This is a genomic window from Allobosea sp. GW821-FHT10B12 (assembly GCF_059415545.1).
Map to the genome: position 1 here is coordinate 556,861 of NZ_JBWKNL010000002.1, position 54,191 is coordinate 611,051.

55 protein-coding genes and 1 tRNA gene (2 of these 56 only partly in view) are annotated in these 54,191 nt (G+C 66.3%); 16 read left to right on the forward strand and 40 right to left on the reverse strand.

The features are described from left to right. The 4 genes from AC07O0_RS07940 to dusB all read right to left on the reverse strand — a co-directional run. Positions 1 to 685, reverse strand: the beginning of a protein-coding gene (locus tag AC07O0_RS07940) for a sensor histidine kinase NtrY-like (RefSeq protein WP_494621685.1). 1,565 nt of this gene lie to the left of the window's left edge; 685 of the gene's 2,250 nt are visible here — the first part of the coding sequence; it begins with the start codon at positions 683 to 685; the stop codon falls past the left edge of the window. A 151-nt stretch (positions 686 to 836) separates the two neighbouring features. Further along, the gene (gene ntrC / locus AC07O0_RS07945) at positions 837 to 2,288 is read right to left on the reverse strand and encodes a nitrogen regulation protein NR(I) (protein WP_494621687.1); all 1,452 of its coding nucleotides are present in this window, start codon (positions 2,286 to 2,288) and stop codon (positions 837 to 839) included. A gap of 25 nt (positions 2,289 to 2,313) precedes the next feature. After that, positions 2,314 to 3,366, reverse strand: coding sequence for a two-component system sensor histidine kinase NtrB (locus tag AC07O0_RS07950; RefSeq protein ID WP_494622372.1), 1,053 nt, complete (start codon positions 3,364 to 3,366; stop codon positions 2,314 to 2,316). A 107-nt stretch (positions 3,367 to 3,473) separates the two neighbouring features. Next, a complete protein-coding gene (gene dusB / locus AC07O0_RS07955; protein WP_494621689.1) occupies positions 3,474 to 4,493 on the reverse strand; it encodes a tRNA dihydrouridine synthase DusB in 1,020 nt (339 codons plus the stop codon). A 182-nt stretch (positions 4,494 to 4,675) separates the two neighbouring features. On the opposite strand from dusB, the gene AC07O0_RS07960 reads away from it, so the two are divergent. Both AC07O0_RS07960 and AC07O0_RS07965 read left to right on the forward strand, forming a co-directional pair. Next, a complete protein-coding gene (locus AC07O0_RS07960) occupies positions 4,676 to 5,869 on the forward strand; it encodes a bifunctional 2-C-methyl-D-erythritol 4-phosphate cytidylyltransferase/2-C-methyl-D-erythritol 2,4-cyclodiphosphate synthase (RefSeq protein WP_494621691.1) in 1,194 nt (397 codons plus the stop codon). Between the two features lie 4 nt (positions 5,870 to 5,873). Further along, on the forward strand, positions 5,874 to 6,365 hold the full coding sequence (locus AC07O0_RS07965) for a CinA family protein (RefSeq protein ID WP_494621693.1): 492 nt from the start codon (positions 5,874 to 5,876) through the stop codon (positions 6,363 to 6,365). Between the two features lie 23 nt (positions 6,366 to 6,388). Here the strand turns inward: AC07O0_RS07965 and AC07O0_RS07970 are convergent, their stop codons facing one another. The 15 genes from AC07O0_RS07970 to AC07O0_RS08040 form a co-directional block, all read right to left on the reverse strand. Next, positions 6,389 to 8,500, reverse strand: coding sequence for a fused MFS/spermidine synthase (locus AC07O0_RS07970; RefSeq protein WP_494621695.1), 2,112 nt, complete (start codon positions 8,498 to 8,500; stop codon positions 6,389 to 6,391). Between the two features lie 48 nt (positions 8,501 to 8,548). Next, entirely contained in the window at positions 8,549 to 9,019 is a 471-nt protein-coding gene (locus AC07O0_RS07975; RefSeq protein ID WP_494621697.1) for a type II toxin-antitoxin system RatA family toxin, read from the reverse strand. Positions 9,020 to 9,033: 14 nt separating this feature from the next. After that, positions 9,034 to 10,032 carry a lipoyl synthase gene (gene lipA / locus AC07O0_RS07980; protein ID WP_494621699.1) on the reverse strand — a complete coding sequence of 333 codons (999 nt, stop codon included), beginning with the start codon at positions 10,030 to 10,032 and terminating at the stop codon, positions 9,034 to 9,036. Positions 10,033 to 10,129: 97 nt separating this feature from the next. Further along, positions 10,130 to 10,405 (reverse strand): GlsB/YeaQ/YmgE family stress response membrane protein, encoded by a 276-nt coding sequence (locus AC07O0_RS07985; RefSeq protein WP_494621701.1) that lies wholly within the window; start codon positions 10,403 to 10,405, stop codon positions 10,130 to 10,132. Positions 10,406 to 10,476: 71 nt separating this feature from the next. Then, complete coding sequence (locus AC07O0_RS07990; RefSeq protein ID WP_494621703.1) at positions 10,477 to 10,812, reverse strand: GlsB/YeaQ/YmgE family stress response membrane protein; 336 nt, start codon at positions 10,810 to 10,812, stop codon at positions 10,477 to 10,479. 46 nt (positions 10,813 to 10,858) lie between these two features. Beyond that, a complete protein-coding gene (locus tag AC07O0_RS07995; RefSeq protein WP_454027489.1) occupies positions 10,859 to 11,107 on the reverse strand; it encodes a GlsB/YeaQ/YmgE family stress response membrane protein in 249 nt (82 codons plus the stop codon). 37 nt (positions 11,108 to 11,144) lie between these two features. Then, positions 11,145 to 11,705: an RDD family protein gene (locus AC07O0_RS08000; RefSeq protein ID WP_494621705.1), complete on the reverse strand. Its 561-nt coding sequence runs from the start codon at positions 11,703 to 11,705 to the stop codon at positions 11,145 to 11,147. Continuing rightward, positions 11,702 to 13,141, reverse strand: a complete 1,440-nt coding sequence (gene lpdA, locus AC07O0_RS08005) for a dihydrolipoyl dehydrogenase (RefSeq protein WP_494621707.1) — start codon at positions 13,139 to 13,141, stop codon at positions 11,702 to 11,704. Before lpdA ends, AC07O0_RS08000 begins: the two co-directional genes overlap by 4 nt. A gap of 74 nt (positions 13,142 to 13,215) precedes the next feature. Beyond that, positions 13,216 to 13,908, reverse strand: a complete 693-nt coding sequence (locus AC07O0_RS08010; RefSeq protein ID WP_494621709.1) for an SGNH/GDSL hydrolase family protein — start codon at positions 13,906 to 13,908, stop codon at positions 13,216 to 13,218. Then, positions 13,905 to 14,666, reverse strand: coding sequence for a hypothetical protein (locus tag AC07O0_RS08015; RefSeq protein ID WP_494621711.1), 762 nt, complete (start codon positions 14,664 to 14,666; stop codon positions 13,905 to 13,907). Before AC07O0_RS08015 ends, AC07O0_RS08010 begins: the two co-directional genes overlap by 4 nt. Before the next feature lie 44 nt (positions 14,667 to 14,710). Beyond that, entirely contained in the window at positions 14,711 to 16,063 is a 1,353-nt protein-coding gene (locus AC07O0_RS08020) for a pyruvate dehydrogenase complex dihydrolipoamide acetyltransferase (RefSeq protein WP_494621713.1), read from the reverse strand. A gap of 462 nt (positions 16,064 to 16,525) precedes the next feature. Next, a complete protein-coding gene (locus AC07O0_RS08025; protein ID WP_494621715.1) occupies positions 16,526 to 17,932 on the reverse strand; it encodes a pyruvate dehydrogenase complex E1 component subunit beta in 1,407 nt (468 codons plus the stop codon). 65 nt (positions 17,933 to 17,997) lie between these two features. Then, complete coding sequence (pdhA, locus tag AC07O0_RS08030; RefSeq protein WP_494621717.1) at positions 17,998 to 19,083, reverse strand: pyruvate dehydrogenase (acetyl-transferring) E1 component subunit alpha; 1,086 nt, start codon at positions 19,081 to 19,083, stop codon at positions 17,998 to 18,000. A 288-nt stretch (positions 19,084 to 19,371) separates the two neighbouring features. Then, the gene (locus AC07O0_RS08035; protein WP_494621719.1) at positions 19,372 to 19,683 is read right to left on the reverse strand and encodes an FtsB family cell division protein; all 312 of its coding nucleotides are present in this window, start codon (positions 19,681 to 19,683) and stop codon (positions 19,372 to 19,374) included. A 34-nt stretch (positions 19,684 to 19,717) separates the two neighbouring features. After that, complete coding sequence (locus tag AC07O0_RS08040; RefSeq protein WP_494621721.1) at positions 19,718 to 20,824, reverse strand: hypothetical protein; 1,107 nt, start codon at positions 20,822 to 20,824, stop codon at positions 19,718 to 19,720. A gap of 81 nt (positions 20,825 to 20,905) precedes the next feature. Between AC07O0_RS08040 and AC07O0_RS08045 the strand changes: the two genes are divergently transcribed. Next, positions 20,906 to 20,980, forward strand: a tRNA-Lys gene (locus AC07O0_RS08045). An 85-nt stretch (positions 20,981 to 21,065) separates the two neighbouring features. Here AC07O0_RS08045 and AC07O0_RS08050 read toward each other — a convergent pair. Beyond that, positions 21,066 to 21,617: a hypothetical protein gene (locus AC07O0_RS08050; protein ID WP_494621723.1), complete on the reverse strand. Its 552-nt coding sequence runs from the start codon at positions 21,615 to 21,617 to the stop codon at positions 21,066 to 21,068. 140 nt (positions 21,618 to 21,757) lie between these two features. Next, positions 21,758 to 22,027, reverse strand: coding sequence for a hypothetical protein (locus AC07O0_RS08055; RefSeq protein ID WP_494621725.1), 270 nt, complete (start codon positions 22,025 to 22,027; stop codon positions 21,758 to 21,760). 192 nt (positions 22,028 to 22,219) lie between these two features. On the opposite strand from AC07O0_RS08055, the gene AC07O0_RS08060 reads away from it, so the two are divergent. Next, on the forward strand, positions 22,220 to 22,798 hold the full coding sequence (locus AC07O0_RS08060; protein ID WP_494621727.1) for a PRC-barrel domain-containing protein: 579 nt from the start codon (positions 22,220 to 22,222) through the stop codon (positions 22,796 to 22,798). A 65-nt stretch (positions 22,799 to 22,863) separates the two neighbouring features. Here the strand turns inward: AC07O0_RS08060 and AC07O0_RS08065 are convergent, their stop codons facing one another. Beyond that, on the reverse strand, positions 22,864 to 24,381 hold the full coding sequence (locus AC07O0_RS08065; RefSeq protein WP_494621729.1) for an NAD(P)H-hydrate dehydratase: 1,518 nt from the start codon (positions 24,379 to 24,381) through the stop codon (positions 22,864 to 22,866). A gap of 286 nt (positions 24,382 to 24,667) precedes the next feature. Here AC07O0_RS08065 and AC07O0_RS08070 point away from each other — a divergent pair, with 286 nt between their 5' ends. Further along, the gene (locus tag AC07O0_RS08070; RefSeq protein ID WP_057192756.1) at positions 24,668 to 25,006 is read left to right on the forward strand and encodes a P-II family nitrogen regulator; all 339 of its coding nucleotides are present in this window, start codon (positions 24,668 to 24,670) and stop codon (positions 25,004 to 25,006) included. A 97-nt stretch (positions 25,007 to 25,103) separates the two neighbouring features. Beyond that, positions 25,104 to 26,513, forward strand: a complete 1,410-nt coding sequence (glnA, locus tag AC07O0_RS08075; protein WP_454027469.1) for a type I glutamate--ammonia ligase — start codon at positions 25,104 to 25,106, stop codon at positions 26,511 to 26,513. 125 nt (positions 26,514 to 26,638) lie between these two features. Here the strand turns inward: glnA and AC07O0_RS08080 are convergent, their stop codons facing one another. Further along, positions 26,639 to 27,973: a TIGR03808 family TAT-translocated repetitive protein gene (locus tag AC07O0_RS08080; protein WP_494621732.1), complete on the reverse strand. Its 1,335-nt coding sequence runs from the start codon at positions 27,971 to 27,973 to the stop codon at positions 26,639 to 26,641. Between the two features lie 205 nt (positions 27,974 to 28,178). On the opposite strand from AC07O0_RS08080, the gene AC07O0_RS08085 reads away from it, so the two are divergent. Continuing rightward, positions 28,179 to 29,282: a glycosyltransferase family 4 protein gene (locus tag AC07O0_RS08085; protein WP_494621734.1), complete on the forward strand. Its 1,104-nt coding sequence runs from the start codon at positions 28,179 to 28,181 to the stop codon at positions 29,280 to 29,282. A 4-nt stretch (positions 29,283 to 29,286) separates the two neighbouring features. Here AC07O0_RS08085 and AC07O0_RS08090 read toward each other — a convergent pair whose 3' ends face one another. From AC07O0_RS08090 to AC07O0_RS08100, 3 genes are all read right to left on the reverse strand, one after another. Then, positions 29,287 to 30,192: a glycosyltransferase family 2 protein gene (locus AC07O0_RS08090; RefSeq protein WP_494621736.1), complete on the reverse strand. Its 906-nt coding sequence runs from the start codon at positions 30,190 to 30,192 to the stop codon at positions 29,287 to 29,289. 6 nt (positions 30,193 to 30,198) lie between these two features. After that, positions 30,199 to 31,578, reverse strand: coding sequence for a hypothetical protein (locus tag AC07O0_RS08095; RefSeq protein ID WP_494621738.1), 1,380 nt, complete (start codon positions 31,576 to 31,578; stop codon positions 30,199 to 30,201). 171 nt (positions 31,579 to 31,749) lie between these two features. Then, positions 31,750 to 31,950 (reverse strand): hypothetical protein, encoded by a 201-nt coding sequence (locus tag AC07O0_RS08100; RefSeq protein WP_454027464.1) that lies wholly within the window; start codon positions 31,948 to 31,950, stop codon positions 31,750 to 31,752. Positions 31,951 to 32,252: 302 nt separating this feature from the next. Here AC07O0_RS08100 and parE point away from each other — a divergent pair, with 302 nt between their 5' ends. From parE to AC07O0_RS08115, 3 genes are all read left to right on the forward strand, one after another. Then, positions 32,253 to 34,316, forward strand: a complete 2,064-nt coding sequence (gene parE / locus AC07O0_RS08105) for a DNA topoisomerase IV subunit B (RefSeq protein ID WP_494621740.1) — start codon at positions 32,253 to 32,255, stop codon at positions 34,314 to 34,316. 165 nt (positions 34,317 to 34,481) lie between these two features. Continuing rightward, the gene (locus AC07O0_RS08110) at positions 34,482 to 35,396 is read left to right on the forward strand and encodes a LysR family transcriptional regulator (protein WP_494621742.1); all 915 of its coding nucleotides are present in this window, start codon (positions 34,482 to 34,484) and stop codon (positions 35,394 to 35,396) included. 109 nt (positions 35,397 to 35,505) lie between these two features. Further along, positions 35,506 to 35,766 carry a hypothetical protein gene (locus tag AC07O0_RS08115; RefSeq protein WP_494621744.1) on the forward strand — a complete coding sequence of 87 codons (261 nt, stop codon included), beginning with the start codon at positions 35,506 to 35,508 and terminating at the stop codon, positions 35,764 to 35,766. Positions 35,767 to 35,768: 2 nt separating this feature from the next. On the opposite strand, the gene AC07O0_RS08120 is transcribed toward AC07O0_RS08115, so the two are convergent. Next, entirely contained in the window at positions 35,769 to 36,647 is an 879-nt protein-coding gene (locus AC07O0_RS08120; RefSeq protein WP_494621746.1) for an alpha/beta fold hydrolase, read from the reverse strand. 104 nt (positions 36,648 to 36,751) lie between these two features. On the opposite strand from AC07O0_RS08120, the gene AC07O0_RS08125 reads away from it, so the two are divergent. Further along, the gene (locus tag AC07O0_RS08125; RefSeq protein WP_494621748.1) at positions 36,752 to 38,221 is read left to right on the forward strand and encodes a DEAD/DEAH box helicase; all 1,470 of its coding nucleotides are present in this window, start codon (positions 36,752 to 36,754) and stop codon (positions 38,219 to 38,221) included. 98 nt (positions 38,222 to 38,319) lie between these two features. Then, a complete protein-coding gene (locus tag AC07O0_RS08130) occupies positions 38,320 to 39,378 on the forward strand; it encodes a GGDEF domain-containing protein (protein WP_494621750.1) in 1,059 nt (352 codons plus the stop codon). On the opposite strand, the gene AC07O0_RS08135 is transcribed toward AC07O0_RS08130, so the two are convergent. Together AC07O0_RS08135 and AC07O0_RS08140 are read right to left on the reverse strand one after the other, a co-directional pair. Next, positions 39,338 to 39,706 (reverse strand): TfoX/Sxy family protein, encoded by a 369-nt coding sequence (locus tag AC07O0_RS08135; RefSeq protein ID WP_494621752.1) that lies wholly within the window; start codon positions 39,704 to 39,706, stop codon positions 39,338 to 39,340. The two genes, AC07O0_RS08130 and AC07O0_RS08135, sit on opposite strands and share 41 nt — an antisense overlap. A gap of 5 nt (positions 39,707 to 39,711) precedes the next feature. After that, positions 39,712 to 40,107, reverse strand: a complete 396-nt coding sequence (locus AC07O0_RS08140) for a HesB/IscA family protein (RefSeq protein WP_494621754.1) — start codon at positions 40,105 to 40,107, stop codon at positions 39,712 to 39,714. A gap of 183 nt (positions 40,108 to 40,290) precedes the next feature. Here AC07O0_RS08140 and AC07O0_RS08145 point away from each other — a divergent pair, with 183 nt between their 5' ends. Then, entirely contained in the window at positions 40,291 to 41,361 is a 1,071-nt protein-coding gene (locus AC07O0_RS08145) for a malate/lactate/ureidoglycolate dehydrogenase (RefSeq protein WP_494621756.1), read from the forward strand. Here the strand turns inward: AC07O0_RS08145 and AC07O0_RS08150 are convergent. Beyond that, a complete protein-coding gene (locus AC07O0_RS08150; protein WP_494621758.1) occupies positions 41,358 to 41,768 on the reverse strand; it encodes a GFA family protein in 411 nt (136 codons plus the stop codon). The genes AC07O0_RS08145 and AC07O0_RS08150 overlap by 4 nt on opposite strands. 115 nt (positions 41,769 to 41,883) lie before the next feature. Next, positions 41,884 to 43,392 (reverse strand): winged helix-turn-helix domain-containing tetratricopeptide repeat protein, encoded by a 1,509-nt coding sequence (locus tag AC07O0_RS08155; RefSeq protein WP_494621760.1) that lies wholly within the window; start codon positions 43,390 to 43,392, stop codon positions 41,884 to 41,886. A 135-nt stretch (positions 43,393 to 43,527) separates the two neighbouring features. On the opposite strand from AC07O0_RS08155, the gene AC07O0_RS08160 reads away from it, so the two are divergent. Both AC07O0_RS08160 and AC07O0_RS08165 read left to right on the forward strand, forming a co-directional pair. Beyond that, positions 43,528 to 43,725: a DUF1127 domain-containing protein gene (locus tag AC07O0_RS08160; RefSeq protein ID WP_494621762.1), complete on the forward strand. Its 198-nt coding sequence runs from the start codon at positions 43,528 to 43,530 to the stop codon at positions 43,723 to 43,725. 102 nt (positions 43,726 to 43,827) lie between these two features. Continuing rightward, entirely contained in the window at positions 43,828 to 44,190 is a 363-nt protein-coding gene (locus tag AC07O0_RS08165; RefSeq protein ID WP_494621764.1) for an MmcQ/YjbR family DNA-binding protein, read from the forward strand. An 11-nt stretch (positions 44,191 to 44,201) separates the two neighbouring features. Here the strand turns inward: AC07O0_RS08165 and AC07O0_RS08170 are convergent, their stop codons facing one another. The 4 genes from AC07O0_RS08170 to AC07O0_RS08185 all read right to left on the reverse strand — a co-directional run bounded on the left by AC07O0_RS08170 (position 44,202) and on the right by AC07O0_RS08185 (position 47,881). Next, positions 44,202 to 45,089 (reverse strand): PhzF family phenazine biosynthesis protein, encoded by an 888-nt coding sequence (locus AC07O0_RS08170; protein ID WP_494621766.1) that lies wholly within the window; start codon positions 45,087 to 45,089, stop codon positions 44,202 to 44,204. A gap of 98 nt (positions 45,090 to 45,187) precedes the next feature. Beyond that, on the reverse strand, positions 45,188 to 46,702 hold the full coding sequence (gene gatA, locus AC07O0_RS08175; protein WP_494621768.1) for an Asp-tRNA(Asn)/Glu-tRNA(Gln) amidotransferase subunit GatA: 1,515 nt from the start codon (positions 46,700 to 46,702) through the stop codon (positions 45,188 to 45,190). A 61-nt stretch (positions 46,703 to 46,763) separates the two neighbouring features. Next, a complete protein-coding gene (gene gatC / locus AC07O0_RS08180) occupies positions 46,764 to 47,051 on the reverse strand; it encodes an Asp-tRNA(Asn)/Glu-tRNA(Gln) amidotransferase subunit GatC (RefSeq protein ID WP_454027448.1) in 288 nt (95 codons plus the stop codon). A gap of 131 nt (positions 47,052 to 47,182) precedes the next feature. Further along, positions 47,183 to 47,881, reverse strand: coding sequence for a metal-dependent hydrolase (locus AC07O0_RS08185; protein WP_494621770.1), 699 nt, complete (start codon positions 47,879 to 47,881; stop codon positions 47,183 to 47,185). 89 nt (positions 47,882 to 47,970) lie between these two features. On the opposite strand from AC07O0_RS08185, the gene ade reads away from it, so the two are divergent. Beyond that, positions 47,971 to 49,671: an adenine deaminase gene (ade, locus tag AC07O0_RS08190; protein WP_494621772.1), complete on the forward strand. Its 1,701-nt coding sequence runs from the start codon at positions 47,971 to 47,973 to the stop codon at positions 49,669 to 49,671. A gap of 119 nt (positions 49,672 to 49,790) precedes the next feature. On the opposite strand, the gene AC07O0_RS08195 is transcribed toward ade, so the two are convergent. The 5 genes in view from AC07O0_RS08195 to AC07O0_RS08215 are tightly spaced (at most 35 nt apart) and all read right to left on the reverse strand, a layout consistent with a single transcriptional unit that may run on beyond the window. Then, positions 49,791 to 50,756 carry an Ldh family oxidoreductase gene (locus AC07O0_RS08195; RefSeq protein WP_494621774.1) on the reverse strand — a complete coding sequence of 322 codons (966 nt, stop codon included), beginning with the start codon at positions 50,754 to 50,756 and terminating at the stop codon, positions 49,791 to 49,793. Beyond that, positions 50,753 to 51,685, reverse strand: a complete 933-nt coding sequence (locus tag AC07O0_RS08200) for a hydroxyacid dehydrogenase (protein ID WP_494621776.1) — start codon at positions 51,683 to 51,685, stop codon at positions 50,753 to 50,755. Before AC07O0_RS08200 ends, AC07O0_RS08195 begins: the two co-directional genes overlap by 4 nt. 24 nt (positions 51,686 to 51,709) lie before the next feature. Next, complete coding sequence (locus tag AC07O0_RS08205; protein ID WP_494621778.1) at positions 51,710 to 52,762, reverse strand: YeiH family protein; 1,053 nt, start codon at positions 52,760 to 52,762, stop codon at positions 51,710 to 51,712. Further along, positions 52,759 to 53,358, reverse strand: coding sequence for a GNAT family N-acetyltransferase (locus AC07O0_RS08210; protein WP_494621780.1), 600 nt, complete (start codon positions 53,356 to 53,358; stop codon positions 52,759 to 52,761). Before AC07O0_RS08210 ends, AC07O0_RS08205 begins: the two co-directional genes overlap by 4 nt. A 35-nt stretch (positions 53,359 to 53,393) precedes the next feature. Further along, on the reverse strand, positions 53,394 to 54,191 hold the 3' portion of the coding sequence (locus AC07O0_RS08215; protein WP_494621782.1) for a UxaA family hydrolase. Its footprint extends 486 nt past the window's final position; the window shows 798 of its 1,284 coding nt (coding positions 487-1,284); the start codon falls outside the window, past its right edge — the gene reads right to left on this strand; the stop codon is at positions 53,394 to 53,396.

A 54,191-nucleotide genomic window follows, 5' to 3' on the forward strand; every position in this document is an offset into this window, starting at 1 on the left:
CGCAGATCGGCTCCGGCGAACTCTGCGCATCGTCGAAAGCGTCGGCGTTCGGCTTGCTGGCGTCGCGCAGCACGTCGATATTGGCCCGGACGAGGATGGTGTCCGGCGGCTTCATGATCCAGACCACCGGCAAGCCGAGTGCCGTGGCGCGCGCGGTCAGGAAGCTTTCGAACCAGCGCCGGTCGGCATCGTAGGCTGTCTTCGCCCTGCCGAGATCGTCCGAGAGCAGCCGGATTTCGCGACCGAGCGAGCGGCACTGACCGGTCGTGTAGGCGTCGGCGACCTCGACGGATTTGAAGATCACGTCGCGCATACGATCGGAGAACCAGGGCTCCAGGCCCCGTTCCAAGGTCGCGGTCGCAATGATCGCAACGAGAACGGCCGGCAGAGCCGCGACGATACTGAACAGGCTGACGATCCGCACATGCAGGCCGGCGGCCGCTACGCCCCTGCGTCTGGCGCGGATCAGCACCGCCGCCTCGAAGGCGACGATGATCAGGAGCAGCAGGATCAGCAGGGCATTGATGACGAAGACGCCAACCACGACCTGGTGGACCGGTGCGACCGGAGTCGCTCCCGAGAGCACGAGGAAGGTGGTGAGCGCCGAGACCAGTGCGAAACCGACGACGAGCGCGCCGAGCCAGCCCGAGACCCGGCGTGGTGGGTCGTCGTTCCGGGGCGCCATGCGCATGTCACCGGTCGAGGCCGTCAAGGTGATATCTAAGCTCCGTTGCCCCGGCGCCTTGTCATGGAAGGCGCCACGCGGCGCACTGATGCGCCGCCGCAACGGTGTTGTCAAAATATGACAGATGCAAGGCAGCCACAGTGCCTTGCTGTTAGCGCGGCGAGCGAACCACCTGCATATCGAGTTCGCGGATCTTCTTGCGCAAAGTGTTGCGATTAAGTCCCAGCAGCTCGGCAGCGCGAATTTGGTTGCCGCGCGTCGCCGCCAGGGCTGCGGCGATCAGGGGCGGTTCGACCTCGCGCAGGATGCGGTGATAGAGCCCCGGCGGCGGGATCTGGTCACCGAAACCGCCGAAATACTGGCTGAGATGGCGCTCGACCGAACCCGACAGGGTTTCCGCCCGTTCCGGCGCGCCGCCGGCGGCGGTCTGCATGGGAGCTCCGGTCGCCGGCTGCAGCTCGGCTTCGACAATCGGCGCGGTGATCGTCTCCTGCGGATAGAGCGCGGCCAGTCGCCGCACCAGATTCTCCAGCTCGCGGACGTTGCCGGGCCAGCGATAGCGCCGCAGCACGTCCATCGCCTCCGAATCGATCTGCTTGCGCGGCAGGCCCTCCTTCTCGACCAGCGCGAAGAAATGGCGGACGAGGTCGGGGATGTCCTCGACCCGTTCGCGCAGGGGCGGCAACCGGATCGGCACGACGTTCAGGCGGAAGAACAGGTCCTCGCGGAACAGGCCATGCGCGATCGAGATGCGCAGATCCTTGTTGGTCGCGGCGACGATACGGACATTGGTCTTGATCGGGGTGCGCCCGCCAACCGTGGTGTACTCGCCCTGCTGCAGCACGCGCAGGAGGCGCGTCTGCGCCTCCATCGGCATGTCGCCGATCTCGTCGAGGAAGAGCGTGCCGCCCTCGGCCTGCTCGAAACGGCCGGAGGAGCGGGTCAGCGCCCCGGTGAAGGCGCCCTTCTCGTGCCCGAACAGCTCCGATTCGATCAGGTCCTTCGGGATCGCCGCCATGTTGATCGCGACAAAGGGGCCGTTGCGGCGCTTGCCGTAGTCGTGCAGGGCACGGGCGACCAGCTCCTTGCCTGTACCGGACTCGCCGTTGATCATCACGGTCAGGTCGATCGGCATCAGGCGCGCCAAAGCGCGGTAGACGTCCTGCATCGCCGGCGAGCGTCCGACCAGCGGGATATCCTCGGGCTCGGCGGCATGATTGCGCGGTGCATCGCCGCGGGGCCGCGAGAGCGCCCGCCCGACGATGGCAACGAGCTCCTTCAGGTCGAAGGGCTTGGGCAGGTATTCATAGGCACCGCGCTCGGAGGCCTTGATCGCGGTCATGAAGGTGTTCTGCGCGCTCATCACGATGATCGGCAATTCGGGCCGGACCCGCTTGATGCGTGGCAGCAGATCGAAGGCATTGCCATCGGGCATCACGACGTCGGTGATGATGAGGTCGCCGAGCCCCTGCGCTGCCCAGGTCCAGAGCGTCGCCGCCTGCCCCGTCGTGCGAACCTCGTAGCCAGCGCGGGCGAGTGCCTGGTTGAGGACGGTGCGGATCGCGGCATCGTCGTCGGCGATGAGAATGTTACCGGTCGGCATGCGGTTCCTGTGTCCTGCTCGCCTCTCACCCGGCCAGAGGCGACTTCGCCTCGTGCAGGGGCAATCGAATTCGGAATGTCGTGCGTCGCGGCACGGACTCGCACTCGACGATTCCGCCGTGATCGCCGATCACCTTGGCGACAAGTGCAAGTCCAAGGCCACTTCCCTGCGCCTTGGTGGTGACGAAGGGATCGAACAGGTGCTGGTGCAGGTCGGGCGGCACCCCGGGCCCGTTGTCGCGAATGCCGATCTCCAGTGGCAACGCGAGCCGAGCCCCCGAGCCGGGCGCCTGCATGCGGATGCCGGGGCGATAGGCGGTGGTCAGCGTGATCTCGCCGTCGATGGCGTCGTTGCCGATCGCCTCTGCCGCATTCTTCACCAGATTGAGCAGCACCTGGACGAGCTGGTCGCGATTGCCGGCGACCGGCGGGAGCGAGGGGTCGTAGACCTCGCTGAAACGGATGTGCCGGGCGAAGCCGGACTGGGACAGCCGCTTCACATGGTCGAGCACGTCATGGACGTTGACCGGCCCGCGCTCGGCCGGCCGGTCGTCGCCGAACAGTTCGACGCGCTCGACCAGCTTCACGATCCGGTCGGCCTCGTCGCAGATCAGCTGCGTCAGCAGGCGGTCATCATCCTGGACCGAGGCTTCGAGCAATTGCGCCGCGCCGCGGATGCCGGAGAGCGGGTTCTTGATCTCGTGCGCCAGCATCGCGCCGAGCGCAGTGATTGAGCGGGCTGCCCCTCGATGCGTCAATTGCCTGTCCATTTTTTCGGCAATTGTCCGTTCTTGCAGCAAAAGCACCACTGCATCCGGCTGGCTGGGCAGCAAGGAGGCAAAAACGTCGACCACCCGGTCGAGGCCGAGCCGCGGCGAGGCGAGCTCGAGCCGGTACTCGCTGACACTGGCGCCGCGCCGCTGCACCTCCTCGACCAATCCAAGGACCGGCGAGCCGAAGGCGACGAGATCATCGAGGCGCTGGCGCTTCAGCACGAGCGCGCTGGCCTGGAAAAAATCCTCGGCGGCAGTGTTGGCGTAGAGCACGCCATGCCCCTCGCCGATCACCAGCACGGGCATCGGCAGGACGTTGAGTGCCTGGACTTCAAGAAGGTCGTACAAGGCTTCGTGCTGCCCCTCCGCGCCATCGTTGAACATCGCCATCGTCATAGGCAGGGCTTTCATGGTCAGGCGGCGGCGCCGAGATGATCGGTGGAGAACAACTGTGCGAGCGCCGCGATGGCGCGCGCAGGCTCATTCGTGGTCAGCAACTCGCGGCGCGCGGTTTCGTCCGTCTCGAGTCCGCTGGCGAGCGCTTCGTCGGCATAGGCGGCCAGGTGCTTGCGGGCGTGACGAACGCCCGTCTCGCGCCCCATCAGCGAGAGCAGGCCCTCGTAGTGCTCGCGGGCGATCTCATGTTTGGCGGCCAGCGAAATCTCGACCTGCTTGCGCCCTGCGAGCGCGGCTCCGATCGCGCCGGGCAGCCAGGGCCGGCCGAGCGCGGCGCGCCCGACCATGACGTAGTCCGCCCCCGACTGCTCCAGGCAGCTGCGGGCCTGGGCGAGCGTGCCGACATCGCCATTGGCGACCAGCGGGAACCTGCCCTCGGCTCGAACCGGCTGGATCGCTGTCCAATCGGCCTCGCCCTTGTAGAATTGCTGGCGCGTACGGCCATGGACCGTGATCGCAGCCGCCCCGGCGGTGACAGCCCGGCGCGCCAGCTCCGGAGCGTTGCGGCTGGCGTCGTCCCAGCCGAGCCGCATCTTGACCGTGACCGGCACCTTTACTGCAGCGACCACAGCCTCGACCAGGCCGACCGCATGGTCGAGGTCGCGCATCAGCGCCGAGCCGGCCCAGCCACCGACGACACGCTTCGCCGGACAGCCCATGTTGATGTCGACAATGTCGGCACCCGACGCCTCGGCGACCTGCGCAGCCTCGGCGAGCCAGCGCGCCTCGCAGCCGGCGAGCTGAACGACATGTGGCGTGACGCCGGCCCCCTCGGCTCGCAGCCGTGCCTCCTCGCTACCACGCACGAGTTCGTCGGAGGCAACCATCTCGGAGACAACCAGCCCGGCGCCGAAGCGCGCGGCGATCCGGCGCATCGCGAGGTCCGTCACCCCCGACATAGGTGCGAGAAAGGCACGCGACGCAGGCAGCAATCCGCCGATCGCGACTCCTTCGCCTGAATTTGAGGCAATCTGCATTCTGCTGATTTATTGGACAAATGCTGCGATGCGCAAGGGAATTCCGCGACATATTGCAATGCAATATCGACATGTGTGCTCGGAGATGATCGTCGCAGGGCCGCGATCGCAGCGGTGACGGCTTGGCGACTGAGCCGGGCCGTCCTATCAGCGAGGCCTTGATATTGGAGCCATGAGGATCGATGACGCCGGCTGTCGCAGCCCTGATCGTTGCCGCCGGACGCGGCCTGCGTGCCGGAGCCGAAGCGCCGAAGCAATATCGGCGGCTCGGCGGCGCGCCGGTTTTGTGCCGCACGCTCGCGCCGTTTCTGGTCGAGAGCCGGATTGGGAGCGTGCTGGTCGTGATCGGCCCCGGCGACGCCGCCCGCTACGGCGAGGCGCTCGGCCAGCTTCCAGAGAATCTGCGCGCCCGGCTCGTCACGCCGGTCGAGGGCGGCGAAACCCGCCAGGATTCGGTTCGTGCCGGACTGGAGGCGCTGGCCGCTTCCGGATTCACCGGCAGGGTACTTGTGCATGACGCGGCGCGGCCCTTCGTCTCGCCGACTCTGATCGAACGGGCGCTCGGCGCAGGTGCAGGGCATGCGGCCGCGATCCCTGCGCTCGCCGTCACCGACACCGTCAAGCGAGTCGATTCCTCTGGGCTGATCGACGAGACCCTGCCGCGCGAACAGCTGGTTTCGGTTCAGACGCCGCAGGTCTTCGACTTCGGCGCCCTGCTCGATGCACACCGAAGCGCTCATACAGCCGGAGCCGGCGGCTTCACCGATGATTCCGCCATCATGGAATGGGCCGGCCACCGTGTCGCGACCTTCCCGGGAGATCCGATGAACCTGAAGCTGACCTATCCGGGCGATTTCGAGCTGGCCGAGCAGCGTCTTGCCCGCCCGCTCGTGACGCGTACCGGCACGGGCTACGACGTCCATGCCTTTGCTGAAGGCGACCATGTCTGGCTCGGCGGCATCCGGATCCCGCATGGCCGCGGCGTCGTGGCCCATTCCGACGGCGACGTCGCACTGCACGCGCTGACCGACGCGCTGTTGGGCGCGCTGGCCGATGGCGACATCGGCAGCCATTTCCCGCCGAGCGATCCGCAATGGCGCGGCGCGTCGTCGGATCGTTTCCTCGCCTTTGCGGCCGGCCGCATCCGGCAGCGTGGTGGCCGGATCGACCATCTCGACCTGACCATCGTCTGCGAGGGGCCGAAGGTCGGCCCGCATCGCGATGCGATTCGGGTCCGCATCGCCGAGATTTCCGGCCTGCGCCTCGACCAGGTCGGCGTCAAGGCGACGACCTCGGAACGCCTCGGCTTCACCGGGCGCGGCGAAGGTCTCGCAGCGCTCGCCACCGCCACCATCCGCTTGCCCGAGCCGGAGTAAGGCCATGTTCGATCTCGATATCCGCTCGCTCGCTGTCGAACTTCTGAATATCTCACGCGAGCGCGGCACCACTGTTGCGACGGTCGAATCCTGCACGGGCGGGCTCGTCGCCGGGGCGCTGACCGCGATCTCCGGTTCGTCGAGCATGGTGCTAGGCGGCCTCGTCACCTATTCCAACGAGGCGAAGACGGTGCTGGCCGGCGTTCCGGCCGAGCTGATCGCCAAGCACGGCGCGGTCAGCGAACCGGTCGCGCGCGCCATGGCGGAAGGCGGCCGGGAGCGCCTGTCGTCGCAGCTCGCCGTTTCGATTACCGGCGTCGCCGGTCCGGACGGCGGCAGCGAGGACAAGCCAGTGGGGCTGGTGCATTTCGCCTGCGCCAGCGGCGTGCGGACGCTACATCGCGAAAAGCGCTTCGGTGCCCTGGGACGCGACGAGATCAGGCGCCTCAGCGTGCTCGAGGCGCTCGCTCTCTTGCGAGAGGCGGCGCTGTCGTAAGGCCGCGCACCCTCTGAATCCACTCAGTTGGAAACCAGCCGGCGCCAGATCGCACTGACGATGTCGGCGTAGTCGTCGCTCCACGGCCGGGTCGCCCCGGGCCCGACCTGCTCGCGCCAGCCTTGCTTCACGACCGGGCCGGGGTCGACGCCCGGACGGAGGACCAGAGCAACCTCTGGTGCGGTCTTCATCGCCTGCAGATCCTCGGCTGTGCGGACAGGCGTGTTGAGCCAGGTCACCAGCCCCTGCGCGGCCGCGGTTGCCGTCACGACCGAAGCAAGCTCCATGTTCCGGTTCGAGATGTGCAGGAGCACGCCACCATTCGGCTTGAGCTTGCGCATGTAGAGCGTGAGTGCCTCGCCGGTGAGGAGATGGACCGGGATCGCATCGGAGGAGAAGGCGTCGACGACGATCAGATCGAGCGAACCATCGCGCGCATCGGCAAGCGTCAGCCGTGCATCGCCGATCACGAACGGCGTCGCCGGAGCACAGGAGCTGAAGAAGGCGAAGCGGGCGGGATCGGTCGCAATGCGGATCACGGCCGGGTCGATCTCGTAGAAGCCCCAGGTTTCGCCGGCGCGGCTCTGACAGGCCAGCGAGCCGCTGCCGACGCCGATGACCGCCACTGCCGGCAGAAGACCGCCATGGGCGCTGCGCAGCGAGTCGACACCATCGACGATGCCGCCGCCGCTGTAGAAATAGGTCAAAGGTTCGGGACGGCCCGACACCGGCGTGCCATCGTCATGGCGCAGCCGCTGCGCGCCATGGATCGTGCTGCCATGGCCAAGCAGGCGGAAGCGGCCGTCCTGGGTTTCGATAATGCGATGGATGCCGAAGAACGAGCGTATGGAATCGGTCCGCGACACTTCGCTGAACACGAGGCTGCCAAAGCCGATGATCGCCACCGAGGCGAGCGCAAGCGCCCCGCCACGCGGCAGCCGAACTCCACTGAATCCCGGACGGCAGAGCATACCGGCAACGACCAGCAACGGGTATTCGACAACGGAGTTGAACAGCAGCGGCGCGAGCAGCGCCGAGAACAGGCCGCCGAGCACACCGCCGAGCGACATCCACAGATAGAAGCCCGTCAGGCCCGCTGCCGAAGGCCGCAGTCGCGCAAGCTCACCATGGGCCACCATCGCCGTGACGAACAGGATTGTGAGGTGCAGCAGCAGCTGGAGCCCCCAGCCCATATTGACGGCCAATGCCGTCGTAGCCGTGAACACCAGGACAAGGGGAAGCTGCGCAGCGAGCATCCAACTGTGACGCAGCAGCGGCTTGCGCTGGAAGACGATGACGAAAGTCAGCAGAAACAGCGCCAGCGGCGCGACCCAGAGCAACGGGCTCGCCGCGACATCCGTCGAGATATGGGCGGTGACCGCGACCAGCAGGCTCGACGGCACGAAGGCAAGGAAAAGCCAATGCAGCTTGCGGCTGGCCGAGACCGGCTCGGCCACGAGCGGTGCCATTTCCCGCACACCCGGTGACCGCCCCAGACTCAGGCCGGCGCAGGCAGTGATCCCCGCAAGCAGCAAGCCGAACCCCCATGTCCAGGCCGTGGCCTGCGTCGCCAGTCTCAAGACCGGCTCGACCGCGAAGGGATAGGCGAGCAAGGCGAGAAAGCTGCCGATATTGGAGGCGGCGTAGAGGAAGTATGGATCGCGCGCATGCTCGTGCCCGGTACGTGCGAACCAGGCCTGCAGCAGCGGCCCATTTGCCGAGACCGCGAAGAAGGGCAAGCCGACCGAAGCGGTGAAGAGCAGCAAGAGCCAGGCGAATTCGCCCTGTTGCGGCGGCCGCTCGAAGCCCGCGGCGATGCCGATCGGCAGCGAGGTCGCCAGGACGGCAACCATCACGACGATGTGGATCAGGGCGGCGCGCCGCACGCTGAAGCGGCTCACCAGCCAATGGGCATAGGCATAGCCCGCCAGCAGCATGGCCTGGAAGAAGACCATCGCCGTCGACCAGACGGCCGGCGAGCCGCCAAGCTTCGGCAGGACCATCTTGGCAAACATCGGCTGGATGCCGAAGAGGAGGAAGGCGGAGAGGAAGATCGTGCCGGCGAAGACCGGTAGCGTCACACTCAATCGACGCGCTTCGACACTGGTGCGCGCCGATACCACTGGAGATTCCATGCCGTCCCCCTGCCAGAACAGCGGAACAGTGACACGGACAGCTTAAGACTAGGTGAGTGCGGCCGGGCTGTTTCGCCCGTAGATTGCATCGGCACGTTTCTCGAAGGCTTCGGCGAACTTGTGGAAGGCCTTGTCGAACATCGCGCCCATCAGCAGGCCGAGCATGCGGCTGGCGAATTCATAGGAGATGAAGAAGCCGATTTCACAGCCCTTGTCGTGCAGCTTGAAGCTCCAGCGGTTCTCAAGATAACGGAACGGCCCGTCGACATATTCGACCAGGATCTTCAAATTCGTCGGGTCCAGCGTGACGCGGCTGGTGAAGGTCTCGCGGATCGCCTTGTAGCCGACGGTCATGTCGGCGAGCACCACCTCGCCGCCGCCGTCGCGCGGTGTGCGCCGGCGAACCGTAAGCCCCTCGCAGAGCGGCAGGAACTGCGGGTATTTCTCGACATCTGCCACGAGCGCATACATCTCTGCGGGCGAATGCTTCACCCGGCGGGTGCTGTTGAACATCGGCATGGATGCTGAGCCGATCAGTTACCGAGCTTGGCCGCGCGCGCCGCACGAAGCTTGGCGAAGTCCTCGCCGGCATGGTGGGAGGAGCGCGTCAGCGGGGTCGAGGAGACCATCAGGAAGCCCTTCACATAGGCGATGGTCTCGAAACTCTTGAACTCGTCCGGCGTGACGAAGCGCATCACCGCGTGATGCTTGCGCGAGGGCGCCAGGTACTGGCCGATGGTGATGAAGTCGACTTCGGCCGAGCGCAGATCGTCCATCAATTGCAGGACCTCGTTCCGCTCCTCGCCGAGGCCGACCATGATGCCGGACTTGGTGAAGATGGTCGGGTCGAGCTCCTTCACCTGCTGCAGCAGGCGCAGCGAGTGGAAATAGCGGGCGCCGGGGCGAACCTTCAGGTACTTGCCGGGCACCGTCTCGAGATTGTGGTTGAAGACGTCGGGCTTGGCCGCGACGACGATCTCGAGCGCGCCGGGCTTGCGCAGGAAATCGGGCGTCAGGATCTCGATCGTCGTGCCGGGCGAGGCCTCGCGGATGGCGCGGATGACGCGGGCGAAGTGCTCGGCGCCGCCATCCTTGAGATCGTCGCGGTCAACCGAGGTGATCACGACATGCTCGAGGCCGAGCTTGGCGACGGCGTCGGCGACCTTGCGCGGCTCGTCATGATCGAGCGCCTCGGGCACACCGGTCTTGACGTTGCAGAAGGCACAGGCGCGCGTGCAGGTGTCGCCCATGATCATGAAGGTGGCGTGCTTCTTCTCCCAGCACTCGCCGATATTGGGGCAGCCCGCCTCCTCGCAGACGGTGACCAGCTTCTCGGCCTTCACGATCTTCTGGGTCTCGGCCCATTTCGGCGAGCCCGGCGCCTTGACCCGAATCCAGTCCGGCTTGCGCAGGATCGGGTTCTCCGGCCGCTTCTGCTTCTCCGGATGGCGCAGCTCCGGCTTCACCTCGGATTTCGGGTTGCCGGCATTGGGGCGCGGATCGCGGTTGAGGAGGTCGAGCACGACGGCCATGGACGGGTCCGTTACTGGCACCGCACAGCAAGGCGCGGCCACTCCCGTCTAGCTAATGCCGAAGTGCCTCGCGAGCAACCCGCGCGGCGCGATCGGCTCAGTTGCGCACGGCGCGCCAGACCACGATCAGCAGGCAGGCGCCGGCGATCGCTGCGATCAGGGTCCGCCAGAAGCCGAAGATCGAGATATCCATGAGCTCGGCGATGCGGCTGCCGACGAAGGAGCCGGCGACACCGACGATCATGTTGGTGAAGAGCCCGTGGTCGGACGAAGTGACGCGCTCGGCGATCCAGCCGGCGATCATGCCGATCAGCAGCGTCATGAAGAAGCCGTAGCCCGGCGTGCCGAGCGCGGCATAGATCTGGTCGTTCATGGCAATCCCCCTGCCCTCAAAGACCGGCCGTGCGGCCGCCGACGACAACGCGCGGCGCGTGCCTTGGTTCCTCAGGCGATGAAGCGCGCCAGCAGCACGACCAGGATCGCGCCGATCACTGCCATCGCCATCGAGTCGAGAAAACGATAGCCGGTGCTCGCCCGCCAGCCGGTGATATGGACGATGCCCTGCCCGACCAGCATGCCGAGCAGGCCAACCACGGCATGGCGCAGGAAGCCGCCGCCACCGACGACGAGGCTGGCGATGAAGCCGGCAGCCGTGCCGAAGGCGACCGGCGGCAGCAGCCGGGCCCAATCAAACGTCAGCTTCCGGCCCGGCGGCAGGATCTCGACCCTGTCGTCGGGCACGATCCGATCGGGCTTGGCGGATTTGCGGGCGCGGCTCATCGGGCCGATATGGCCTGCGCCATGCCGGAATTCCAGCGCCGGGAGATCAGGCGATCAGCCGCGCCAGGAAAACCACGACGATCGCGCCGATCGTCGCGGTGACGATCTGCGAGATCAGCGGGTTGCCGATGCCGAGGCTAACACCGAGCGCCTGTAGCAGGAAGCTGCCGACGAAGGCGCCGATCAGGCCGGTGATGATGTAGCGGATCAGCCCGCCGCCACCCATGACGATGCTGGCGAGCCAGCCGGCGACGGCGCCGATGGCGATGGCGACGAGAATTGCACGTAGATCCATGGCGGTTCTCCCAGTAGCCTTCGCGTGACCTGTGCGTCTAACCTAGCCTGGTAACCGTGGGTGTCTCCACCCAAACCGTTTCAATACCCAGCCAACGCTCGATGGCCGGTCTCCGCTCCATGCTATAGCTGCCGCGAGATGGATACAGCACCATGACAACCCATAGCGCCAGCCCAGCAAGAAGCAGCGGTCGAGCCGTCTGCGCAGGATCAAGTCCTAGGACATAGAATGCGAGTGGACCTGGGGCGAGTATCACTATTCCAACGGCGAACATGGACATGCTCCGTGTGATCGTCTGCCACCAGTCGATGCGGCTGCCATCGACACACTGTGTCGTATAGCCAATCGCGAGTTTACCTGGCGACCCACCCAAGAGCCGATGAAAAATTGCGCTACCAACCAAAAGAGCCAACGTCATCCACAGCATCACTTCAAGATAACTGAGGTGGTGTGCCTCAGTGTATGGGCGCTTATGGATACTAAAAGGCGGCTTTACGTTAGCGAAAGCCATCACCACGTTCCAGACAACGAGGAAGAGTAGGCCGTCTATGGTTCCATAGACGGCCCGTTCTCCTGCCGAGGCGTGGTGTTTGATCAAGCGTTCAGCACCTTGCCATAGGCGTCGAGCACGGCCTCCTTCATCGTCTCCGACAGGGTCGGATGCGGGAAGATGGTATGCATCAGCTCTTCTTCGGTGGTCTCGAGATTCATCGCGACCACGAAGCCCTGGATCAGCTCGGTCACCTCGGCGCCGACCATGTGGGCGCCGAGCAGCTTGCCGGTCTTGGCGTCGAAGATCGTCTTGACCATGCCGCTGTCCTCGCCGAGCGCCACCGCCTTGCCGTTGGCGACGAAGTTGAAGCGGCCGACCTTGAGCTGATGACCGGCTTCCTTGGCCTTGGCCTCGGTCAGGCCGACGCTGGCGATCTGCGGGTGGCAATAGGTGCAGCCCGGGATCATGTTCTTGTCCATCGGGTGCGGATGCAGGCCCTTGATCGCTTCGACGCAGATCACCGCCTCATGCTCGGCCTTGTGCGCCAGCATCGGCGGGCCGGCGACGTCGCCGATCGCGTAGATGCCCTTCACATTGGTGCGGCAGAGCCCGTCGATCGCGATCACGCCGCGGTCGAGCTTCACGCCGAGCGCCTCCAGGCCGAGATTCTCGACATTGGCGACGACGCCGACCGCCGAGATCATCCGCTCGGCGGTGATCGTCTGCTTGTTGCCCTTCTCATCCTCGACATGGGCGGTGACGGAATTCGCTCCCTTCTCGACCTTGGTGACCTTGGTCGAGGTCAGGATCTTCATGCCCTGCTTCTCGAAGGCCTTGCGGGCGAAGGCCCCGATCTCGGCATCCTCGACCGGAACCACCTGCGGCATGATCTCGACCACCGTCACCTCGGCCCCTAACGTGCGGTAGAACGAGGCGAACTCGATGCCGATCGCGCCCGAGCCCATCACCACCAGCGATTTCGGCATGGTCGGCGGCACCAGCGCCTCGAAATAGGTCCAGATCAGCTTGCCGTCCGGCTCCAGCCCCGGCAGCGCGCGCGGGCGGGCGCCGGTCGCGACGATGATGTGGTCGGCGGTGTAGGTGCCCTCGCCCTTGGCGCCCTTCGGCACCGGTCCCTGCGGCTGCATGGCCGGCTTCTTGGTCGGGGCGACGACGATGGTGTTGGCCTTGGTGAGCTTGGCCTCGCCCCAGATCACGTCGACCTTGTTCTTCTTCATCAGGAACTGGACGCCGTTGTTCATCCTGACCGCGATGCCGCGCGAGCGCTTCACCACCGCCTCGAGATCGGCCTTGAACGAGCCTTCCAGCGTCAGCCCGTAATCCTTGGCGTGCTGGCCGTAGTGCAGGATCTCGGCCGAGCGCAGCAGCGCCTTGGTCGGGATGCAGCCCCAGTTCGAGCAGATGCCGGCGAGATGCTCGCGCTCGACGATCGCGGTCTTGAAGCCGAGCTGCGCCGCCCGGATCGCCGCGACATAGCCGCCGGGGCCGGAGCCGATGATGATGATGTCGTAGTCAGCCATGGGAAATGCCTCGGCTCGTTCTGCCCACCGCGGGCAGTGTTGCTGTTGCGGGGCAAGCCCCGGTCGAATGTCGTCTACGGGCCCGCGATCCGCAGCGCCGGCCCGCGCGCCGGCAGCGGAAGGCCGAGCAGTCCGTCCACGACCGGCGCAAGCGCCAGGCCGATCGCGCGGGTGTTGTCGGCGTCGAGATGGATGCCGTCCTCGCCGGTCACCGTCGCGACCGCCGCCGCGTCGAAGAAGCTGACCCCGATCTCATCGGCGATGCGGCGATAATAGGTCGCCAGCAGCGCCATCTTCTCGGGCGCGCCTTCCATGAAGAAGTTGGCCTCGTGCTCGGGATCATCAGGCCCGCGCACGACAGGCGGCGCGACGATCAGCACCTCCGGCACAGGCATGCCGGGCTCGACCGGCGGACGCTGCGCCACCTGCGCCAGCATCCGCATCGAGCGCGCGACGTCGTAGGGCGCGAGCGAGTGCTGGCGCTGGCAGTCATTGGTGCCGAGCATCAGGATGACGAGATCGAGCGGCGCATGGCACTCGATGAAGAGCGGCAGCAGCGAGATGCCGGAGCGATAGGGCCGCAAGGGGTCCTCAAGCGCGATCCGCCGCCCGTTGAGCCCTTCCTCAATCACCGTGGCGTAGCCGCCGAGCGCCTTCTCCAGTACGCGCGGCCAGCGCACATCGTCGCCATGTCGCTCCGGCCGGTTGGCGATCCGGCCCCAGGTCAGGGAATCGCCGAAAGCGAGAATGCGGGCCTGGCGGGTCATCGCGATGCTCCCACACGCTTCTGCAGTGCGGCGATCGTCTGTGCCTCGCGCCCGAGCGGGAACGGCGCCGAGGTGCGCGCCGCCAGGCCGAAGACGTCGCCCTTGCGGGTTTCCTTCACGGTCTCGCGCTGGCGCGCATAGGTGCCGCATTCGAAGCCGCCGCCGCGATGGCCCGTGACCGGGTTGTAGGTGTTCGCCCCGTAGCGGAAGCAGACATAGTTGAGCTTGACCTGGCCGCGGTAGCGGCCCTCCTGCGGGTCGTCGATCTCGGCTGAGGCGTTCTCCCAGAGCACGGCGAAGGCGCCGCGCAGGATCGCGTCATTGCCCGGGTACCAGAGGAAGCTGTCGCCGTTTGCGGCGATGTACTCGACCTGGGTGCCGTGCTGGGCGCTGTGAGTCAGGATGGTGCGGTCGCCGAAGAAAGCCGCGACCATCTCCGGATCGGCCGCCGCGCTCGGCAGCGAAGCGCCCCTGGGAGCAGCGTTGCGCGCCGTGTATTCGGCCTGCGTCAGTACCGGCCGCGCTGAAAAGATGTTGCGGGCGCGGCGGAACTGGCTCGAGACGCCCGGACCGAACTCGACCACGGGGGGATGATTGGCTGCCGGGGCGGGCGCGGTCTGCGCCTGTTCCGACGACGAGACGCACCCGGCAAGCCCGAGCACAAGAGCTGCCGCCGTGATGGCACCGGCCCATCGCACCTGCCAGAGCCCGGCAGATTGCTTCCTCGCAGCTTGGGATATCGCCCGTCCCTCACTCATGCGCTCACCGCTCCGCCGCGCCATGTCGGCCCGCCACTGGCGCGCTAGACCAGCATCGCCATCGGCTTCTCGATATAGCCCTTGAAGGCCTGGAGCAGCTCGGCGCCGAGCGCGCCGTCGACGGCGCGGTGGTCGGTCGAGAGCGTCACCGACATCACGGTCGCGACCGCAAGCTGGCCGCCCTTGACCACGGCGCGCTGCTCGCCGGCACCGACCGCCAGGATCGTCGCATGCGGCGGGTTGATCACCGCGGCGAAGTCCTTGACGCCGAACATGCCGAGGTTCGAGACCGCCGAGGTGCCGCCCTGATACTCCTCCGGCTTCAGCTTGCGCGCTTTAGCCCGTGCCGCCATGTCCTTCATCTCGTTGGAGATCTGGCTCAGCGTCTTGTGGCAGGCATCGCGCACGATCGGGGTGATCAGGCCGCCCGGGATCGAGACGGCGACGCCGACATCGGCATGCTTGTGCTTGAGCATGGCGCCATCGGTCCAGGAGACGTTGGCGTCCGGCACGGCCCTGAGCGCCAGCGCGAGCGCCTTGATCACCATGTCGTTGACCGAGAGCTTGTAAGCCGGCTTGCCGTCCTTCTCGGGCGCCGCGGCATTGAGCTCGGCGCGCAGCTTCAAGAGCGCATCGAGCTCGCAATCGAGCGTGACGTAGAAGTGCGGAATCGTCTGCTTGGCTTCGGTCAGGCGGCGCGCGATCGTCTTGCGCATGCCGTCATGCGGGATCTCCTCATAGGAGCCCGGCGCGAACAGCTTCTTGGTCTGCTCGTCCGAGGGGCCGCTCGCGAGCGGCGCGGCGGGCTTCGGCGCAGCGGGTGCGCCAGCCGCGGGAGCTGGCGCAACCTTGGCAGCTCCGCCCTGCTTGGCGGCCTCGATGTCCTTCTCGACGATACGCCCATGCGGGCCCGAGCCCTGGACCTTGCCGAGGTCGATGCCGGCATCCTTGGCGAGGCGGCGCGCCAGCGGCGAGGCGAAGGGGCGATCGCCGGATGCGGGCGCCGCAGCCTGCGCGGCCGGTGCCGGAGCAGCGGCCGGGGTCGGGGCCGGAGCAGCAGCCGGAGCTGGTTCGCCCGCCTTGCCGTCCGCCTTCGGGGCGGGCTCGCTCTTGGCCGGCGCAGCACTGGGGGCCGAGACGCTCTTCGCATCCTCACCCTCGCCGGCGATCACGCCGATGATCTCGTTGACCGCGACATCGGCGGTGCCTTCCGGTACGACGATCCTGGCGAGGATGCCCTCGTCGACCGCCTCGACCTCCATGGTCGCCTTATCGGTCTCGATCTCGGCGATGATGTCGCCGGACTTGATCGTGTCGCCTTCCTTCTTCAGCCATTTGGCGAGATTGCCCTTCTCCATCGTCGGCGAGAGCGCGGGCATCAGGATGTTCACGGGCATGGCATCAGCTCACTCTTGATCGCTGAAAAGCGCGTATCGGGGCATGAGGTTGTTAGTTCACAGCGCAGGCGCGGCCGCCTGCGGTCGATGGTCCGCAATAAATCAGCATGGCGCCTTCCTCTCGAGACCGAACCGGAAGGAGCAGCATGTAGTCGACTTGCCCGCTCCGGTTACAGGTCACGTGCCATGACGCAGCCTTTGGTCCGAGCGCAGCCAGAGATTGGCTGGAGTTGACGCATGACCGGCCCCATGCGCGCTGCGCCAGCCGATCGACCGACTGAGCGCGGCTTGCAGGCGAAAGACGTTCGAACTCAGCGTGGACGAAGGGCGTCGGCTTGACAGCTGCCCTGGTCGGCTGCGCGATCGCCTCGGCTACCGGCAGCGCGCCGAAGCAGAGCAGACACGCGGTGAGCGATGTCTGGTTTCTGTTCGGCCCGCGGGACAGCGCCATCTCTCGCCCTCTCAGCGGTAGCAGACGGCCTTGGCCGCCGCGACGACCTCGCCAATGTTCGGCAGCGCCAGCTTTTCGAGATTTGCGGCGTAGGGCATCGGCACGTCCTTGCCGGTGACGCGCGCGACGGGCGCATCGAGATAATCGAATGCCGCTTCCATGATCTTCATGCCGATCTCGGCGGTGACGCCGGACTGCGGGAAGCCTTCCTCGACCGCGACGCAGCGATTGGTCTTCTGCACGGAGGCGATGACCGTCTCGATGTCCATCGGCCGGATGGTGCGCAGGTCGATGACCTCGGCGTCGATGCCTTCCTTGGCCAGCGCTTCGGCGGCGCCGAGCGCATAGGTCATGCCGATGCCGAAGGAGACGATGGTGACGTCGTTGCCGGGACGCACGACCTTGGCCTTGCCGATCGGGATGAGGAAGTCATCGCCCTTCGGCACGTCGAAGGAGCGGCCGTAGAGGATCTCGTTCTCGAGGAAGATCACCGGGTTCGGATCGCGGATCGCGCTCTTCAGCAGGCCCTTCGCATCGGAGGCGCTGTAAGGCATCACCACCTTCAGGCCCGGCACGTTCGAGTACCAGGCGGCGTAGTCGTGGCTGTGCTGCGCGCCGACGCGGGCGGCGGCGCCGTTCGGGCCACGGAAGACGATTGGGCAACCCATCTGGCCGCCGGACATGTAGAGCGTCTTGGCAGCCGAGTTGATGATGTGGTCGATCGCCTGCATGGCGAAGTTGAAGGTCATGAACTCGACGATCGGCTTGAGGCCGGTCAGCGCCGCGCCGACGCCGATGCCGGCGAAGCCGTGCTCGGTGATCGGGGTGTCGATCACGCGACGGGCGCCGAACTCCTGCAGCAGCCCCTGCGTGACCTTGTAGGCGCCCTGGTATTCGGCGACCTCCTCGCCCATCACGAAAACGTCGGCGTCGCGCCGCATCTCCTCGGCCATGGCGTCGCGCAGCGCCTCGCGCATGGTCATCGAGACGATCTCGGCGCCGGCCGGGAATTCGGATGAGGCGTCGTAGGATTTCGCCTGCGCCGGAACGCTCGGCGCTGCGGCAGGAGCCGGGCTGGCGGGCGCCTCGGCCGGTGCCGCCGGAGCGGCAGCTTCCGCAGCCTGCGGAGCCGGAGCCGCCTTCGCAGCTCCACTCGCAGCAGCGGATACGTCCTCGCCATCGGCGGCGATCACCGCGATCGGCGTGTTGACCGCAACGTTCTCGGTGCCATCCGCGATCAGGATCTTGGCGAGGACGCCTTCATCCACCGCCTCGACCTCCATGGTCGCCTTGTCGGTCTCGATCTCGGCGATGATGTCGCCGGCCTTGATCTTGTCGCCCTCGGCTTTCAGCCATTTGGCGAGCTTGCCCTGTTCCATGGTCGGCGACAGGGCGGGCATCAGAATGTCGATCGGCATTTACGCACCCGGAGTTCTGGGATGGCCGCGAGGGCTGAAAGGGCGGGGAGGATGGGCGCGGCGCGTCAGGCCCGCGCCGTCTCCAGCAGGATGTCGGTATAGAGCTCGGAGACGTCCGGTTCCGGGTCGTGCGTCGCGAATTCGGCGGCGTCGTTGACGATCTCGCGGACCTTGGCGTCGATCGCCTTGAGCTCGTCCTCGCCGACCTTGTGCTCGCGGGTCAGGCGGGCGCGGACCTGCTCGATCGGATCGTGCTCCTCGCGCATGCGCTGGACTTCGTCCTTCGAGCGGTACTTCGCGGGGTCGGACATCGAATGGCCGCGATAGCGGTAGGTCTGCATTTCCAGGATGTAGGGGCCCTTGCCGGAGCGGGCGTGCTCGATGGCGCGGTTCGCCGCCTCACGCACGGCCCGGACGTCCATGCCGTCGACCTGCTCGCCCGGGATGCCGAAGGAGACGCCGCGCTTGGAGAAGTCGGTCTGGGCCGAGGCGCGGTTGACCGAGGTGCCCATGGCGTAACGGTTGTTCTCGATCACGAACACGACCGGCAGCTTCCAGAGCTCGGCCATGTTGAAGCTCTCATAGACCTGGCCCTGATTGGCGGCGCCATCGCCGAAATAGGCCATCGAGACCCGTCCGTCCTGGCGGTACCAGTTGGCGAAGCCGAGGCCGGCACCGAGCGAGACCTGGGCGCCGACAATGCCGTGGCCGCCATAGAAGTTCTTCTCGCGGCTGAACATGTGCATCGAGCCGCCCTTGCCGCGCGAGTAGCCGCCGCGCCGGCCGGTGAGCTCGGCCATCACGCCACGCGATTCCATGCCGCAAGCGAGCATGTGACCGTGGTCGCGATAGCCGGTGATGACCTGATCACCCTCTTTCGAAGCCATCTGCATGCCGATGACGACGGCTTCCTGGCCGATATAGAGATGGCAGAAGCCGCCGATCAGGCCCATGCCGTACATCTGGCCCGCCTTCTCCTCGAAGCGGCGGATCAGCAGCATCTCGCGATAGGCGTGAAGCTCTTCGTCCTTGTTGAAGGTCGGGACGTTCGAAAGCGCCTTGGCCGCACCCTTCGGAGCGCTCTTCGCCAATGCCTTTCCGGCCGCCTTGGCGGGCGCCCCTGCTTTCGTCTTCCGTGCGGCAATGGCCATGAACGGTCCTCCCAGAGCTCTACTGCTTTGGTTGTAGAGGAAGCCCCAGGCCTTGGCGAGACGGACATCTCGCACTGCAACATTGATTAAGTAGCTGATATTTCTATTGTTATACGATTTAACCTATTATCGGTTAATCGATCTTTTTGCGACCAATGACGCAACGAAAGCCGGCTCAAAGCCGGCATGATCCGACCGGACCAACCCGATCGGGCACCCCGTATTCCCGGCCCGAGGCAAGGGCCGGCCATGCTGGCTGGCATGTGATATGAGCCGACGGCAGGAGCCTCAGCGTCCCATGACGACGACGTCGTTGCGGTGGACGCGGCCGAGCATGGCCCGGGCCCTTTCCTCGAGCAGGTCGCGGTCGACAGCCTCGTCCCGCATCAGGCCGAGCCGCTTCTCCCAATCCTGCCGCTCGCTGGTCAGAGTTGCGAGCTCGGCCTCCATCTCGCCAAGCCGTTCACGCAGCCCGCCAAGAGCTTCCAGTCCCCGGGCGCCATGTTGCGCATGGAACAGGAAATAGCCGACCACGGCGCTCGACACGAGGTAGAGCGCGAGCGTGACAAGGATGGAGCGGAGGCCGCGGCGGATGACCATGTTGCGACGGTAGAGTCGCTTGGTTGACGCGCAGTTAACGAGGCACGCCGACGACAGTCAGCGCCGGATCGTCTGGAGCCGGTTTGCCCTGCCCCAACGCGATCAGATCAGCTTCGATCCTGCGCGCGATCGGCAACCGGTAGTGCGCGGGATCCCAGTAATTCGTATCCTCGCGTGTCAACGGTGAGGGATGTGCGTAGTCGGCGACCACCGCATGCTGGCGCATCGCCAGCGCAACGATCTCAGCCTTGCAGGCTTCAAAACGCTGCCAGGCCGCACTGCCTTCGCGCGGAAGAGCGCCGGCATGCACCGGCGGCAGCACGATCAGCCGTCGCGTCGTGGCCGGAAAGGCGGCCAGGCCCTGCTCGAGCCAGGCCAGCGCTGGGAAACGCCAGCTCGCGCGCGCCGCGGCCGAGGTCGCCACGGGCGGCGATTGCGGCGTCAGATCGGGCGCGTGGCCGCCGTAGCCGCGATACAGATGAAACCGGGCACGGGCGAGATCATAGGTCGCCTCGGGTGGGGTGAAGACCTCGTAGCCGTCACCACGCAGGCGCTGCGGCTGCAAGCCAAGCCGGTGAGCAGCGAGCCGGAGCGCGATTTCGAGCGTGGTGAAATTGAGTTGCTTGGGCCAATCGTTCCAGGGATTGTCGTCGTAGAGCCAGGGCGGGAACGGCCGCGGCGTCAACCGGCGGGCCTCATCGGTCGCATCCGCCTCGCACCAGGTCTGGTCGACGCCCCAGATCACGATCTTCGGCGCAGCGACCCGGCGCGCGAACAGGCCGGCGATCTGGGCCTGCTCCCAGGGCGTCGCGGCGTTCATGCCGAGATTGGCGAAGTGGACGGACAGCCCCGTCGATAAAATCGCCGGATCGAGAAGGCGCAAGGTCGAGGTGCCGATGACCGCCGAATCGAAAGCGCCCGACCTGACGATCTGCGGGTACATGAAGCGCTGGTTGAGATCCATCAGCGGCCGCGCCGATTGGCCGGCCTGCACGCGCGCGCCATAGGGATCGAGCACGGCGATGAAGCCGAGCAGCGATGTCGTCAGCGTCAGCGCCGCCAATGCGAACGCCTTGCTCCAACCACGCCAGCCTTGCTGCGTGCCCGCCAAATCCGCATCTGTCCCGTGTTCATTAGCCATCGCCGCGGCTTCTGCCATGACATGGTGGCGGGAACAATGTTGACCGATGCGCGCCACCTGCCTATGTCAGCGCCCCAGTGAGGGCGGGTAGCTCAGTGGTAGAGCACGTGACTTTTAATCATGTGGTCGAGGGTTCGATCCCCTCCCCGCTCACCACATAGGCCGCAAAACCGCCGCGAGCCTGCCCGCCAGGCATTCCGCTCCGAAGCGAGGCATGCGGTCGGACCTTAAGGCCTGCGGCTCAGGAGACCTCCGACCAGGCCGGCTTCCGATAGGGACCCGCCTGCTCATCGAAGCTTTTCCAGCCGTCGCGTTCATACTCCGAACGACGCGAGGTCGCGTCGATCGGGCCTGCCCCATCCATGATCTTCTCGACTGCCGGGACATGGCTGTCGCTGGTACGGGCTGACACGACAGCGCCGCCGCGGCGAACGGTTTCCGCAAGGAAGTGAGCCTCGTCAGCATCGATGCCGGCGCCCGTCATCGCGCCGATCAGGCTGCCGGCAGCGGCGCCGGCGGTAGCGCCGACCGCCAGGGTGCCGAAGATCCAGCCGGCCGCGAGCACCGGGCCCACTCCCGGGATCGGCAGGGCAGCCAACCCGGCCATGAGACCGGCCCCGCCGCCCAAGGCACCACCGACCTCGGCCCCTCTGGCGGCGTCGGCTCCGATCTTGTCCGGGCTGTTGCTGAGGACCGTGATATCGTTTGATGAGAGACCGGCGGCTTCGAGCCGGACGACGGCCGTCTCGGCATCGGCGTAGTTCTCATAAGAACGCGTGACTATGCGAGCCATGATGCAGCTCCTTCGATGGGGTGCACCCTTGGGACGAACCTGCCGTCGCGCATCTTGTTCCAAACAATCCGCGCAACCGCGAAGTGCCGCGACTGCGCGAGCAGCATCTCGGTAAAGCGAGTGTGCCTCGGCCCGCCGGCTCAGCCCAGGCGGCTGACGGCTCCGCCGCGGCGCGGCAGCGGGCGCTTCTGCGGTAGAATCGGCCCCTCCTGGCCGACGCCGCCATAGCCAGGCGCGATCGCCCCCGCATAGCCGTCGAGCTCCCAGCAGCGCCAGCGCTGGTATTCGGCTGCCGTCGTCCCTTCCGAGCAGATGCGCCATTGCGAGCGCTCCCAGAAGGCCGCGGCGGGCGCCGTCGTCGCTATCATGCCGAGTGCGACAAGGCCGAGAAGCGAAAGATTCCTGCTCATCCTGTCAGGCTCCGAGCCCTAATGGCCAGCCGCCAGCAAAGCGCGCAGGCCTTACGGAAGCGCTAAGCCGACGTCCGACACGCGTTTCCGAATCCGTCAAACGACAGACGCATGCTCCCCATACGCGAACCAAAATGCCGTTTCCGCGTTGTTCGGTCATTCCGCAGATGCGGAGACGACAGGAGGACACCGATGTACAAGCGTCACGTTGCATTGACGGCTATCGGCGGCGTCATGCTTGCCGCTGCTGCCGTTGCGCAGACCAGTTCGCCCTCGAACCAGCCGCCAAGCCCGCAGCCGACCTCGCCGTCGACGAGCGCGCCGGCAGCCCCGGCACCGGCGGCCGAAACCGCCAAGGCGCCAGAGAACAACCTCGCCGGCCAGGGCAAATGGCGGGCGTCGAAGCTGATGGGCGTCGACATCTACGGCCCCGACAACAAGAAGGTCGGAGACGTCACCGAGGTGGTGTTCGACAAGACCGGCAAGATCGAGCTGGTCACGGTCGGCGTCGGCGGCTTCCTCGGCATCGGCGCGAAGGATGTCGCGATCCCGTTCGAACAGGTGCAGTGGAGCGAGGAACCGATGGTCACTCCGGCTCCTGCCCCGTCGGGCGGCACCGGAGCGGGCGGCAGCAGCGCTGGTGGCAGCACTGCGATGAACGCGCCGCCGGCGGCCAAGAAGGGGCCGGAGATGTATCCGGACCATGGCAAGATCACGATGACCAAGGAGCAGCTGACGTCGGCTCCGGCCGTGACCTACGCCGCCCGCTGATCGCCGTCTGATCTATCATCACAGGCTCGCCCTTCGGGGCGGGCCTTTTTTGCAGGTGGCACAGCTCACTCTTCGAGCGCCGCCAGCACGCCCGGTATCGCTTCCGGCAGATCGTCGGCGATGAGGCCGAGGCCGAGGCGTTCACCAGCGCGGCCATGCAGCCAGACGGCAGCGCACGCCGCCTCGAAGGCGGGCATCTTCTGCGCCAGCAGGCCGGCAACGATTCCGCCGAGGACATCACCCGATCCTGCCGTCGCCAGAGCAGGCGAGCCGCTTGCGTTGATCACGGCCCGTCCATCCGGCGCGGCGATGACGGTGTCCGGGCCCTTGAGCACGATGACGGCCCCGGTCGAGCGGGCAGCATGGCGGGCTCGCTCGAGCTTGCCGCGGCTTGGCTCGAAGCTTCCAACTTCGCCGAACAAACGTTTGAATTCGCCCTCATGCGGCGTCAACACGGCGGCGCCGGCGCGCCGGTGCAGCAAGGCTGCGAAGGTCGACCTATGGACGCCGATATGCGTGAGGGCGTCAGCGTCGAAGACGCAGGGCCAGGCTCCTCGCAGCGCGCTCGCCACCCATGATCGCGCCTCGACATCGAGACCGAGCGCCGGCCCGATCAGCAGGGCGTCGACCTTTCGTGTTGCCAGCGCTGCCTCGAAGCCTGCGGTATCGGCGGCCGCCATTTGCATCAAGGCGTCAGGGCCGCGCGCCGCATGCGCCATGAGCGCTTCAGGCCGGCAGATGATCGTTGCGAGGCCCGCGCCGATACGCAGCGCCGCTCGCGCGCCGAGCCGTGGCGCCCCGACGCTCGAGAGGCCGCCCGCGGCGACTGCGACCGCGCCGCGGCTGTATTTGTGAACCCCGGCGGCGTGATCGGGCAGATGAACGCGCCAGAGGGCCGGAACATTGCGAAATGCCGTGGAGCGGCTCCTGTCCGGCATGAAGGCCATCTCGGGCCGGATGCCGATATCGGCGAGGGTGACGATGCCGCAAAGCGCCCGGCCAGGATGGAGCAGATGGCCGGGCTTCAGCCGGAAGAAGGTCACCGTCTCGTCAGCGCGGACAGCCGGGCCCTGGGCCAGGCCGGTATCGCCATGGACACCGCTGGGCACGTCGACCGCCACCACCGGCCGGCCGGCGGCATTGACCCGATCAAGCAAAGCCGCGAGCTCACCCGAGATGGGCCTGCTGAGGCCGGCGCCGAACAAGGCGTCGAGGACGAGATCGTGCTGGGCGGGCTCTACCGCGTCGACGGTCGCGACCGGACCAGTCCAGGACGCTGCCGCCAATGCGGCGTCCCCCTTCAGGGCCGCTCGCTCGCCGGCGAGCGCGAGCGTCAGGCCGTAGCCGCGTTCCGCCAGGAGGCGGGCTGCGACGAAACCGTCGCCGCCATTGTTGCCGGGACCGCACAGCACGAGAATGCGCTGGCCCGGTCTGACCCGCCGCGTCACCGCGTCGGCCACTGCCCTGCCCGCCTTCTCCATCAGGACGATGCCCGGCGTGCCGGCAGCGATCGCGGCCGCATCCGCCGCCGCCATCTCGGCGACAGTGAGCAGCGCGAAGGTCGAGGGATCAGCAGCCGTCATCGATCGGGGATTGTCCGCCAGCCCAGGCAATCAGGCAAGGAAGCTGATGATACCGCCACCTGCACGTGATATAGGCATTTGCATAAATTTTAGACGGTTTTTCGCCTCTTCAACAGGCGGTTTGTCCCCTGCACCATCATGGCGGCCCGCCTGCGCCGATGCTATGAGCAGAACAGGCGAGGTTTTGCTGGACGCGCCGAGATTGATCCGGGCAGGCCGAGATGGTCAGAACGGAAGAAGGCTGCGTACAGTGGCGCAAGCTCACGCCAAGGAGGTCGATCGGCGCATGAAGAAGATCGAAGCGATCATCAAGCCCTTCAAGCTCGACGAGGTGAAGGAGGCGCTGCAGGAGGTCGGCCTCCAGGGGATCACGGTGCTCGAGGCGAAGGGTTTCGGCCGCCAGAAGGGCCATACCGAGCTCTATCGCGGCGCCGAATACGTGGTCGACTTCCTGCCGAAGGTGAAGATCGAGATCGTGCTGGCCGATGACATGGTCGAGCGCGCGATCGAGGCGATCAAGAAGGCCGCCCAGACCGGCCGGATCGGCGATGGCAAGATTTTTGTATCGAGCGTGGAGGGGGCGATCCGCATCCGCACCGGCGAGTCCGGCGCGGACGCGATCTGAGGAATTTCCCTGAAACCCTGAGGAATGCGTGTGCCGGCGGAGCCCCGCAGGCAACGTCTGTCGTGAGACCCTAGCAGTCGACAAAGGAAGTCGTGAGATGAAGAACGCCAAAGAGGTCCTGAAGGCGATCAAGGACAATGACGTCAAGTACGTCGACTTCCGCTTCACCGATCCGCGCGGCAAGTGGCAGCACGTCACCTTCGACGTCTCGATGATCGACGAGGAGATTTTCGCCGAGGGCACGATGTTCGACGGCTCCTCGATCGCCGGCTGGAAGGCGATCAACGAGTCCGACATGCTGCTGATGCCCGACCCGACGACGGCCTGCATCGACCCGTTCTTCTCGGCCTCGACCATGGTCATCAACTGCGACGTGCTCGAGCCGGCCACCGGCGAGCCCTATAGCCGCGACCCGCGCGGCATGGCCAAGAAGGCCGAGGCGTATCTGAAGTCGACCGGCATCGGCGACACCGTCTATGTCGGCCCCGAAGCCGAATTCTTCGTCTTCGACGACGTCAAGTTTTCGGCCGATCCGTACAACACCGGCTTCAAGCTCGACAGCGTCGAGCTGCCGATCAACGGCCAGACCGAATACGAAGGCGGCAATCTCGGCCACCGCATCGCGATCAAGGGCGGCTACTTCCCGGTTCCGCCGCAGGATTCGGCGCAGGACATGCGCGGCGAGATGCTCGCGGCCATGGCGGCCATGGGCGCCAAGGTCGAGAAGCACCACCACGAGGTCGCCTCGGCCCAGCATGAGCTCGGCCTGAAGTTCGACACGCTGACCCACATGGCCGACACCATGCAGGTCTATAAGTACGCGATCCACAACGTCGCGCAGAGCTACGGCAAGACCGCGACCTTCATGCCGAAGCCCGTCTATGGCGACAACGGCTCGGGCATGCACGTCCACCTGTCGATCTGGAAGGGTGGCAAGCCGCTCTTCGCCGGCAACAAGTACGCCGACCTGTCGCAGGAGTGCCTGTGGTTCATCGGAGGCGTGATCAAGCACGCCAAGGCGTTGAACGCCTTCACCAACCCGTCGACCAACTCCTACAAGCGCCTGGTCCCGGGCTATGAGGCGCCGGTGCTGCTCGCCTATTCGGCGCGCAACCGCTCGGCCTCCTGCCGTATCCCGTGGACGACCTCGCCGAAGGCCAAGCGCGTCGAGGTCCGCTTCCCCGATCCGATGGCGAACCCCTATCTCGCCTTCGCCGCGCTGACGATGGCCGGCCTCGACGGCATCCTCAACAAGATCGATCCGGGCCCGGCGATGGACAAGGATCTCTACGACCTGCCGCCGCGCGAGCTGAAGAAGATCCCGACCGTCTGCGGTTCGCTGCGCGAGGCGCTCGACGCGCTTAAGAAGGACAACGCCTTCCTCAAGGCCGGCGGCGTCTTCACCGACGACTTCATCGAGAGCTATATCGAGCTCAAGATGCAGGACGTGGCGCGCTTCGAGATGACGCCGCACCCGGTCGAGTTCACGATGTACTATTCCTACTGAGCCTCGAGCTCAGACCAGGATTTCCTCCCGACTGCGGCGATCCGCAGTCCACCTTGCGAACCGGGGCGGCGACGCCCCGGTTTTTTGTCGAGACGGCAGCGCAAGCAGCGCCGCGCAACAAGCGGCTAGAGGTAGCGGTTGTGGCCGAAGGTGACGCTGCCGACGGCCGTGGCAAGGTCGTTGCCATATTCCACCGTGCCGACCCGGTTCATCGTCGTGCCGGTGAAGACGGTGGGCACGATGCCGCCGATGCTGGCGCCGCGCACGATGTTGCCGGAAACGATGACAGAGCGGCCCGCATTGGTGACCGCCTCGTTCGACACGCCGACGCCGATGGCGACGTTGCGCACGAAATTGCCGGTGATGACGAGATCCCGCGCCGCGGTATTGATCCCGGCCTGAATCCCGACGCGCGCCGCACCTTCGATGAGATTGCCCGAGACCACGCAATCCTGCTCGATGATGATCCCGTTGCCGATGGTCGAGGGCGGATAATAGCCCGGGTCCGGGATCGGGTTGTCGGTGACGTTGGAAATGCGGTTGCCTTCGACCACCACGCTGCGCGCCGTGCCGTCGCTGAATTGGCCGGAATTGGCGACGAGGATGCCGCTCCCGACCGTCTCGAGACTGTTGTTCGAGACGATGCATCCGGTCAGGTCGATGCCGGCTCCGGGCGCCTCGATGAAGATCGCCACCTCGCGGGTGTTATAGATGTTGTTGTTGCTGACATTGTGCAGCCCGCCGCCATTGCAGCGGATCGCCGAGAACTTCGTGCTGAAGATCTTGTTGTCGGTGATCGAGACGCCGACTGCCCGGAAGATGCTGACGCCGTTGCCGTTCTGCCCGGTCCCGCCGGCGACCGTATCGATGCCGTTGATGAAGTTGCCGGTGATGGTCGAGCTGTCGCCTGTGATCGTATCGCGCCAGATGGCGATACCGTTGTTCTGCATGCCGGCAATGGTGTTGTTCAGCGCCTTGATCTGAGCGTTCTCGCTCCAGATCCCGACCGAATGGTTGCCGAAGTAGCAGGCGCGGAAGACGGCGCCTGAAGAGCTCGCGACATAGGCGCCGATGCCTGGCGAGTTGAGCACCTGACAATTCTCGAACGCAATATCCTGCGCATTGTTGGCGATGGCGATCAGCGCCGGACGGCCGAACACATAGTCGGACAACGCCCGATTCTGCCCATCGAAGGTGATTCCGTCGAAACGGACCTGATTCTGCCCTTCGATTCGAAGGAAAGTGTTCACGCCGTTGAAGCGCAGCGACACCGATCCGGGGATTGCCCGGGCGTAGAGCGGCTTGCCGCCGCCATTGCTCGGCAGAACCGTGGTCGTGCCGGAGTCGTAGACGCCAGGCTGGAAGAACAATGGTCGCCCCTGATTGCGGGCGTAGTCGAAGACGGTCTGCAAATCCGTGAACGCCGTCCAGCCTGCGCTGGCCGCGGCGGTTCGGGCCACAACGGTATCATCGAACAATGCGAATGAGGGCATATGAATCTCCTCAAAAGAGCTGAAACATAACGTGAACAAACTAGGCAATTATTCCTACAATGTCAACCCCGTAATGGCGTCGATCGTGGCGTGGAAGAGTCTCGCGTAACGTGACCTTCAGCCTTTTTGGCTATGCTCGCGCGCCAAACGTCCGCAGCGAGGCCTCGGTCCCTTGAAGGTCATTTCGATCAATGGTCGCTTTCTCGGCCAACCGCTGACCGGGGTTCAGCGCTTCGCACGCGAACTCACGGCTGCGCTCGACAGACGCATCGGACAGGGCTCGCTTCCGTCGGCACTTCAGGATGCGCGTTGGCGCATCCTCATGCCGGAAGGCGTGGCGGCCGACCTGCCGCTCCGGAACATCGCTTCCACCCAGATCGGCCGGTCAACCGGGCATTTCTGGGAACAGACCACGCTCGCCTGCGAAACCCGCAACGACATTCTCGTCGGCTTCGGCGGTAGCGGCCCCCTCTTCCATCGTCGCCAGCTGGTGGTCATTCACGACGTCACGATCTTCCGCCATCCGGAAGCCTTCACGCGCAGTTACCGCGCAACCCATGCGCTCCTTGGCTTCACGCTGGCCCGTACGGCTCGGATCGGCACCGTTTCGCACTTCTCGCAGGAGGAGCTGAGCAAGGTCTTTCGGATACCGCATGACGCAATAGCCGTGATCCACAATGCACCCGACCATTTCGCCGCGCTCGAGCCGGACAATTCGGTGCTGGACCGGCTCGATCTATATGGTAAGAATTTTTTCCTTCTAGTTGGCACCCTCAAGCCGAACAAGAACATCGCCTTCGCCGTCGATGCCTTCACCGCCCTCGGATTGCGCGATTGGAGCCTGGTCATCGTCGGGAGCATCGAACCCGGCGTGTTCAGAACCACGACCATCGGCGCGGCAGATAATCTGCTCTTTCCGGGACGCCTTTCGGATGCCGAGATCGCGGCGCTGGAGCAGCGCGCCGGGGCATTCGTCTTCCCCAGCCTCTATGAAGGCTTCGGCATTCCGCCGCTGGAAGCGATGACCCAAAGCTGCCCCGTGCTCGCAGCCGACATTCCTCCGGTTCGTGAAGCCTGCGGCGAGGCCGCGCTCTATTTCGATCCACGCGACCAGGACAGCCTGATGCGGGCGATGCGGCAGATCGTCGATAATCCGCCGCTGCGCGCCGAGCTCGTCGCGAAAGGAAGCGCCAATGTCGCGCGCTTCTCCTGGGAGAAGAGCGCGGATGCATTGCTGGCCGTTATCGCGGACATGGCGGTGCCGAACGCGCGTTGAGCCCTCAGTCCAGGGACAGGATGCGTAACGGATCGAGCCGGCCGCGGGCGCAATCCCATAGGGCAAGCAGATTGCCCCTTAACCGGCCGCGTCGATCGACCATGCCTTGCGGTCCGAGACTGCCGAGAAGATTGGCCCCGGCATTCCCGATGGCAAAGCGCAGGGCCCGCGGCCACCGCATGGTACCCTTGCGCGCGACATAGATCGTGTTCGCGATCTGCGAATAGCCGAAGCGGAAGCCGGATGTGCGGCCGCGCTTGACGCCACGGTGCACGCCGCGCAACGCGGTGGAAAGCACGATCCGGCCCCGGCCAGCGAGCTGGCCGGAGAAATCGATATCCTCGTGCCAGCCATAGAGCGGCAGGTTCTCATCGAACCGAGCGCCGATATGGCTGATCGCGGCCATCCGGAAGGCCATGTTGCAGCCATAGACGTTCTCGATCGCCGAAAGGCTAGCCTCGTCAGGCGGCCGGTCGTTGGCCAGAATGGCGAGCGCTTCGGACAAGCCGATGCCCGGACCGCGTATTCCGTCGGCCAGGACATGGCCGGTCGCGGCGATAATGTCCGGATATCGCAGGAACAGTCGCTCGGTTTCGGCGATGAAGCGATCGGCCGGCAGATAGTCGTCGTCCAGGAACAGGATCAGATCGGCGTCGCCTGCGGCATCGAGGATGGCGTTGCGCTGCGCGCTCGACCCTCGCGGGCCATCGATGCGCTCCACCGGAATCGCAAGGCTCGCCGCATGGTCCCAGTCGACGTCATCCGGGGCAACGGGGCAGATCAGGATGCGCTCCGGGCGGCGCTCCTGCCGCTCGAGTTGCGAGAGCGTTTCCCGCAGGACCTCACGACGCCCCGTCGTGGCGATGCCAACGACGATGACAGCGGATTCGGTGTGGGAGTTATCGGCCATGGTGCCTCAACGCGCGATCCAGCGGACAAGGGTGGACAAGGGATAGGCGCCAACAGCGATCGTCGCGGCGAGCGCCGCGCCAGTCGACGGCAAGAGATCGCCGGCAAACCAGGAGGCGCTCAGCCAGGACAGCACAAGTGCGGCTCCGGACAGTAGCACTGGCGTCCAGGGCATGACGAAAGGTTGCCCGCGTAGCATCAGCACGCCGATCGCCATCGCAATGGCCGCACCGCCAGCCGCTCCTGCGGCGATCGCCGAATCGGTGCCGGCAAAGAGCGTGACCGCCGCCAGAGCGCCGGCGCAGGTCAGGATGCAATCGAGTGTCGCCAGCCCGATGATGGCGGTCAGGCGTCGCTGCAGGTGCGCCGGTGTCGGCAGCAAGGTGCTGATGAGCGCCCGCAGCAGCGCCAGCAACAGGACGAATGGCGCTGTCCGCAGGAACGAGGCCTGCAACCCGGCCGGGATGACGGCCCAGCTCGCAAAGCCGAGCAGAGCGATCACGCCGGCAGCGCCGATCAGGGAGAATCCCGTCAGCATCGCATAATAGCGGCCGAGTTCCGTCCGGATCACCTCGGCATCGCCCTTGCGGTCGAACAGCGAGACCAGCTCCGGATAGCGGATCGCCTGCAGCGACGACACGATCATCACGAAGGGACGCTGCAGGAGGTCGAGCGCCAGCATCGGCCCCGCGGCAGCCGTGCCGAGGGCGCTGAGCAGGATAGCCTTGAGACCTAGCGGCGTGAGCAGGTTCGCGACGCCGGCGGCGGCGGAGACGCCGCCATAGACCAGGTTCCGCCTCACGATGTCGGTACGCCAACAGGCGAAGACAGGCAGGATATGGCGCGCTCGCCCCCAAGCCACGGCGCAATAGATCAGGTTGCCAGCCAGGATCCCCGCGAGGACGTGGCCGAAATCGGCATGGATCACGGCGCCGGCGATCGTAGCTGCCGCCAGGATCGTGGCGCGCGCGCCTTGTAGCCAGGAGAACAGATGGAATTCCTGGCGGAAGCGCAGCATGGTCAGATGCAGCTCTCCCACCCCCTGCAGGATCGCCACCACGCCTGCGATCAAGCCGAGCCAGATCGAGACGCCGAAGAGCGGCGCGGCGAGAGCCGCGAGAAGACAAAGGGCCGCGCTGCCCGCGAGTTCGGCTACGATGACGCCGCGCTCGGTCCGCTCACTCTCATCGTCCTGCCCCGGATAGAAACGGCTGCAGGCCGCGCGGATCCATTGAAAGCAGGCAATGTCGGCGAACTGGGCGATCGAGATGAACAGCGAATAGGCTGCGTAATCAGAGGCCGGCAGCAGGTTGGAAACAGCAATGAGGAGGCCGAGGGCAAGGACGGACTGATAGAGATACGACCCCAGTGCGGCGATCTTGGCCATCGCCGCCTCAGATTGTCCGCCGCGGCACGATCTTTCGCAGCTGAGGGGTGTTTTTGACCTTCCCCCCAACGTCCTCAATCGAGCTGCAATCGCCGACGATCACCACGCGCATGCCGAGCCTCCCATCGAGGCTCTTCTAGCTCTCAAAGATTGAGGAAGCGCTGACGCGGCTCAGCGCAGGGCGACAACCACCAGGCCCAACAGTGCGACGATCGCAGCGCCCCACCAGAGCCGGCGCAGCTGAGCGGCTTCGACGTCGTGTCGCGTCTCGAAGCCCGAAAGCTCCTCATAGGCGAAGGATTCACCAGCGAAGCGCGCAGCCCGCTCGAGGCCGGCGATACGGATCTTGGGAACTGCGGAACGCGACGCCACGTGACCTTCCCCCTTGGTACCAGCTTAGCCGAATGCGCGGCCGGGACCAGTCCCGATTCGCCTGTCGATGATGAGACCCCGGCCGTTAACGGCTGCTGAACCGGCAAGCGACGAGCGTGGTTCCACGAGGCGGCTGTGCCATCCCGGGATGACACTTCGGCGACGGCCTCGCTCATCCTGACTTTCGGCGACGGTCCGATCGGTTTATTGCGGAGAAGCGGCGGGTTATAGGGGCTCCGGCAAGCGGCCGCCGGGCCGATACGGTATCCTGCAGGCCAAGCGAATCAGCGAGCGCGGTGACGATGACGGACGATCTCTTCGGCGAAGACGGCGGCAAGGACATGCGCGAGGAATCGCGTGCGCCCGCCCCTGCGCCGAAGCCGGCCGCACGCCCTGCCCCGGCTCCCCGCAGTGGCACGCCGTCCGAGGCAGGCTACGACGCCTCCGCGATCGAGGTGCTCGAAGGGCTAGAGCCGGTGCGGCGCCGGCCGGGCATGTATATCGGCGGCACCGACGAGAGGGCGCTGCATCACCTTTTCGCCGAGGTGATCGACAACGCCATGGACGAGGCGGTCGCCGGCCACGCCAGCTTCATCGATGTCGAGCTCTTTGCCGACGGCTCGCTCGCCGTCACCGACAACGGCCGCGGCATGCCGATCGACCCGCATCCGAAGTTTCCGGACAAGTCGGCGCTCGAAGTGATCATGACGATCCTGCATGCCGGCGGAAAGTTCGACTCCAAGGTCTACGAGACCTCGGGCGGCCTGCACGGCGTCGGCGTCTCTGTCGTCAACGCGCTCTCCGATCTGGTCGAGGTCGAGGTTGCGCGCGGTCAGATGCTCTATCGCCAGAGCTTCTCGCGCGGCATTCCGCTGGGACCGCTGGAGACCGTCGGCCGGGCGCCGAACCGGCGCGGCACCCGCGTGCGCTTCCATCCCGACGCGCAGATCTTCGGCGAAGGCGCTCATTTCGTCCCGGCGCGCCTGTTCCGCATGGCTCGCTCGAAGGCCTATCTTTTCGGCGGGGTCGAGATTCGCTGGCGCTGCGCACCCTCGCGTTTGCTGCCCGAGGGCGACGTCGCGGCCGAGGCGGTGTTCAAGTTCCCTGGCGGCTTGCGCGACTACCTCGCCCGCGAGATCGAGGGCAAGGACCTCGTCGCCGAGCCGATCTTCTCGGGCAAGATCACCAAGGAAGGCGGCCACGGCTCGCTCGAATGGGCGGTGGCCTGGCTCGCGACCGGCGAGGACGGCTTCTCCTCCTCCTACTGCAACACCATCCCGACGCCGGAAGGCGGCACGCATGAATCCGGCCTGCGCATCGCCCTGCTGCGCGGGTTGCGCGATCATGCCGAGCGCATCGGCCAGTCAAAGCGCATGGCGCAGGTCACCGCCGACGACGTCATGGCGACCTGCGCCGCCATGCTCTCGGTCTTCATCCGCGAGCCGGAATTCCAGGGCCAGACCAAGGACAAGCTGGCGACGCTGGAAGCGGCCCGCATCGTCGAGAACGCGATACGCGATGCTTTCGATCATTGGCTCGCCGCCTCGCCGCAGCAAGCGCTGAGGCTGCTCGACTGGTCGGTCGACCGGGCCGAGGAGCGGCAGCGTCGCCGGCTCGAGAAGGAAGTCTCGCGCAAGACCGCGACGCGTAAGCTGAGACTGCCTGGCAAGCTCGCCGATTGCAGTAATGCTGGCGCGGCAGGCTCCGAGCTTTTCATCGTCGAGGGCGATTCCGCCGGTGGCTCGGCCAAGCAGGCGCGCAATCGCGCCAACCAGGCGATCCTGCCTCTGCGCGGCAAGATCCTCAACGTCGCCAATGCGACGCGCGAAAAGCTCAACGCCAACCAGCAGCTCGCCGACCTGATCCTGGCGCTGGGCTGCGGCATCGGCAGCCAGTTCCGTGAAGACGACCTGCGTTACGAGAAGGTCATCGTGATGACCGACGCCGACGTCGACGGCGCCCATATCGCCTCGCTCCTGGTCACTTTCTTCTGGCGTCAGATGCCGCGCCTGATCGAGAAGGGCCATCTCTATTTGTCTGTGCCGCCGCTCTATCGGCTGCGCCATGGCACCAAGTCCGTCTATGCCCGTGACGATGCCCACAAGGACGAACTGATCGAGACTGTCTTCAAGGGCAAGAAGCCGGAGATCGGCCGCTTCAAGGGCCTGGGCGAGATGATGCCGGCCGAGCTCAAGGAGACCACGATGGACCCGAGCAAGCGCTCCTTGCTCAAGGTCATGGTCGATCATGAGGCGAAGGAAGAGACCTCCGACACGGTCGAGCGACTGATGGGCAACAAGCCGGAAGCGCGCTTCCTCTTCATCCAGGAGCGGGCCGCCTTCGCCGGTGAGCTGATCGACCTGTGAGGCGAAGACTGGCCGGCTTGCGCGCCGGGCTCCCCGGCAAGTCTGCCGGGCTGCCTCGTACCGCGCACGCGCCCATCCTGCGGGCATGCCGACCGATCCGCACGATGCCGACCATGACACTGCCCGGCGCCATAGACCTGCGCCCTATCTCTGGCCGCTGAGCGCATGGGCGAGCCTCCTGCCTCTCCATCTCGACGCGATGCCCAGGCAACGGGACACGCCTCACTCTGGGCCGATCTCGAAATCTTCCACGCCATCGCGGCCACGGGCGGCCTTGCTCTGGCGGCGTCTGCGCTCGGACTGAGCGAGACGACAGTCGCGCGACGCCTGAAAGCCTTCGAGGCGCGGCTCGGCGTGCCACTGTTCAAGCGCGGCGCCAACCGGCTGATTCCGACCGAGATCGGCCTCTCGCTCGCCGAGGATGCGGCAGCGGCGGCCGAGGCCGTCGCGCGTTTCGAGACGCGGGCAAACGCCGCCCGCGCCCGCGGCGACGCCCCCGTCCGTATCACGGCGACGACGTCGATCAGCCTGTTCCTGACCCAGCACGCCGCCCGTCTCTCGGCTGCCGCCGGCGGCATCGAGATCGTCATCATCAGCACGCGCGAGCGGCTCGATCTGGCGCGCGGCGAGGCCGAGATCGCGATTCGCATGCGCAAGCCGCCGGGAGAAGCCGGCTATTTCGGCCAGAAGGTCGGCAAGCTGGCGCAGGCCTTCTACGTCCGCCGCGATGTCGACCCGGCGACCGCGCCGGTGATCTCGGTCAGCCGGGACGTGTCGTCGCGCATAGAACAGCACATCCTCGCTTGGGCGGCGGGGCGGCCGATCGCTGCCCGCGTTGGAGACTCCGCCGCGCGTTATGAAAGCATCCGCTCGTCAGGCGCGGTCTCGATGGCGCCCTGCTTCCTGGCCGATGCCGACACGAGTTTGATCCGGCTGGAGGAGCCGCCCGAGGCGACCGCCGACGAGATCTTCCTGGTCTCGCATGAGAGCAGCCGGCAGCGACAAGCCGTGCTGGCCACGCTCGAAGCGCTGCGCAAGCTGTTCCGTGAACACCGGGGCAAGCTCGAAGGGCACGCCTGAAAGATTGTCCCGACAGCGGAGACAAACCGCTAACCAAGTTTTTACAGCAGCCGGCGCAGAGTTTCCTCACCGGCGCCTGGCGCCTCTTCTTGATACCTGGAGAGCAGCGATGCGTCTCGTCATCGCCTTCCTGCGCAATCAGCGCGGCACCATGGTCGCCGATGTCGCCAAGGCCGGCGCGGCGATCGCCTTCCTCTCCGTCATCGCTGCCAACTTCGTCTCGAGCCATACAGCCCAGCTCGACCGCGACGCGATGCGCCAGGCCGCTCAAGCCGCGGCCAAGGGCCAATCATTTGATCCCCTGACCACCGGCTCGATCGTCAAACGGGCCGGCGAGACCAGGCTCGATCCCTGCGTGGCCCCGCGCTGAGGTCAAGCGAGCCAGTCGAGCAGCGCCGACGTCACCAGTTCCGGCGCTTCCAGCGTCGAGAGATGGCCGCAGCCCGGTATCTCCAGATAACGCGCCCTCGCTCCGATGCCGGCGGCGATCTCGCGCGCTTCGTGCGGCGGGGTGATCGCGTCCTCTGCGCCGACGACAACCAGCGCGGGAACCGAGATCGTACCGAGGACAGGCCGGGCATCGGACCGGCCCATGATCGCACGCTGCTGACGGATGAAGCCAGCTGCTCCCACGGCCTCCGCCATTGCTTTCACTTCGAGCCGCAATGCCTCGTCTACAAGCCGGTCGGGTGCGACCAGCTTCTGCCAGAGCACGGTCACGACATTGTCGAAGGCGCCCTTCCCGGCCAGCGCGATCATCTGCTCGCGCGGTGCGTTGGTCTCAGAGGTCGGCGGTTTGGCGGTGGTATTGAGCAGAGCCAGCCGCGTCACACGTTCCGGTGCGCGCCGCATCACTTCGAAGGCGATGTAGCCGCCCATCGACAATCCACAGAGCGCGAAGCGCTCCGGTGCGGCTGCCAGCAACCGCTCGACCATGCCGGCAATCGTGTCGTCGACAGTGTTGTCGGTGACGAGAATCTGCCGGCCCGATGCCAAGGCCGGCCATTGCGGGGCATAGAGTGCCGGCGTGCTGTTCACCGCGGGGATCAGGACAAGCGGCTCCGGAATCCTGGTCTGAGTCGCAAGCATTCTTGAGCAACCTCGCTGGAGTCGAATTCGATCAGGTTCGATCAATCTGATCGATGAATCGGTCTCCTCTTTCGGATGGATACCAGTTTTATCGATCGGTCTGAGATGCAAGCTGATTGGAACAGGCCCTAGAATGTTGACTTTGCCCTGTTTTTTCTGCATTCCACGGGCGTCCGAAGGCGCGCAGGCAAGCAAAGTCGCGCCACCGTCGCGGTTGAACGGTCATCCCGCCACGTGTCACCGACCCTTGAGAAGCGCAACCCTCGATGTCTTTTGCCGAACTCGGCCTGAGCGATAAAGTTCTCACGGCGGTCTCGACCGCCGGCTATACGACGCCCACCCCCATCCAGGCCCAGGCCATCCCGCACGTACTCGCCCGCAAGGACGTGCTCGGCATCGCCCAGACTGGCACCGGCAAGACCGCTGCCTTCACCCTGCCGATGCTGACGATCCTGGAAACCGGCCGCGCCCGCGCCCGGATGCCGCGTACGCTGATCCTCGAGCCGACGCGCGAGCTCGCCGCCCAGGTCGAGGAGAATTTCGTCCGCTACGGCGTCAACCAGAAGCTTTCGGTGGCGCTGCTGATCGGCGGCGTCTCCTTCGGCGACCAGGATGCCAAGATCACCCGCGGCGTCGACGTGCTGATCGCGACGCCCGGCCGCCTGCTCGATCATGTCGAGCGCGGCAAGCTCCTGCTCACCGGCGTCGAACTCCTCGTCATCGACGAAGCCGACCGCATGCTCGACATGGGCTTCATCCCGGACATCGAGCGTGTCTGCAAGCTGGTGCCGTTCACGCGCCAGACGCTGTTCTTCACGGCGACGATGCCGCCGGAGATCACCCGGATCAGCGAGCAGTTCCTGCACAATCCGGTGCGCATCGAGGTCGCCAGGCCAGCGACCGCCGCCGCGACGATCACCCAGCGCCTCGTCGCCTCGCACAACCAGGACTACGAAAAGCGCGACACGCTGCGCCGGCTGATCAAGGATGCCAAGGATCTGCAGAACGCGATCGTGTTCTGCAACCGTAAGCGCGATGTAGCAACGCTGCACAAATCCCTGCAGAAGCATGGTTTTCCGGCCGTGGCCCTGCATGGCGACATGGATCAATACGCCCGCATGGCGGCGCTCGACTCCTTCCGTACCGGCGAGAACCCGATCCTCGTCGCCAGTGATGTCGCGGCGCGCGGCCTCGACATCCCCGCTGTCAGCCACGTCTTCAATTTCGACGTGCCGACCCATGCCGAGGACTATGTCCACCGCATCGGCCGCACGGGCCGCGCCGGTCGTGAAGGTGCGTCCTTCACCATCGTCACCCGGCATGACGACAAGCTCGTCGCCGCGATCGAGAAGCTGACCGGCCAGAGCATCGAATGGGCTGGGCCGGGCTTGGAGAGCCTGCCGGCGGCGGAACCGCGCGAGGAGCGCCGTGGTGGCCGCCGCGGCGAGGAACGACGCGAAGGCGGACGTCCCCGGCGAGGCCGCGATGGCAAGCCGGCGCGGACGGAAAGCCGACCCGAGCGGAGCGAAAGCCGACCGGAGCGGGCCGAGCCCGACGCCGTGCGCGGCAATGATGCTCCGCGCTCGCCGCGCCGCGAAGAGACCTCCGGCAACGGCGCCCCGCGCGGCAACCGGGGCCGCTCGCCGCGCCGTGACGACCTCGACGATGGCCCGCAGGTCAAGGGCCTCGGCGACCACGTGCCTGCCTTCCTGCTGCGCCCCGTCCGCGCCGGCTGAATCAGGCATCCTGGCAACCTTGCATTAACTCCGCTTGTCCTACGGTCAGGCGCGTAGCGGGCGCGGAAGAATTTCGCGTCCGGCGGGGACAGGACGTCATGACCACCAGCCGCTCGGGCTTGCCGCAGGCTCACGACCTCGCCGAACAGGTTGTCGCGGCGATGCGACAGCATTATTCCCCAGGCTATCCTCGCGCCTTCGAAGTCTGGTACGCCCATCTCAGCGGTGAGGTGCCCGCTCTCAGCATGGCAATGGATGCGGTGATCGCCGCCAGCAACGGCGAAGTCGGCGCCGCCGACATCGACACGCTCTACGAGAAGTTCATCAGCACCGATCGCCTCTCGCGCCAGGCCGAGCGCACCAGCCTGCAGGTGCTCGCCGAGATCGACAGCATGATGGCGCTGGTCGACCGGGCGCTGAGCTCGACCGAGCAATATCACGGTCGGCTCTGCGCGATGTCGGAAGAGGTGCCTCCCTCGGCTGACCGGCAGAAGCTGCGCGAATGGGTCGAGGCCCTGGTCCTGTCGACCCGCGAAGAGGTCGCGCGCAAGACCCAGCTCGAAACCCAGCTGCGCGAAAGCGCGCACGAGATCCACAATCTGCGCGAGGCGCTGGAATCGACGCGGGCCGAGGCTCTGACCGACCCGCTCACCGGCCTCGCCAATCGCCGCCATTTCGAGGAGATGCTGCAGAAGGCGATCGATCAGGCCACCTTGCGGCGCGAGCCCTTCGCGCTGGTCATGGCCGATATCGACTTCTTCAAGCACTTCAACGACATGCATGGCCATCTGACAGGAGATCAGGTGCTGCGCCTGGTCGCCAAGACGATGAAGGACAAGTTCAAGGACAAGGCGATCATCACTCGCTTCGGCGGCGAGGAATTCGCCATCATCCTACCGGAGGCAGACGTCGTCGCGGGCAAGTTCGGCGCCGAGACCGTGCGTCAGGCGCTCCTGACCCGGGAACTGGTGAAGCGCTCGACCAATGAGAGCCTCGGGCGCATCACCATCTCGCTCGGCGTCGCGGTCTATCGGCGCGGCGACACCGCGAGCTCGATCGTCGAGCGCGCCGACAATGCGCTGCTTCAGGCCAAGCGCGACGGGCGCAACCGCACCGTCACCGAGGACGCGGTCCAGGACGCGGCGAAGGTCGCCTGAGCGGCCGCTTCTTCAGCGCCGCTTCGCTCGCCGCGGCCAATGCGAGCTCGGTGAAACGGCGCAGAAGCTCCTCGTCATCGAAGGCTGCCGCCGGCAGGCGCCAATAGCCGGTCTCGCGCTTGCGGCTGCGTGCGACATAGCGAAACGGCTCGCTGCCGGCCGCGATGAATTCAGGCCGGGTCGTATCCGTGGTCTTCAAGAAGATCTCGCCATCGAAGGTGAGCGCGAACATCGCCTCGCCTGAGTAGATGCCGAGCCCGCCGAACATGCGGCGCGTGCGGACCACAACCACCGGCGCGAACAGCTCCGCGATGGCCGCGGCGTCCATCTCGGCTACTGAGCCGCCAGCGCAGTCTCCGTGCGCGGCTTGATCTCGACCGATTCGCCACAGCCGCAGGCCGAGACCTGGTTCGGGTTGTTGAAGACGAAGGTCGAGGAGAAGCGGTCGGTCTTGAAGTCGAGCTGCGTGCCGAGCAGGAACAGCACCGCCTTGGCGTCGACGACCACGGTCGCGTCCTTCTCGGTCACGACCTCGTCGCCCTTGCCCGTCGCGCGTGCGACCTCGAAGGTGTATTCCATGCCGGCGCAGCCGCCCTTCTTGACGCCGACGCGCAGGCCGAGCGCGGGCGAATCCGGGTTGTCACGCGCCGACTGCGCCATGATCTCGCGAATGCGGGCCGCGGCGGCATCGGTCAGAGAGACCACCTTCAGGCCGGGTATCGAAAACATTCCTCGTCCCTCCTCGACCGGATTCAAGGTCCGGTGAAAACAGGATTGCTCACGGCAACATAAGGATTGCTGAGCGCAACGTCGAGATGCGCCGGCCGGGATGGCGCCATTTGCCTGCGTCCATTGCTTGCAACGCAGGCCCGTGCACTCTGCCGGGACCATTCCAATCACCGACTGAGAGCCATGACCTCGTATCGCCTGCACCGGCCCGACGCGCTCCGCGCCCTCGCTCGCGCCATGATCACCGCCGCCGGCTGGAGCGAGGCGGAGGCGCAGGAGACGGCCGAGCATTTGGTGCTCGCCAATCTCAGCGGCCATGACAGCCATGGCATCGGCATGTTGCCGCTCTATTTCAACTCGCTCGCCGACGGCCATCTGAAGCCGCAGGCCAAACTCAGCATTCGTAGCGAGGCTGGCCCCTTCCTGATCGCCGACGGCAATGTCGCGCTCGGCCAGCCGACCGCCCGCAACGCGGTCGATCGCGCCATCGCGATCGCGCAGGTCGGCGGTGTCGCCGTGCTCAACCTGCTCGATTCCCATCATATCGGCCGCATCGGCCATTACTCCGAGGTCGCGGCGGCGGCTGGCCTGATTTCGGTGTTCTGGGTCAATGTCGCTGGCCGGCCACCAATCGTCGCGCCCTTCGCCGCCAAGCAGGCGCGCTTCGGCACCAATCCGATCTCGATCGGCCTGCCGGTGCCCGGCGGCGAGCCACTGATCCTCGATTTCGCCACCAGCCGCATGGCGCACGGCAAAGCGCGCGTCGCGCTCAACAAGGGCGTCAACGTGCCGGAGGGCTACATCATCGATGGCGAGGGCCGCCCAACCGTCGAACCAAGGCATGTCTTCCTGCAGGAGGGACTGCCCCTCGGCGCGCTGCTGCCCTTCGGCGACCACAAGGGCGCCGGCCTCTCGCTGATTGCCGAATTGCTTTCGGCCGGGCTGATGGGCGCCGCACGCATCGATCAGAAGCCGCACAAGACCTGGATCATCAATTCGCTGTTCGGCGTGCTGATCGACCCCGCCCGCCTCGAACCCGACGCCAGCCTGCGCCAGCAGCGGATCGAGAGCTATCTCGCCTTTGTCCGCGCCGCCGCACCGCAGGATCCGTCGCAACCCGTACTGGCGCCGGGCGACAAGGAGCGCAAGACACGGATCGAGCGCGAGCGTGACGGCATTCCGCTCGACGACGAGACCTGGTCGCAGATCGCCGCCGCCGCCAAGGCCCATGGTGTCGGTGCCGAGAGTTTCTAACCACTGTTAGGTTCGGGCCGTTGGCGATCGCGCGTATGCTGCTCGGCGCCCTTCTGGTGCGCCAGCCAGGGCTCGCGGCGGATGGTCCAGAGCTCATAGGCCGGCACCAGCGCGCTCGGCGGGCTGTCCAATGTGCCGAGCTTGATCTCGATCTCGTCGGAATCTTCCGCCCAGCAGAACAGCGGCGAGCCGCAATTCGGGCAGAAGCGCTCGCCGCCCGCTCGGCTCTGCCAGCAGCCGAGCTCGCCAGACAGGATCACACTGGCTCTGGGCCAGATCCCGAAATACGAGAAGGATGAGCCGGAGCCCTTCCGGCAAGTCTCGCAGTGGCAGATGCCAACCCGGATCGGCTCGCCGTCGAGTTCGTAGCGGACTTGTCCGCAATTGCAGCCACCGGAGAGTTTCATCGTGTCGCCCTCGGGTTTTCACCGTCACAAGCGGCAAACCAACGAGTGTGACCCGAACTGGTTCCAGAGACCAGTCTGACAACGCCTCAGCCCGGATGGCCAGCGTCGCCCCGCATCACTCCGGAAGGCCGGCCTTGCGGAAGCCGTCGACAAAGCGCTCACGCAGCGCAGCATCGCGGAATGGCTCCATAGCCGCCCAATGGCGGATGCTGAAGTCCGGATTGCCGACCAGGAACAGTTCGGCCTCCGCGCGCGCCTCGTCGAGATAGCCGAGCTGGGCCAGGCTCGCCGCCAGGAAGCGGCGCGAGCTCGTCCGATGGGTCTTGTCCCGGCGCAGCGCCTCGACTGCGGCCTGATACTCGCCGGCCGCATAGAGCGCCTGGCCGAGTGGCAGATAGTACCAGCTCGCCGGAAACGGATTCAGCCGGAAGGCCTTGCGGATGTGCTCGAGGCCTTCATCGACCCGCCCGGCCAGCACCGTGATGTCGGAGAGTGCTGCCCAGGCGTCGGCCTCGTTCGGGTCGAGCTCGATCGCCCGGGCAAATTCCGCATCCGCCGCGGCGAAATTGCGCTCATAGGCGAGCAGATAGGCCAGGGCCCAGCGGCAGCCAGCATCGCCCGGATCGATCGTCACGGCCTTGCGCGCCAGCTCCAGCGCGATGCCGCGGGAGGCCTTGCTGGGGCCGCCGGAATGCACCCAGCCCATCCAGTGGTTCAAGGCGAGCCAGCGATAGGCCTCGGCATAATCCGGATCGAGCGCGATCGCACGCGTCAACAGCAGATGCGCCTCTTGAGCGGCCTGTGGCGTATCGTCCATCAGCCGGCGCGCCCGCACGCAGAGATCATAGGCTTGGAGACTCTTCGGCCGCTGACGCGGTGGCGGCGGGCGCAGACGGCCGAACAAGGCCTCGACGATCCTGGCCGTGACCTCGTCCTGGACAGCGAAGATGTCGTCGAGCTTGCGGTCGAAGCGTTCTGCCCAGAGATGATCGCCAGTCAGCGCGTCGACCAGCTGGGCGTTGATACGCACGCGCCCTGCAGCGTGCCTGACGCTCCCCTCCAGCACATAGCGCACGCCGAGCTCTTCGGCGATCTCGCGCACAGCCCTCGCCTTGCCCTTGTAGGCGAAGGCCGAATTGCGCGCGATGACGAACAGCTCCGATGTCCTGGACAGATCGGTGATCAGGTCCTCGGTTAGCCCATCCGCAAAGGTTTCCTGCTCGGGATCGTTGCTGACATTGGCGAAGGGCAACACGGCGACCGACGGCTTGGCGGGCAGTGGCAAGGGCTTGCGCTGCGCATCGCCGAGTTGTTCGACCACGCCCGTGAAGCGGTAGCCGACACGCGGGATCGTGGCGATCCATTCCCCGCCAACGGCAGGCGTACCGAGCACCTTCCGCAATTGTGCGACTTGGACGGTGAGGTTGCCCTCCTCGACAGCCATCCTTGGCCAGGCCGCGTCGAGCAGCTCGGCCTTGCTCAGGATGCTGCCAGGCCGCGCGACGAGCGCCGCGAGAAGCTTCAGGCCGCGATAGCTGGCGGTGACAGGGACATCGTTCTCGAGGAGTGTTCCCGCACTCGAATCGAGCACGAATGGGCCAAAGGCAAAGCGCGATCCCGGCATAAGGCCAATCCATAGCCCGTTTGGAAGTTTTTGGAACTCTTCGGGCGGGCTTAAGGACCACCCCGCCTGCATCAAGCAGAACGAAACCTCCCCTCACTCCGAGCGCAGAGCGCTCACGAACCATGGGAGGTTGCCATGAATGATGCTGCTCCCACTCTCGCGACGTCACCACAAACTGCACCGCAAGGCATCCTAGCGACCTGGTGCGAGCGGATTCGCGCGCGCTGGAAGCTGGCGCAGATGGCGCAGGAGAATCCGCATCTGCTCAAGGATATCGGCCTCACGAAGCAGCAGGTTGAGACCGAGATCGCCAAGCCGTTCTGGCGGAAGTAGCGCGCTTCAACGATGTGGATCGAAGCGTCGGCTCCCGTCACCAATCGGAGTCGTTTGGGCTATCAATCGATGCGACGCAGCGGCCCACGACAGCAGGACAACATGACTCTCGCCGAATACAACGCCTTCTGCGCCGCCCTGCCCGCCACCAGCCATGTCGTGCAATGGGGCGGCGCCGATGTCTGGAAGGTCGGCGGCAAGGTGTTCGCGCTCGGTCGCGACGATGCCGAGGGGACGCTGTTCGTCTCGTTCAAATGCTCGCCGCTGGCCTATGAGATGCTGCGCGACGCGCCCGGCTGCAGGCCGGCGCCCTATCTCGCCTCGCGCGGCATGAAGTGGATCCAGCGCTTCTCCGACGAAGGCCTGCCGGACGACGCCTTCCGCGACTATTTGCGCGAGAGCCACCGGCTGGTCGCGGCTGGGCTGACGCGGAAGGTTCGTGCGGAGCTCGGGCTGTCCGTCTGAGTGACGGAATCTTACACCGTCGCCTCGCCCTTCAGCACCGGCACACAGCCGCCGCCGACGGTGGCGCGAATCTCGCCGTCGACGCGCCGTGCCGTGACCTGCAGCAGGCTCGGCCGGCCCATCTCGACGCCCTGCGCGATTTCGAAGGCGATACTGTCCTTGTCGGAGAGCGACAAAGTCAAGGCCGCCAGGGTCGCACTGGCGCTGCCGGTCGCCGGGTCCTCCCAGGTGCCTGCGAGGGGCGCGAACATGCGGGCGCGGACCCTGTCGCCGTCCCAGGCGTAGAAGAAGACCGACAGGCGCTTCTCCAGGGCCGGATAGGCCTGTTCGAGGCGGCGGTAGGCGGCGATGTCCGGCGTCGCCCGCGTCAGCGCCTCCGGCGTGACCTCGGCCAGGACGAACCTGACGCCGACCGAGGCCTGCTGCGGCGGGTGGCGGCCAGTGAGCACATCCTGTACCTCCAGCCCGGCGCAGGCTGCGATCGCGTCAGCCGGCAGCTGGATGCCGAGCGAGAGCGCCTGCGGCGCGGCGATGGTCGCGCCCGTGACCAGCCCGGCGGCATCGCGCGCGACCCGGACTTCGACGAGGCCGGCGAGTTCTTCGAACAGCAGGATACCATCACGGTCCCGGCCATAGCCAGCGAGGACGCAGGCAGTGCCGACATTGGGATGGCCGGCGAAAGGCATCTCGGCGGTGCGATGGAAGATGCGGACGCGCGCCGTGTTGGCCGGATCGCTCGGCGGCAGCACGAAAGTGGTCTCGCTATAGTTCATCTCGGCCGCCAGCGCCTGCATCTCGGCATCGGAGAGGCCGCGCGCATCGGTGAAGACGGCGAGCTGGTTGCCGCCGAAACGGGTATCAGTGAAGACGTCGACGGTCTCGAACGGGTAGGATGGCATGACGGTCTCCGGCGGCCTGATCAGGCGCGGAGACTGCCACCCGACACGGTGCTGGGGAAATCAGGATTCGGAATGCGACCGATCAAGCGGCAGTGGACTCAGGCCCACCAACGCTCGCCGACCGGGAAGCGGCCGGCCGCCTCCTCGATCACCTGGCCGAGCGAGAACAGCGTCTCCTCGTCGAAGGGCCGGCCGATCAGCTGCAGGCCAAGCGGCAGGCCCTGGCTGTCGAGCCCGGCCGGCACGGCGATGCCCGGCAAGCCGGCCATGTTCACCGTCACCGTGAAGACGTCGTTTAGATACATCTCGACCGGGTCGGACGAGCCCTGCTCGCCGATGCCGAAAGCGGAGGACGGCGTCGCCGGCGTCAGCACCGCGTCGATGCCCTGATCGTAGACCTGCTCGAAATCGCGCTTGATCAGCGTGCGCACCTTCTGGGCGCGCAGGTAGTAGGCGTCGTAGTAGCCCGACGAGAGCACATAGGTGCCGATCATGATGCGGCGCCTGACCTCGGCGCCGAAGCCGGCGGCGCGGGTCTTCTCGTACATCTCGATGATGTCGCGGCCCTGCTCGCGCAGGCCGTAGCGGACGCCGTCATAGCGGGCGAGATTGGACGAGGCCTCGGCCGGCGCGACGATGTAATAGGCCGGCAGTGCGTATTTCGTGTGCGGCAGCGAGATCTCGACAATCTCGGCGCCGGCCGCCCTGAGCCAGTCGATGCCCTGCTGCCAAAGCGCGTCGATCTCGGGGTTGAGGCCCTCCAGGCGATACTCCCGGGGTATGCCGATCTTCATGCCTTTGACCGAGCGGCCGACGGAAGCCTCGTAATCCGGCACGGTCCGATCGACCGAGGTGGTGTCCTTCGGGTCGTGCCCGGCCATGGAGCGTAGCATAACAGCGCAGTCGCGCACGGTCTTGCCGATCGGCCCGGCCTGGTCGAGCGAGGAGGCGAAGGCAACGATGCCCCAGCGCGAGCAGCGGCCATAGGTCGGCTTGATGCCGACCGTGCCCGTGAAGGCGGCCGGCTGGCGGATCGAGCCGCCGGTGTCGGTCGCGGTCGCGGCGAGGCAAAGATGCGCGGCCACCGCCGCGGCCGAACCGCCGGACGAGCCGCCCGGCACGAGATGGTTGCCCTCGATCGCGCCGGCCGCCCCTGCCCCGACATTGGAGCCCTGACGCCGCCAGGGATTGACCACCGGACCGAAGGCCGAGCTCTCGTTCGACGAGCCCATGGCGAACTCGTCATTGTTGAGCTTGCCGAGCATGACAGCGCCGTCGCGCCAGAGCTGCGACGAGACGGTCGACTCATAGGGCGGCACGAAATTGCCGAGGATGCGCGAGCACGCAGTGGTGCGCACGCCCTCGGTCGCGAACAGGTCCTTGATGCCGAGCGGCAGGCCTTCGAGCGGACCGGCCTCGCCTTTGGCGAGCCTCTCATCGGCGGCGGCGGCCTGCTTCAACGCATGCTCAGGCGTCTCCAGCACATAGGCGTTGAGCGCGCGCGCCTGCTCGACGGCGGCAATATGCGCCTTGGCGAGCTCGGTGGCGGAGAACTGCTTGGCCTTAAGCCCTTCGCGGGCTTCGGTCAGGGTCAGGCGGTTGAGATCGGTCACGGGAAAAATCCGTAAAACGTATAGGAACGGGCGATGAGGGTGAGCGGAACGCCTCAGGCGCTCACTCGATCACCTTTGGCACCATGAAATAATCGTCCTCGGTGGCCGGCGCGTTGGCGACGATCTCGGCGGCGATCTCGCCGTCATTGACCACGTCCTGGCGCTTCTTCATCACCATCGGGGTGACCGAGGTCATCGGCTCGACGCCGGAGACGTCGACCTCGTTGAGCTGCTCGACGAAGCCGAGGATGGCATTGAGCTCGCCTTGCAGCTTCGGCACATCCGCATCATCGACGGCGATGCGCGAGAGATGCGCGACGCGTTTGACGGTGGCGGCATCGACCGACATGGGCGGGCTCCTGCTGGGATCGGCGCAACGGCGCCGGTAATGGTTCGCCAGCGCTATAGCGCGCGGACCGCCAGTAAGTCAGCACTTACTTGCGGCCCGCCGGTTGCGCACGGCCGACAATGACGGCGGCGTCAGACCGCCACCGCCTTGCCCTTCTCCGGCACCAGCGCCTCGACGCCGCTGCCCTTCAGCCCCTCGACGAAGACCGCCGCGTCCTGGGCGATGATCGGGAAGGAGCCGTAATGGCAGGGAATCGCGAGCTTCGGCTTGACGAAGCGGGTCATCGCCAGCGCCGCCGTCTTCGCCCCCATGGTGAAGCGGTCGCCGATCGGGCAGATGCAGGCCTCTACGCCGTGGATCTCGGCGAGCAGGGCCATGTCGGAGAAGATGTCGGTGTCGCCCATATGCCAGAGCGTCTTCTCACCGGGTGCCTTGATGATCGCGCCATTGGCGTTGCCGACCGGGACGGTCACGCCCGCCTCGCCCATGCCGGCGGAATGATCGGCCCTGACGAGCGTCACCGAGAAGGCGCCGAGATCGACGCTGCCGCCGGTGTTCATCGGCTGGAATTTTTTCAGCCCCTTGGAGGCAAGATGCATGCACAGATCGTAATTGGTGATCACGGTGGCGTCGTTCGCCGCGGCGATCGCGAGCGTGTCGCCGACATGGTCGCCATGGCCATGGGTGACGACGATATGGCTGACGCCCTTGCCGGCCGCGGCGGCATCGCCCTCGAAAGCCGGATTTCCGGTGAAGAATGGGTCGATCAAGACCGAGGCGCCGGGCAGGTCGAGCCGAAACGCCGAATGGCCGAACCAGGTGAGCTGCATGATGGTCTCCGCGAATGGCGACTGGACAGCGCCTGTCTAGGCCGGCGAGATGGCGTAGCCAAGCCGGCCCGAACCCGGAGCACTCTACCATGACCGATGCAGCCACCCTCGCCCGCCGGATCGCGCAAGGACGCGGCGACGAGCCGGCCGATCTCGTGATCCGCGGCGCGCAGCTGTTCGACCTCGCTACGGGCGATCTCACCCCGACCGATATCGCGCTCTGCGGCGACACCGTCGTCGGTACCCATGGCCGCTACGAAGGCAAGGCGAGTTTCGATGCGACCGGCCTGATCGCGGTGCCGGGCTTCATCGACACGCATCTGCATGTCGAATCCTCGCTGGTGACGCCGTTCGAATTCGAGCGCTGCGTGCTGCCGCACGGCGTGACCACCGCAATCTGCGACCCGCACGAGATATCAAACGTGCTCGGCGCCGAGGGCATCCGCTATTTCCTCGAATGTGCGCAGGCGATGCGTATGGATCTGCGCGTCCAGCTCTCGAGCTGCGTGCCGGCGACGCATCTGGAGACGGCTGGCGCTGCCCTGGAAGCCGCAGACCTCACCCCGTTCATGGATCATCCCAAGGTGATCGGCCTCGCCGAGTTCATGAACTTCCCCGGCGTGCTGCATCGCGATCCCGGCTGCCTCGCCAAGCTCGAAGCCTTTTCGCATCGGCATATCGACGGCCACGCGCCGCTGGTGCGTGGGCTCGACCTCAACGGCTATCTCTCTGCCGGCATCCGTACCGACCACGAGACCACGACCGCCGAGGAGGCCCGCGAGAAGCTCGCCAAGGGCATGGCGATCCTGATCCGCGAGGGTTCGGTCTCGAAGGACCTGCATGCGCTGATCCCGCTGATCACGCGCGACGCCTCGCCTTTCCTCGCCTTCTGCACCGACGACCGCAACCCGCTGGATATCGCCGAGGAAGGCCATCTCGACTTCATGATCCGCACCGCGATCGCCCATGGTGCGGATGTGCTCGCGACCTATCGCACGGCGAGCCTGTCGGCGGCGCGGAATTTCGGCCTGTTCGACCGCGGCTTCATCGGCCCGGGCAAGCGCGCCGACATCGTGCTGGTCGACGATCTCGCCGCCTGTCGTGTCAAACAAGTGTTCGCCGGCGGCCGGCTGGTCGAGAGCGCCCTCTTCGCCGACCGGAAGGCGGTTCCGCCCGTCGGCCTCGCCAGCGTCCGCAGCCGCAAGCTCGCGCCGGAGGATTTCGCGGTGAAGGCACGCGAGGGCGAGACGCCGGTGATCGGCGTCGTGCCGGGCCGCATCATCACTGAGCGGCTGTCCATGCGGCTGCCGGCGAAAGACGGTGCCGCCCTGCCCGATCTCGCTCAGGATGCGGTCAAGGTCACCGTGATCGAGCGCCATGGCCGCAATGGCGGCATCGCCAGCGGTTTCGTCCATGGCTTCGGCATGAAGCACGGCGCCATCGCCTCATCGGTCGGCCATGACAGCCATAATCTCTGCGTCGTCGGGGTCGACGAAGCCTCGATGGCGGCAGCCGCCAACCGGTTGATCGAGACCGGCGGCGGCTTCGCTGTGGCCGACGGCGGCAAGGTCACGGCCGATCTGGCGCTGCCTGTCGCCGGGCTGATGAGCGACCAGCCCTTCGAGACGGTGCGGCATGAGCTGGAAGGCCTGCGTGCGGCGGCGAAGGCGCTCGGCGTCGTGCTGGCCGAACCCTTCCTGCAAGTCGCCTTCCTGACACTGCCGGTGATCCCGCATCTCAAGATCACCGACAAAGGCCTTGTTGATGTTGATCGATTCGATTTCGTATGAGCCTCGCTATCATTCTCGGGCGAAGCGGAGCGGAGACCCGAGAATCTCGTGACGCGATGGCGATCAGAGCCTCAACCTGCCTGAGATGCTCGGGTCAAGCCCGAGCATGACGGCTTACTTTAGAGATCGATCTCGATCCCCTCGGCGCGCGCCTTCGCGCGCAACCCCAGCCGCCTGACACCCGGCAGCCGCGTTCCAGGCTGCTCCTCGATCGCATGCGTCAGCAGCTTCATCCGCTCGGCGAACCAGTTGCCGCCCATGCTCGCCGGGTCGATGGCGAGGATGAGCTGGCCGGTATCGGGCGGGCCGCCCTTGTCGTCGAGAAAGGACGAGGCCTGGAAGGCGAAATGGGTGCCGACCAGCGCCGCGGCGAGGATCTCGACCATCATGGCGAGCGTAGCACCCTTGGCATCGCCGAGCGGCACCATGGTGCCGGCGATCGCCGCAGCCGGGTCGGTCGTCGGCTTGCCGGCCGCGTCGAGCGCCCAGCCCTCGGGGATCGCCTCACCCTTCTGCCTGGCGGCGACGATCGGTCCGCGCGCCACCTTGGACAGCGCCATGTCGATGACTAGCGGCTCCCGGCCGGCCAGCGGCGCGGCAAAAGCGATCGGATTGGTGCCAAAGACGGCCTTCGCCCCGCCCCAGGGCGCCATCGCGCCGGGCGTGTTGGCGAAGAGCAGCGCGACGAGGCCCTGCTCTGCCAGCCGCTCGACATGCAGGCCGGCGGCGCCACAATGGTTCGAGCGGCGGATAGGAGCGGCGGCGATGCCCTGCTTCCGGGCGATCTCGGGCAGTTCGATTACGGCAAGGTCGATCGCCGGATAGGCGAAGCCGTGCGCGGCGTCGATCGCCAGCACGCTGGGCTTGGGCTGGCGTGCGATCGGCACGGCCTGGCCGTCGATCTTGCCGGAGCGCAGCATGGAGAGATAGGTCGGCACGCGCGACAGGCCATGGCCCTTCAGCCCGTCGGCTTCAGCCATGACCAGCGCCAGCGCGACGGAAGCCGCATTGGCGGGCGAGGCGCCGGCCTCGATGAAAAGGTCCGCGACCTTCTGCTCGGCCGCTTCCAGCGAGAGCTTGGTCATGCCCTGCCCTCCAGCGCCGCCATGACCCGCTCGGCGACGAGACCGGAGACGCGCCCGTTCGATTCCACCGTATTGCCGGCGATGTGCGGCGTCAGGATCAGATTGGGCGTGCCGGCGAAAAGTTTTGCGCCATCGGCCTTGAGCGGCTCCTGCTCGAAGACGTCGAGGGCCGCGCCGCCAAGGCGGCCGCCCTTCAGCGCCGCGACCAGCGCCGCCTCGTCCATGATGCCGCCGCGCGCCGCGTTGATCAGGATCGCATCGGGCTTCATCGTCGCGAAGGCCGCCTCGCCGATCAGCCCACGTGTCTCGGGCGTCAGCGGCAGATGGATCGAGATCACGTCGGAGGTCGCAAGCAGCGCCTCTAGATCGAGCCTCTCGGTGCCCTGCCAGACAGGCGAATCGACAGGAACATAGGGGTCATAGGCGGAAACCGTCATGCCGAGCGCCCTGGCATGCTGCGCCGCATCGCGGGCGATCGCGCCGAAGCCGACCAAGCCCATGCGCTTGCCGGCAATCTCGCGCCCGATCAGCTTGGTCTTCGGGAATTCGCCAGCAAGCATGGCGGCATTGGCGAAATAGGCGCCGCGCAGCAGCGTCATCGCCGTGCCGATCACATACTCGACCACGGAAAGGCTGTTGGCGCCGGTCGCCGGAAAGACCTGGATGCCGCGGGCCGAGCAGGCGTCCATATCGATATTGTCGAGGCCGACGCCGAGCCGGCCGACGACCTTCAGGTTCTTGGCGCCAGCCAGCAGCGCGCCGCGAACCTGCGTCTGATTGCGCACGATCAGCGCCGGGATGTCGGCGACCAGGCGCGCGAGCTCGTCGGGCTTGCCGAAGAGGTCGGGGTCGTGATGCACGCTGTAGCGCGCCTTCAGGGCCGCCACCGCCGCCTTGTCCATGAATTCGGTGATGACGATATCGGTCATGGCTGTTTCCGCTGTGGGGTCCAATCAGCCGAGCAGGATGATCCCGCCCGTGGCGACGACGAGGATGACGAGGCTGGTGCCGATGACCACGGCGAGATGGCGCCAGCCGAGCCGGGCCATCGCCGCGATCGAGGTTCCCAAGCCGAGCGCAGCGATCGCGATCAGCAGGCCCCAGCGCGAGACTTCGAGCAGGATATCGCGGATCGGCAGGTAGACTCCGGCAAGGCCCGTCTGCGTGCTCAACACACTGTTGACCACGCACATGATCAGGAAGACGAAGGCGAAGACCGGGACCGGCACCTTGGCGTCGCCATGGGTCTCGCCATGGCGCGTCAGCCACCAGCCGACGATCAGCACTGAAGGCAGCAGCAGGAAGACCCGGAAGAGCTTGACGATGACAGCCGCGTTCGCCGCCTCGTCCGAGACGGCCTGGCCGGCGCCGACCACCTGCGCGACGTCGTGGATGGTCGCTCCCAGCATCACGCCGGTCTGCTGCTGCGAGAGGCCGAGCCAGACGCAGAGCAGCGGATAGGCCAGCATCGCGATCGTCGCGAGCACGTTCATCGCGATCACGGTGAAGGCGGTGTCGGCGGCCTTGTTCTTGTAGTCGGGCACGACCGTCGATGTCGCGAGCGCGGCCGAGGCGCCGCAGACCGCCGTCGCGACACCGCCGAGCGCACCGACACCGGGCTCGCGGCCGAGCAGCCGCGCCAGCACGAAACCGGTGACGATGGTCACGACCATGGAGAGGACGACGAGCACTGCGGTGCCCAGGCCGAGGGCGATGATGTCGCCGAGCGCAACGCGCAGGCCGAGCAGCGCGATCGCCCAGCGCAGCAGCTTCTTGACGCAGAAGGTCATGCCCGGCGCAAAGCGCTGCGTGTTCGCGACCGGATGCATGATCATGCCGATCACCAGCGCGATGACCACCGCGGGGATGCCGACGCGCCCGCCGGCGAGCTGCTTCAGGACGGGCTCGGCCAGCACGGAGGCGATCGCCACCACCGTCGAGAGCGCGATGCCCGGGAGGAGCGGGCCAAGGCCTTTCGCCAGGCGCGGGACGGCTGCTTCGGTCATGACTGCAAATCGATCCGGTACATCAGGCGCTCCCCGGGTCCGTAGAACCGAGCAACGAAACTCTCAACGAAACGCCCGTCATTCTTCTCGATGATCCGCCGCGAGGCCGCATTGTCGGCGTCGCAGGTGATCGTGACGAAGGGCAGGCCAATAGTGCGGGCCTCGGCCAGCACGGCCGCCAGGGCGGCGCTGGCATAGCCGTTGCCGGCATGACCCGGCAGGACGGTGTAGCCAACATGGCCAAGCACATGCGACGGCAGCTGCGTGATCGGCCTGCCAGCCTCGTCCTCCTGCCAGCGCAGGTTGATGCTGCCGACGAAAGGACGCTCCGGCTGGCCGGTTGCGATGATCCAGCGGGTGATGCCCGGCAGTCGATCGACTTCGCTGCCGTCATGCATGCGAATCTTGCCGCCGCGCCCATTCAGCCCGGCAAGGAAGGCGTCAGGATCGCTCGCGATCGCCGCGAGCTGCTCGGGCGCGACGTCGCGCATCGTGTTCGGCGACCAGCCCGCTTCCAAGGCACGGACATAGGCGGGCAACACGTCCCGCCCCGGCGCATGCAATGAAACAACCCTGGAAACGATCCCGTCCGACACTTCTCTCGTCTCGTCGCGCCCGGAGACGCTGCTCCTCAGGCGCTGCGGTATAGCTTGGTCATCGAGAACTCGCGATGGCCGAGCGCTTCGGCTGCCGTGAGGCGGCCATTCGCGGTGCGCACGATGTTCTCGATCAGCGCATCGCCGGCCTGCGGGATGGTGAGGTCACGCCGCAGGATGCCGGAGACGTCGACGTCGATGTGCTCGGGCATGGTGCGCATGGTCTTCGGGTTGCCGGTGATCTTGATGACCGGGACGATCGGGTTGCCGATGACGTTGCCCTGCCCGGTCGGGAAGGTGTGCACGACATAGCCGCCCGCCGCCATCAGGGTCACGCACTCGGCCGCAGCCGAGGAGGTGTCCATGTAGTAGAGGCCGGGCCCCTTCTCCGGCGCCTGCGCCGGCTCGAGGATGTCGATGAACTTGCACTCGCGACCGATCTTCTCGAGGTTGCCGAGCGCCTTCTCCTCGATCGTGGTCAGGCCGCCGGCGATGTTGCCCTTGGTCGGCTGCGAATCGGAGAGGTCGTCGGTCTTGTGGGCCTCGATGACGTCGTCCTGATAGGCCTTCCACATCTTGTACCAGCGCTCGCCGACCTCCGGCGTCGCCGCGCGCGCCTTGCACAGGTGCTCCGCGCCGGTGATCTCCGAGGTCTCGCCGAAGACGCCATAGACGCCGCGCGGGATCCACTTGTCGTACATGTTGCCGACGGTCGGGCAGGAGGACAGGCCCGTCGTGGTGTCCGACTCACCGCATTTGGTCGAGACCCAAAGTTCCTCGATGCCGCACTTGGTGCGTTGCAGCTCGGTCGCCCACTGCACGAACTCCTTGGC

Bases quoted from the DNA above. Each gene is read 5' to 3' on its own strand.
- AC07O0_RS08205 (WP_494621778.1), bottom strand. From the start codon at position 52,762: ATGACCGAAGCAGCCGTCCCGCGCCTGGCGAAAGGCCTTGGCCCGCTC.
- AC07O0_RS08060 (WP_494621727.1), top strand. From the start codon at position 22,220: ATGTACAAGCGTCACGTTGCATTGACGGCTATCGGCGGCGTCATGCTT.
- AC07O0_RS08195 (WP_494621774.1), bottom strand. From the start codon at position 50,756: ATGACCAAGCTCTCGCTGGAAGCGGCCGAGCAGAAGGTCGCGGACCTT.
- AC07O0_RS07970 (WP_494621695.1), bottom strand. From the start codon at position 8,500: ATGGAATCTCCAGTGGTATCGGCGCGCACCAGTGTCGAAGCGCGTCGA.
- AC07O0_RS08160 (WP_494621762.1), top strand. From the start codon at position 43,528: ATGAATGATGCTGCTCCCACTCTCGCGACGTCACCACAAACTGCACCG.
- AC07O0_RS07965 (WP_494621693.1), top strand. From the start codon at position 5,874: ATGTTCGATCTCGATATCCGCTCGCTCGCTGTCGAACTTCTGAATATC.
- dusB (WP_494621689.1), bottom strand. From the start codon at position 4,493: ATGCAGATTGCCTCAAATTCAGGCGAAGGAGTCGCGATCGGCGGATTG.
- AC07O0_RS08170 (WP_494621766.1), bottom strand. From the start codon at position 45,089: ATGCCATCCTACCCGTTCGAGACCGTCGACGTCTTCACTGATACCCGT.
- AC07O0_RS07960 (WP_494621691.1), top strand. From the start codon at position 4,676: ATGACGCCGGCTGTCGCAGCCCTGATCGTTGCCGCCGGACGCGGCCTG.
- ntrC (WP_494621687.1), bottom strand. From the start codon at position 2,288: ATGCCGACCGGTAACATTCTCATCGCCGACGACGATGCCGCGATCCGC.
- AC07O0_RS08155 (WP_494621760.1), bottom strand. From the start codon at position 43,392: ATGCCGGGATCGCGCTTTGCCTTTGGCCCATTCGTGCTCGATTCGAGT.
- AC07O0_RS08070 (WP_057192756.1), top strand. From the start codon at position 24,668: ATGAAGAAGATCGAAGCGATCATCAAGCCCTTCAAGCTCGACGAGGTG.
- AC07O0_RS08095 (WP_494621738.1), bottom strand. From the start codon at position 31,578: ATGGCCAAGATCGCCGCACTGGGGTCGTATCTCTATCAGTCCGTCCTT.
- AC07O0_RS08150 (WP_494621758.1), bottom strand. From the start codon at position 41,768: ATGAAACTCTCCGGTGGCTGCAATTGCGGACAAGTCCGCTACGAACTC.
- AC07O0_RS08065 (WP_494621729.1), bottom strand. From the start codon at position 24,381: ATGACGGCTGCTGATCCCTCGACCTTCGCGCTGCTCACTGTCGCCGAG.
- AC07O0_RS08040 (WP_494621721.1), bottom strand. From the start codon at position 20,824: ATGGCTAATGAACACGGGACAGATGCGGATTTGGCGGGCACGCAGCAA.
- AC07O0_RS08130 (WP_494621750.1), top strand. From the start codon at position 38,320: ATGACCACCAGCCGCTCGGGCTTGCCGCAGGCTCACGACCTCGCCGAA.
- AC07O0_RS08035 (WP_494621719.1), bottom strand. From the start codon at position 19,683: ATGGTCATCCGCCGCGGCCTCCGCTCCATCCTTGTCACGCTCGCGCTC.
- AC07O0_RS07995 (WP_454027489.1), bottom strand. From the start codon at position 11,107: ATGGATCTACGTGCAATTCTCGTCGCCATCGCCATCGGCGCCGTCGCC.
- AC07O0_RS08140 (WP_494621754.1), bottom strand. From the start codon at position 40,107: ATGTTTTCGATACCCGGCCTGAAGGTGGTCTCTCTGACCGATGCCGCC.
- AC07O0_RS07985 (WP_494621701.1), bottom strand. From the start codon at position 10,405: ATGAACGACCAGATCTATGCCGCGCTCGGCACGCCGGGCTACGGCTTC.
- AC07O0_RS08200 (WP_494621776.1), bottom strand. From the start codon at position 51,685: ATGACCGATATCGTCATCACCGAATTCATGGACAAGGCGGCGGTGGCG.
- AC07O0_RS08055 (WP_494621725.1), bottom strand. From the start codon at position 22,027: ATGAGCAGGAATCTTTCGCTTCTCGGCCTTGTCGCACTCGGCATGATA.
- AC07O0_RS08120 (WP_494621746.1), bottom strand. From the start codon at position 36,647: ATGCAGAAAAAACAGGGCAAAGTCAACATTCTAGGGCCTGTTCCAATC.
- lipA (WP_494621699.1), bottom strand. From the start codon at position 10,032: ATGGCCGTCGTGCTCGACCTCCTCAACCGCGATCCGCGCCCCAATGCC.
- ade (WP_494621772.1), top strand. From the start codon at position 47,971: ATGACCGATGCAGCCACCCTCGCCCGCCGGATCGCGCAAGGACGCGGC.
- lpdA (WP_494621707.1), bottom strand. From the start codon at position 13,141: ATGGCTGACTACGACATCATCATCATCGGCTCCGGCCCCGGCGGCTAT.
- AC07O0_RS08125 (WP_494621748.1), top strand. From the start codon at position 36,752: ATGTCTTTTGCCGAACTCGGCCTGAGCGATAAAGTTCTCACGGCGGTC.
- AC07O0_RS07950 (WP_494622372.1), bottom strand. From the start codon at position 3,366: ATGCCCGTGCTGGTGATCGGCGAGGGGCATGGCGTGCTCTACGCCAAC.
- AC07O0_RS08090 (WP_494621736.1), bottom strand. From the start codon at position 30,192: ATGGCCGATAACTCCCACACCGAATCCGCTGTCATCGTCGTTGGCATC.
- AC07O0_RS08145 (WP_494621756.1), top strand. From the start codon at position 40,291: ATGACCTCGTATCGCCTGCACCGGCCCGACGCGCTCCGCGCCCTCGCT.
- AC07O0_RS08015 (WP_494621711.1), bottom strand. From the start codon at position 14,666: ATGAGTGAGGGACGGGCGATATCCCAAGCTGCGAGGAAGCAATCTGCC.
- AC07O0_RS07990 (WP_494621703.1), bottom strand. From the start codon at position 10,812: ATGAGCCGCGCCCGCAAATCCGCCAAGCCCGATCGGATCGTGCCCGAC.
- AC07O0_RS08050 (WP_494621723.1), bottom strand. From the start codon at position 21,617: ATGGCTCGCATAGTCACGCGTTCTTATGAGAACTACGCCGATGCCGAG.
- AC07O0_RS08165 (WP_494621764.1), top strand. From the start codon at position 43,828: ATGACTCTCGCCGAATACAACGCCTTCTGCGCCGCCCTGCCCGCCACC.
- gatC (WP_454027448.1), bottom strand. From the start codon at position 47,051: ATGTCGGTCGATGCCGCCACCGTCAAACGCGTCGCGCATCTCTCGCGC.
- AC07O0_RS08010 (WP_494621709.1), bottom strand. From the start codon at position 13,908: ATGACCCGCCAGGCCCGCATTCTCGCTTTCGGCGATTCCCTGACCTGG.
- AC07O0_RS08025 (WP_494621715.1), bottom strand. From the start codon at position 17,932: ATGCCGATCGACATTCTGATGCCCGCCCTGTCGCCGACCATGGAACAG.
- AC07O0_RS08185 (WP_494621770.1), bottom strand. From the start codon at position 47,881: ATGCAGCTCACCTGGTTCGGCCATTCGGCGTTTCGGCTCGACCTGCCC.
- AC07O0_RS08020 (WP_494621713.1), bottom strand. From the start codon at position 16,063: ATGCCCGTGAACATCCTGATGCCCGCGCTCTCGCCGACGATGGAGAAG.
- AC07O0_RS07975 (WP_494621697.1), bottom strand. From the start codon at position 9,019: ATGCCGATGTTCAACAGCACCCGCCGGGTGAAGCATTCGCCCGCAGAG.
- parE (WP_494621740.1), top strand. From the start codon at position 32,253: ATGACGGACGATCTCTTCGGCGAAGACGGCGGCAAGGACATGCGCGAG.
- AC07O0_RS08115 (WP_494621744.1), top strand. From the start codon at position 35,506: ATGCGTCTCGTCATCGCCTTCCTGCGCAATCAGCGCGGCACCATGGTC.
- AC07O0_RS08135 (WP_494621752.1), bottom strand. From the start codon at position 39,706: ATGGACGCCGCGGCCATCGCGGAGCTGTTCGCGCCGGTGGTTGTGGTC.
- glnA (WP_454027469.1), top strand. From the start codon at position 25,104: ATGAAGAACGCCAAAGAGGTCCTGAAGGCGATCAAGGACAATGACGTC.
- AC07O0_RS08110 (WP_494621742.1), top strand. From the start codon at position 34,482: ATGGGCGAGCCTCCTGCCTCTCCATCTCGACGCGATGCCCAGGCAACG.
- pdhA (WP_494621717.1), bottom strand. From the start codon at position 19,083: ATGGCCATTGCCGCACGGAAGACGAAAGCAGGGGCGCCCGCCAAGGCG.